General features: G+C 35.0%; 52 protein-coding genes and 1 other annotated feature (1 of these 53 running past the window's edge). Of the genes, 42 read left to right on the top strand and 10 right to left on the bottom strand.

The features are described 5' to 3' along the window. Positions 1-3 precede the first annotated feature (3 nt). From ACQKM9_RS05475 to ACQKM9_RS05465, 3 genes are all read left to right on the top strand, one after another. Positions 4-66, top strand: coding sequence for a hypothetical protein (locus ACQKM9_RS05475; RefSeq protein WP_427417267.1), 63 nt, complete (start codon positions 4-6; stop codon positions 64-66). A 316-nt stretch (positions 67-382) separates the two neighbouring features. After that, on the top strand, positions 383-664 hold the full coding sequence (locus tag ACQKM9_RS05470; protein ID WP_427733382.1) for a VOC family protein: 282 nt from the start codon (positions 383-385) through the stop codon (positions 662-664). 216 nt (positions 665-880) lie between these two features. Continuing rightward, a complete protein-coding gene (locus ACQKM9_RS05465; RefSeq protein WP_427733381.1) occupies positions 881-1228 on the top strand; it encodes a VOC family protein in 348 nt (115 codons plus the stop codon). 329 nt (positions 1229-1557) lie between these two features. On the opposite strand, the gene ACQKM9_RS05460 is transcribed toward ACQKM9_RS05465, so the two are convergent. Further along, positions 1558-2529 carry a tRNA dihydrouridine synthase gene (locus tag ACQKM9_RS05460; RefSeq protein ID WP_427733380.1) on the bottom strand — a complete coding sequence of 324 codons (972 nt, stop codon included), beginning with the start codon at positions 2527-2529 and terminating at the stop codon, positions 1558-1560. A gap of 560 nt (positions 2530-3089) precedes the next feature. Between ACQKM9_RS05460 and ACQKM9_RS05455 the strand changes: the two genes are divergently transcribed. After that, the gene (locus ACQKM9_RS05455) at positions 3090-3302 is read left to right on the top strand and encodes a helix-turn-helix transcriptional regulator (protein ID WP_427733379.1); all 213 of its coding nucleotides are present in this window, start codon (positions 3090-3092) and stop codon (positions 3300-3302) included. A gap of 2 nt (positions 3303-3304) precedes the next feature. Further along, the gene (locus tag ACQKM9_RS05450; protein WP_427733378.1) at positions 3305-3715 is read left to right on the top strand and encodes a hypothetical protein; all 411 of its coding nucleotides are present in this window, start codon (positions 3305-3307) and stop codon (positions 3713-3715) included. A 135-nt stretch (positions 3716-3850) separates the two neighbouring features. On the opposite strand, the gene ACQKM9_RS05445 is transcribed toward ACQKM9_RS05450, so the two are convergent. From ACQKM9_RS05445 to ACQKM9_RS05435, 3 genes are all read right to left on the bottom strand, one after another. After that, a complete protein-coding gene (locus ACQKM9_RS05445; protein ID WP_427733377.1) occupies positions 3851-4630 on the bottom strand; it encodes a hypothetical protein in 780 nt (259 codons plus the stop codon). A gap of 242 nt (positions 4631-4872) precedes the next feature. After that, positions 4873-5295 carry a DUF3995 domain-containing protein gene (locus ACQKM9_RS05440; protein ID WP_427733376.1) on the bottom strand — a complete coding sequence of 141 codons (423 nt, stop codon included), beginning with the start codon at positions 5293-5295 and terminating at the stop codon, positions 4873-4875. 229 nt (positions 5296-5524) lie between these two features. Beyond that, positions 5525-6058 (bottom strand): TetR/AcrR family transcriptional regulator, encoded by a 534-nt coding sequence (locus tag ACQKM9_RS05435; protein WP_427733375.1) that lies wholly within the window; start codon positions 6056-6058, stop codon positions 5525-5527. A gap of 425 nt (positions 6059-6483) precedes the next feature. On the opposite strand from ACQKM9_RS05435, the gene ACQKM9_RS05430 reads away from it, so the two are divergent. The 5 genes from ACQKM9_RS05430 to ACQKM9_RS05410 all read left to right on the top strand — a co-directional run bounded on the left by ACQKM9_RS05430 (position 6484) and on the right by ACQKM9_RS05410 (position 11338). After that, on the top strand, positions 6484-6972 hold the full coding sequence (locus tag ACQKM9_RS05430) for an RNA polymerase sigma factor (protein WP_427733374.1): 489 nt from the start codon (positions 6484-6486) through the stop codon (positions 6970-6972). 19 nt (positions 6973-6991) lie between these two features. After that, the gene (locus tag ACQKM9_RS05425; protein ID WP_427733373.1) at positions 6992-7858 is read left to right on the top strand and encodes a DUF3298 domain-containing protein; all 867 of its coding nucleotides are present in this window, start codon (positions 6992-6994) and stop codon (positions 7856-7858) included. 412 nt (positions 7859-8270) lie between these two features. Continuing rightward, entirely contained in the window at positions 8271-9200 is a 930-nt protein-coding gene (locus ACQKM9_RS05420) for a DUF4309 domain-containing protein (RefSeq protein ID WP_427733372.1), read from the top strand. A gap of 500 nt (positions 9201-9700) precedes the next feature. Beyond that, complete coding sequence (locus tag ACQKM9_RS05415) at positions 9701-10273, top strand: DUF6141 family protein (RefSeq protein WP_427733396.1); 573 nt, start codon at positions 9701-9703, stop codon at positions 10271-10273. A 303-nt stretch (positions 10274-10576) separates the two neighbouring features. Then, positions 10577-11338 (top strand): GNAT family N-acetyltransferase, encoded by a 762-nt coding sequence (locus tag ACQKM9_RS05410; protein ID WP_427733371.1) that lies wholly within the window; start codon positions 10577-10579, stop codon positions 11336-11338. 309 nt (positions 11339-11647) lie between these two features. Here ACQKM9_RS05410 and ACQKM9_RS05405 read toward each other — a convergent pair whose 3' ends face one another. Continuing rightward, complete coding sequence (locus tag ACQKM9_RS05405; RefSeq protein ID WP_427733370.1) at positions 11648-12445, bottom strand: enoyl-CoA hydratase/isomerase family protein; 798 nt, start codon at positions 12443-12445, stop codon at positions 11648-11650. A 209-nt stretch (positions 12446-12654) separates the two neighbouring features. Beyond that, a complete protein-coding gene (locus tag ACQKM9_RS05400; protein ID WP_427733369.1) occupies positions 12655-13851 on the bottom strand; it encodes a multidrug effflux MFS transporter in 1197 nt (398 codons plus the stop codon). A gap of 190 nt (positions 13852-14041) precedes the next feature. On the opposite strand from ACQKM9_RS05400, the gene ACQKM9_RS05395 reads away from it, so the two are divergent. From ACQKM9_RS05395 to ACQKM9_RS05335, 13 genes are all read left to right on the top strand, one after another. Continuing rightward, on the top strand, positions 14042-15385 hold the full coding sequence (locus ACQKM9_RS05395) for a sodium-dependent transporter (RefSeq protein ID WP_427733368.1): 1344 nt from the start codon (positions 14042-14044) through the stop codon (positions 15383-15385). Positions 15386-15634: 249 nt separating this feature from the next. After that, a complete protein-coding gene (locus ACQKM9_RS05390) occupies positions 15635-16213 on the top strand; it encodes a biotin transporter BioY (protein ID WP_427733367.1) in 579 nt (192 codons plus the stop codon). A 73-nt stretch (positions 16214-16286) separates the two neighbouring features. Continuing rightward, positions 16287-17762 (top strand): AMP-binding protein, encoded by a 1476-nt coding sequence (locus tag ACQKM9_RS05385; protein WP_427733366.1) that lies wholly within the window; start codon positions 16287-16289, stop codon positions 17760-17762. A gap of 4 nt (positions 17763-17766) precedes the next feature. Beyond that, positions 17767-18924 (top strand): thiolase family protein, encoded by a 1158-nt coding sequence (locus ACQKM9_RS05380; protein ID WP_427733365.1) that lies wholly within the window; start codon positions 17767-17769, stop codon positions 18922-18924. Between the two features lie 2 nt (positions 18925-18926). Then, positions 18927-19370, top strand: a complete 444-nt coding sequence (locus tag ACQKM9_RS05375) for an FAS1-like dehydratase domain-containing protein (RefSeq protein ID WP_427733363.1) — start codon at positions 18927-18929, stop codon at positions 19368-19370. Then, positions 19371-19769, top strand: coding sequence for a MaoC family dehydratase (locus ACQKM9_RS05370; protein ID WP_427733361.1), 399 nt, complete (start codon positions 19371-19373; stop codon positions 19767-19769). A 4-nt stretch (positions 19770-19773) separates the two neighbouring features. After that, positions 19774-20583, top strand: coding sequence for an SDR family NAD(P)-dependent oxidoreductase (locus ACQKM9_RS05365; protein ID WP_427733359.1), 810 nt, complete (start codon positions 19774-19776; stop codon positions 20581-20583). 26 nt (positions 20584-20609) lie between these two features. After that, a complete protein-coding gene (locus tag ACQKM9_RS05360; RefSeq protein ID WP_427733357.1) occupies positions 20610-21422 on the top strand; it encodes an energy-coupling factor transporter ATPase in 813 nt (270 codons plus the stop codon). Then, positions 21407-22285 carry an ATP-binding cassette domain-containing protein gene (locus ACQKM9_RS05355; RefSeq protein WP_427733355.1) on the top strand — a complete coding sequence of 293 codons (879 nt, stop codon included), beginning with the start codon at positions 21407-21409 and terminating at the stop codon, positions 22283-22285. The genes ACQKM9_RS05360 and ACQKM9_RS05355 overlap by 16 nt, the downstream gene beginning before the upstream one ends. After that, positions 22282-23088, top strand: coding sequence for an energy-coupling factor transporter transmembrane component T family protein (locus ACQKM9_RS05350; protein WP_427733353.1), 807 nt, complete (start codon positions 22282-22284; stop codon positions 23086-23088). Before ACQKM9_RS05355 ends, ACQKM9_RS05350 begins: the two co-directional genes overlap by 4 nt. Before the next feature lie 45 nt (positions 23089-23133). Then, positions 23134-23403 (top strand): CHY zinc finger protein, encoded by a 270-nt coding sequence (locus ACQKM9_RS05345; RefSeq protein ID WP_427733395.1) that lies wholly within the window; start codon positions 23134-23136, stop codon positions 23401-23403. Between the two features lie 711 nt (positions 23404-24114). Continuing rightward, positions 24115-25284, top strand: coding sequence for an exonuclease SbcCD subunit D (locus tag ACQKM9_RS05340; protein WP_427733351.1), 1170 nt, complete (start codon positions 24115-24117; stop codon positions 25282-25284). Beyond that, complete coding sequence (locus ACQKM9_RS05335) at positions 25281-28358, top strand: AAA family ATPase (protein WP_427733349.1); 3078 nt, start codon at positions 25281-25283, stop codon at positions 28356-28358. Before ACQKM9_RS05340 ends, ACQKM9_RS05335 begins: the two co-directional genes overlap by 4 nt. Before the next feature lie 126 nt (positions 28359-28484). On the opposite strand, the gene namA is transcribed toward ACQKM9_RS05335, so the two are convergent. Beyond that, a complete protein-coding gene (namA, locus tag ACQKM9_RS05330) occupies positions 28485-29504 on the bottom strand; it encodes an NADPH dehydrogenase NamA (RefSeq protein ID WP_427733347.1) in 1020 nt (339 codons plus the stop codon). Positions 29505-29794: 290 nt separating this feature from the next. Here namA and ACQKM9_RS05325 point away from each other — a divergent pair, with 290 nt between their 5' ends. Both ACQKM9_RS05325 and ACQKM9_RS05320 read left to right on the top strand, forming a co-directional pair. Then, positions 29795-30280: a GNAT family N-acetyltransferase gene (locus ACQKM9_RS05325; RefSeq protein WP_427733345.1), complete on the top strand. Its 486-nt coding sequence runs from the start codon at positions 29795-29797 to the stop codon at positions 30278-30280. A gap of 113 nt (positions 30281-30393) precedes the next feature. Then, positions 30394-30786: a hypothetical protein gene (locus ACQKM9_RS05320; protein ID WP_427733343.1), complete on the top strand. Its 393-nt coding sequence runs from the start codon at positions 30394-30396 to the stop codon at positions 30784-30786. 417 nt (positions 30787-31203) lie between these two features. Here the strand turns inward: ACQKM9_RS05320 and proC are convergent, their stop codons facing one another. Further along, entirely contained in the window at positions 31204-32013 is an 810-nt protein-coding gene (gene proC / locus ACQKM9_RS05315) for a pyrroline-5-carboxylate reductase (RefSeq protein ID WP_427733342.1), read from the bottom strand. 50 nt (positions 32014-32063) lie between these two features. Beyond that, positions 32064-32279 (bottom strand) — a binding site (T-box leader). A gap of 119 nt (positions 32280-32398) precedes the next feature. On the opposite strand from proC, the gene ACQKM9_RS05310 reads away from it, so the two are divergent. The 12 genes from ACQKM9_RS05310 to ACQKM9_RS05255 all read left to right on the top strand — a co-directional run bounded on the left by ACQKM9_RS05310 (position 32399) and on the right by ACQKM9_RS05255 (position 47504). After that, complete coding sequence (locus ACQKM9_RS05310; RefSeq protein WP_427733340.1) at positions 32399-33343, top strand: MBL fold metallo-hydrolase; 945 nt, start codon at positions 32399-32401, stop codon at positions 33341-33343. Then, on the top strand, positions 33330-34082 hold the full coding sequence (locus ACQKM9_RS05305; protein WP_427733338.1) for an SDR family NAD(P)-dependent oxidoreductase: 753 nt from the start codon (positions 33330-33332) through the stop codon (positions 34080-34082). Before ACQKM9_RS05310 ends, ACQKM9_RS05305 begins: the two co-directional genes overlap by 14 nt. Positions 34083-34413: 331 nt before the next feature. Continuing rightward, on the top strand, positions 34414-35622 hold the full coding sequence (locus ACQKM9_RS05300; protein ID WP_038182061.1) for an argininosuccinate synthase: 1209 nt from the start codon (positions 34414-34416) through the stop codon (positions 35620-35622). Continuing rightward, positions 35619-36992, top strand: a complete 1374-nt coding sequence (argH, locus tag ACQKM9_RS05295) for an argininosuccinate lyase (protein WP_427733336.1) — start codon at positions 35619-35621, stop codon at positions 36990-36992. The genes ACQKM9_RS05300 and argH overlap by 4 nt, the downstream gene beginning before the upstream one ends. A 566-nt stretch (positions 36993-37558) precedes the next feature. Continuing rightward, complete coding sequence (locus ACQKM9_RS05290; protein ID WP_427733394.1) at positions 37559-38929, top strand: spore germination protein; 1371 nt, start codon at positions 37559-37561, stop codon at positions 38927-38929. A 53-nt stretch (positions 38930-38982) separates the two neighbouring features. Continuing rightward, positions 38983-40038: a GerAB/ArcD/ProY family transporter gene (locus tag ACQKM9_RS05285; RefSeq protein ID WP_427733334.1), complete on the top strand. Its 1056-nt coding sequence runs from the start codon at positions 38983-38985 to the stop codon at positions 40036-40038. After that, on the top strand, positions 40035-41147 hold the full coding sequence (locus tag ACQKM9_RS05280; protein ID WP_427733332.1) for a Ger(x)C family spore germination protein: 1113 nt from the start codon (positions 40035-40037) through the stop codon (positions 41145-41147). The genes ACQKM9_RS05285 and ACQKM9_RS05280 overlap by 4 nt, the downstream gene beginning before the upstream one ends. A gap of 347 nt (positions 41148-41494) precedes the next feature. Further along, on the top strand, positions 41495-43246 hold the full coding sequence (locus ACQKM9_RS05275; protein WP_427733330.1) for an ABC transporter transmembrane domain-containing protein: 1752 nt from the start codon (positions 41495-41497) through the stop codon (positions 43244-43246). A gap of 1 nt (position 43247) precedes the next feature. Then, on the top strand, positions 43248-45035 hold the full coding sequence (locus ACQKM9_RS05270; protein ID WP_427733328.1) for an ABC transporter ATP-binding protein: 1788 nt from the start codon (positions 43248-43250) through the stop codon (positions 45033-45035). 821 nt (positions 45036-45856) lie between these two features. Next, positions 45857-46567, top strand: coding sequence for a cytochrome c biogenesis CcdA family protein (locus ACQKM9_RS05265; RefSeq protein ID WP_427733326.1), 711 nt, complete (start codon positions 45857-45859; stop codon positions 46565-46567). 60 nt (positions 46568-46627) lie between these two features. After that, on the top strand, positions 46628-46990 hold the full coding sequence (locus tag ACQKM9_RS05260; RefSeq protein WP_427733324.1) for a response regulator: 363 nt from the start codon (positions 46628-46630) through the stop codon (positions 46988-46990). 22 nt (positions 46991-47012) lie between these two features. Further along, positions 47013-47504: a CcdC family protein gene (locus ACQKM9_RS05255; protein WP_427733323.1), complete on the top strand. Its 492-nt coding sequence runs from the start codon at positions 47013-47015 to the stop codon at positions 47502-47504. A 49-nt stretch (positions 47505-47553) separates the two neighbouring features. Here the strand turns inward: ACQKM9_RS05255 and ACQKM9_RS05250 are convergent, their stop codons facing one another. Further along, entirely contained in the window at positions 47554-47982 is a 429-nt protein-coding gene (locus tag ACQKM9_RS05250) for a DUF2621 domain-containing protein (RefSeq protein WP_427733321.1), read from the bottom strand. Between the two features lie 107 nt (positions 47983-48089). On the opposite strand from ACQKM9_RS05250, the gene ACQKM9_RS05245 reads away from it, so the two are divergent. From ACQKM9_RS05245 to ACQKM9_RS05230, 4 genes are all read left to right on the top strand, one after another. Further along, positions 48090-48320, top strand: a complete 231-nt coding sequence (locus tag ACQKM9_RS05245; protein WP_427733319.1) for a DUF1659 domain-containing protein — start codon at positions 48090-48092, stop codon at positions 48318-48320. A 23-nt stretch (positions 48321-48343) separates the two neighbouring features. Next, the gene (locus ACQKM9_RS05240; protein ID WP_427733317.1) at positions 48344-48565 is read left to right on the top strand and encodes a DUF2922 domain-containing protein; all 222 of its coding nucleotides are present in this window, start codon (positions 48344-48346) and stop codon (positions 48563-48565) included. Positions 48566-48637: 72 nt separating this feature from the next. Beyond that, positions 48638-48763, top strand: coding sequence for a YvrJ family protein (locus tag ACQKM9_RS05235; RefSeq protein WP_427733315.1), 126 nt, complete (start codon positions 48638-48640; stop codon positions 48761-48763). 94 nt (positions 48764-48857) lie between these two features. Next, a complete protein-coding gene (locus tag ACQKM9_RS05230) occupies positions 48858-49454 on the top strand; it encodes an SCO family protein (protein WP_427733313.1) in 597 nt (198 codons plus the stop codon). 40 nt (positions 49455-49494) lie between these two features. Here ACQKM9_RS05230 and mscL read toward each other — a convergent pair whose 3' ends face one another. Beyond that, positions 49495-49869 (bottom strand): large conductance mechanosensitive channel protein MscL, encoded by a 375-nt coding sequence (gene mscL, locus ACQKM9_RS05225; RefSeq protein ID WP_427733312.1) that lies wholly within the window; start codon positions 49867-49869, stop codon positions 49495-49497. Positions 49870-50076: 207 nt separating this feature from the next. Here mscL and ACQKM9_RS05220 point away from each other — a divergent pair, with 207 nt between their 5' ends. Then, positions 50077-50719: the 5' portion of an MDR family MFS transporter gene (locus tag ACQKM9_RS05220; protein ID WP_427733310.1), read on the top strand. The gene runs 797 nt beyond the window's last position; the window shows 643 of its 1440 coding nt (coding positions 1-643); its start codon is at positions 50077-50079; its stop codon lies off the right edge, out of view.

The following is a 50719-nucleotide window of genomic DNA, read 5'->3' as shown; positions in this document are numbered from 1 at the left end:
AATATTCGAATTCATGGAACACTGGGCTATTTAACACCGGTGGAATTCAAGCAACAGTCCTTATAAAAGTTGTCCAGTTTTGTGTTGACACACCATTGATGCTTTAGTTGGTGATGTGGATAAGAATAGTAAGTTAGATAAGACAATCATTGTTAGTAGTATAGCCTTCATTATTTACCTCCAATTTTTAAAGTTAACGAATGATTCCCCTGATTTTTGTTATGTATACTTGAGTGGTCAATAAATTCGCTAAATTATCTAACGGGTGATTTAGTGGAAGAAGGTGTTTTATACATTACTGAAGAATATATGGGAGAGTAGAATTAAATTTAAAAAGGAAAGATAACAATGACAAAACAATTTTGGATCAACTTGCCAGTTAATGATACAAATAAATCAAAAGAGTTTTATCAAACTTGGATTTTCGACTAATACACCACATGGCAATAGCGATCAAGTACAATTAGTCATCGGAGATAATAATGCTACCTTAATGCTTTTTCCTGTTTCCACATTCGAAAATTTTACCAAACATGAAATAGTCGATACAAAACAAGCTATTGAAGTATTATTTTCAATTGATGCTGAGAGCAAAGAAGAAGTAGATGAAATAGCAAAGAGGGCAGTAAAGGCTGGAGGAACGGATGCGGTTTTGCTGATTTAGATGGTCACCGCTGGAATGTGTTGTATATGGATATGAGCAAGATGCCGAAGGAGTAAGAAATAGAAAGCTAAATTTCTTGTTAAGCTAACGGGGGCTTTGCTGAAACAAAGGTAGAGCACCTTTTTCTTATTCAAGTAACGAGGTAGTTTAGTTGAAGAAAGAACTTAACAATAATTGTAAAACTAAAAATTTAAAGACAGACAGGAGTTATATACGATGATAAAAGGTTTCGGAGGAATATTTTGGAGAACTAAGAATATTGAGGTTGTAAAAAAATGGTACAGTGAAGTGTTGAAGATTGAAATAGATAATTGGAATGGGACTGTGATTAAACCCCAATTAGGAAATGAGACCATCTTTTCTTTCTTTACCGAGGATGACAGTTATTTTCCAATAAAACAACAAGTAATGTTAAATTTCCAAGTACATAGTCTAAACGAGACTATTAAGCATCTTGAACACATTGGTGTACCTCTTGTAAAGAAAAAAGAGATTAGTGAATTTGGAACGTTTATTTGGATTCAAGATCCTGAAGGTCGACTGGTCGAGCTTTGGGAGAAATAGCGGGTTGTATTCATTTGCTATTTAGCTAACGTGTGCGTTAGTAAAAGATCTAGGAGCTGTTCAAACAGCTCTTTTTTTATTCAACTAACGGGGTAGATTAGTTAATAAGAATATAATAAAAAATATGATGAAGTTCGATGGGATTATTTAGTCTGCAAAACAAAGCACAATGATTAAATATTTGTAACAGCAAGTTATTCCAACGTTTAGGAAACGAGGCTATAAGTAAGCGTCAAATAGCGCCCACCTGTCTTTCAGGGGGCGCTTATTATATGCATTATTTAGTTTTATTTGGGACGCGAAACCTATCTCCGTGTCCCGTGCTTGACTTAGTTTAATTCTAAAAATAGTTGTACTAAACGACGGGCCTCATCCGTTGATTTTGTATCCATTAATTGGTTTCTTAGTTCACTTGCGCCTCTAAATCCCTGAATATAGATTTTGAAAAAGCGAAGAAGTGGCTTAAATGGACGAGGTTCGATTTCTTTTGAATATTTATCGTGAAGATCTAATTGTAAAAGTAATAGATTGAGAAACTCTATCATACTATGATCTTTGGGTTCTTTTTCAAATGCGAATGGATTCGTGAAAACGCCGCGGCCAATCATTACGCCATCAATGCCGTATTGTTCTACTAATTTTAAACCTACTGCTCGGTCAGGGATATCTCCGTTAATTGTTAATAACGTATTTGGAGCAATTTCATCTCGAAGTTTTTTTATTTCGGGGATTAGTTCCCAGTGTGCATCTACCTTACTCATTTCTTTTTTCGAACGAAGGTGAATAGAAAGGTTCGCAATATCTTGTTTCAATACATGTCCTAACCAATCGCGCCACTCGTCAATGTCGAGATAACCTAATCTTGTTTTAACGCTAACTGGCAATCCGCCAGCTTTTGCTGCTTGAATGATTTCTGCTGCCACTTCAGGACGTTGGATTAATCCAGCACCTCTTCCTTTTGATGAAACGTTTGGTGCGGGGCAACCCATATTTAAATCAATCCCACGAAAACCAAGTTTTTTCATATCGATACTCATCTGTTCAAAAAGCTCAGGTTTATCGCCCCAAATATGAGCGACAATAGGTTGTTCATCTTCCGTAAACGTTAAACGCCCACGCACACTATCTTTTCCGTCAGGATGACAATAACTTTCTGTATTTGTAAACTCCGTAAAAAATACGTCGGGTTTTGCTGCTTCACTAATGACGTGGCGAAACACAACGTCTGTGACATCTTCCATTGGTGCTAATATAAAAAATGGCTTCGGTAAATCAAGCCAAAAATTATGTTCGTTATTCATTTTATATCCTCCTATTGCAACATATAAAAACAATATTTATCAATTGCAAAATCCTTTACTCATCATACATATTATCATTTCTTGTAGTTCGTTGCACTGTCATATAACTAATCTTGAATTTTCAAAAATGATTTACTAAAACTTTAAATCGCAAAAAATTCTTTTATCTGAGAGTGAAAAATGTTGATCAGAATATGAAGGTATACAGAACTCTATTCATAAAATGTCTTTCCTTATTAATGCAAGATTTTCTAAGGAATTTTCCATTCTAGGTTTAAGTTATTTTGTAGGAAGAATTAATCCTTCAAAGATAATCATATTCCCCCATTTAAAAAGTCAAAATGATTGTGAAGGAATGTACTTAAAGTAACGGGTTACTTTACTTGAAGATTATTGAGTTGCATAGGTAGCCCTTTTTTCCTTATTGAACTAACGGGGCAGGTTACTTCAATAAGAAAAAGGAAAAGGATACAACTAAACGTAAAGATATCTTTACATTCAGGTGTCTTTTTTTATAGTATATGTAAAGATATCTTTACTTCCTGTTTGGAGGGTTGTTAATGAAGGTGATAAATCATATTAGGGAAATTCGACAGAAAAAGGGCATAACACAAGTCAAAATGGCAGAAGACTTACAAATTACACGTCAAACAGTAAATGCAATTGAGAAGAATAAGTATAATCCAAGTTTGGAGTTGGCACTAAAATTAATACAGTATTTTGATGTGCCAATTGAAGAATTATTTTATTTAGAGAAACCGGAGGGGGAATAGCTATGAACAACCAAAAGTTACAAATCACTATTTGGTCTGTTGTGATTGGATGTATGATTATAGGTGGCTATTTAGGTGTGTATATCATAGGAAAAGAAACTGGTGAATACAACTACGAAAATGTTATCGCTATTATAGTGGGTACAGTCTTAGGATTTATTATCTATCTGCTTTTTTCTAAGTGGAATAAAAAAAGAAATGGAAATGTTCCAGATGTTGATGAACGAAGTGTATTACTTATGAAAAGTTATTTAATGGGTGTACTTTACGTTGTTCTTTTTGGAAGTGGTGCTGTTTTATTAATTCTATATTCAATGGGTGTTCATTTTATTGAAACAGGTTTGTTGATTGTATGTATGATGGGATTATATATGTTAATTGGCTTAGGGGCATTTATTACAAAGCGATTATAAAATGTTTATAAGCTAACGGAGGCTTTACTTCAATAAGGTGTAGAGCCTTTTTCTTATACAACTAACGAAGCAGAATAGTTGAAGAATGATTAAAAAAAATAAAAGCCTTATCAACTTACTTGATAAGGCAAAGGTTCACTCTTTTTTAGATTTTTCACGTTCATTCCTTTGTTTTTGCTTTAACCAATAATCGGGTGATTCATAACGAATTAAAGAATAATCAAGTTCATCTCCATTAGTTGCTAATTGAACTAACAAAAATTTTTCCTTATTACTCGGGTGTATATCTGCAATTTTAATGTTTATAACTTCTACTCCTGTTCGTTTAGGTGTTCCAACAACAACAACTTGATTTCCTTTTGTATAAACATCTGTGATATTTGTTTGAAACACTACTATATACAGGTCAAGGTCTGTTTCATTTATATCAGTAGGAAAAGAAATACCTACATTCTGTGTAAAATTTAATTCTTCTGAAATTCCAATGGCATAAAAAGGGAATATGCGGTGAAGAGAATAGTATATTCGAGAAGGAATATAGCTCCATCTTCCAGTCGTGCTATGCCAGTCTTCTTCATATATTGGTCTAATATAGTTCGGTTTGCTTTTTATTACTTTGAAAGGGACTTTTGTTCCTTCTTTTAGCACTTCTGAAATAGGGATGACATCGGTAGGGAAATGCACCTCTGTTCCTTTTTCAAATGGGAAAGGTGAATCAAGAATGGTGGTAGGTTCAGTTGGTTCGAGGCTATCTAAACGTTGTTCCAATTCCTGAATCCGTTTGTGTTCACTTTTATCACTATTCGATTGCGAGATGGATAACTCTATCAATTTTGTATTTAAGGACTTGCTGTAAACAAATAAGCTTAAAATAATTGAAAAACAAATAATATAACCAATCCTTGTTTTTAACATATTCTAATCACCTCAGCATATTGTCTGCTTTTACGAGGGAGTTATGCGTAAGATTAGTTATTAAATCACCAAATATATCAAACTGAAATTACTTCAAATATAGAAGTATCATTAAATGAATGCTTTAAAGTTGCAGTTATATGTGCATATTATAAGAAGCATATATAGAGTTTAAAGTCACACCATTTTGAGATGTTTTCTTCCTATATAAAATTTATTTTATAGAGAATTCATTATACTTATTAAAACAACAGCATGATATAGACAAAACCAAAGAATAAACATAATGGACTATAGAACCAAGTGTCGTATCTAGCAAACTGAGAATGTTTAATTTTTTTAAAAAATCCAACAAACTTAAAATCACCAATTGCCCTAATAATGAAAACTAAAGCACAGACAACACTTCCGATTTTAGATAAACTATTTGCTTGGAACCCCTGCAAATAACCTCCTTGAACAACAAGAATGACACTAGCCAGTAGAATAAGAATGGCTACGAATAATGTTCCCCATATTCTCGGAGTAAAAGCAGGATTATGTTCTCCCTCTTTTACTGGGAGAACAGCGGCAGAACCCCATCGACCTCCAAAAGCCCAATAAATATGCAAAAAACTGATAAACCACAGAAGCCCTACAGCTACTAATATTAATAGTAATTTCATTTATTCGCCCCCAATGTCGTAACTTCAAATGAAACATACACTACCGTATGTTATAGTAAAAATTTTGTCCCTTCAGGTTTTATAACCATTTCAGGGACATTTATTATCGAATAATCAATTATGCCTCGGCATAATTCCGTGACATCCGCCGGAGGCTTTGGGCCAACAGGATGTTGGTTACTTAGGCGTTGCTGCAGGACACGGCGCTTTTAGCCTAAGTTCATCTATTTCAGCGGATGTTTGGACAACCGCTGAAAGAAGTTAAAAGCTCAACCATTTTATCAATATCAAAATTAGGATTTGCTTCAAACCTTGTCATCCATCCTACATACGTTAAATAGGCAAGTCTCGCTCGATCAATTGATTCTGTTTCGTCTATGCCCATTTTTTGATACAATTTTGCAACACAAGAAATTCTCTGTTCTTCAATATCTACTAAACGTGCTGCCACAACAGGATCATATTTAGCCCAAGTATAAATACTATTCTCAATTTTTTTATCTCGATTAAAACTGATCTGTAATAGCTGTTCTAAAGAAGCATCCTGTTGCTCCATACTTTGAACAATCAGCTTTGTTGCATGAACTTCCCAAAAGTCGAGCATAGAATCTAAAAGCTCTTGATGGTCACGAAAATAGTGATAGAAGCTTCCTTTGCTTATTTTTAGCAAACGAGAAAGTGCTTCAATGCGAACTTTATGTATCCCTTCATCAGCTAATTGTTGTAATCCTGCTTTTATCCAATCTTCCCTCGTTAATTGCATATCATCTCTCCAATAAAATACGGTAGCGTATGTTTTATGTTAGATTACTACTATTCTCATTTTTTGTCAAATATTAATTCTGTTTATTTTTATGTTGTTGTTAATCGTAATATTGATCGTCATCACTCTTGGTAAAATTCAAGAACAAACTAAAATCATCTTCACATGTTTGTCGTTATTTTTTCCCTTTTCTCATTTCTTTGTGGGAAAATCCAAGGTTTCCAAGTTACCTTGACCATAATTACAACAACTTAAATGTATTATCAGATTTCTATTTATTCGTTTACAAAAAAAGTTCTCCTTCAGCTAATCGTTGCTTCATTAAATCAGTTTAAGAAATAGATCTATATTAAATAAAACTTTTTGCAAAAGACCCACGTCTTATTACCGTATACAAATTTGATACGTATCAAGGGAGATATATTATGTTTAAAAAATGGAAATTAGAGAAAGAGTATATACGGTTTGTGACTGAAAATCATACAAACCTATATCGCTTTTCATATAGCTATATGAAGAATCAACAAGATGCTTTAGATGTGGTCCAGGAGTCTATTCGAAAAGGACTATGTTCGCTTCATATGCTTGAAGATGAGTCAGTAATGAAAAGTTGGTTTTATCGAATTGTAATCAATACTTCAATTGATAGCATTAGAAAGCAAAAAAAAGTGTTCATTATGGATACAGAAGACGTTGAATTCCATTTACGTGGTGCAACAGATAAATATGAGAATATGGATTTAAAAAAGGCGATTGAATCGCTACCACATTCTTATCGCGTCATTATTATGCTTCGCTTTTTTGAAGATATGAAAATTGAAGAAATAGCCGAGGTATTAGAAGAGAATGTTAATACCATTAAAACAAGATTATATAAAGCACTAAAGCTATTGAGAATAGAATTAATAGAGTGACTCCAGGAGGTTCAAAAGCATGAAGAGAATGAAACAATTGATAAAAGAATATCAAGATATTGAAATACCAGAAGAAATACAAACAGTGATTAAGGACGCATTACATCAAAAGAAGAAAAGTAAAATAAAAAAAGTGTATATAGGAGTCGCAGCTGCCGCTGCTTTATTTATTGCGAGTGTAAATACAAGTTCAACTATTGCATATGCTTTCTCTGATGTTCCGGTTTTAGGAAAAGTTGTGAACTTAATTACGTTTAGAGAGTTTAAAGTTGAAGAGAGTACTTATAAAGCAGACTACAAATTTCCAGAAGTCACATTAGAAAACAAAGAGTTAGAAGACAGTCTAAATGAAAAATATTTAAAAGAAAATGAGCAATCATATCAAGCCTTTTTATCTGATATGAAAGAGATGAAGAAAAATGGCGATGGCCATTTAGGTGAAGAGAGTGGTTATGAAATCAAAACAGATACCAAACAACTTCTTTCTATCGCTAGGTATAATGTGAATACGGTAGGTTCATCATCAACGACAATGAAATTTGATACAATTGACAAAGAGAATCAAATTCTTATAACACTGCCAAGCTTATTTAAGAATGAAAATTATATAAAAGTTATTAGTGAAAATATACAAGAGCAAATGAGAGCACAAATGAAAGAGGATCCCGAATTGACTTATTGGGTAAGCCGATCTGGTGAAGAGTTAGTATTTGATCCGTTTGAAAAGATAGCTAAAGAGCAAAATTTTTATATAAATAAACAAGGGAAATTAGTTATTTCATTTGATAAATATGAAGTTTCTCCTGGTGCTATGGGTGTAGTGGAGTTTATTATTCCAACTGAAGTCATCCAAGATCAATTAGTGAGCAATGAATATTTAAAATAGCCTTTCTTTATTATTTTGTTGATTTCAGCAACTTATCAATTTTGGATAAATAGATATCAAGGAACTTTTAGTAAGGTATCGGGGAGTATATAGGGAAAAACCATGATTACGCTGAATTTGATTTTGACGTTCATCAAGTAGAATATTATTTTTTGTGTCAACTAAGTAGAACTGAAAATCCAATAAAGCCAACAAATTCTGATAGTCATCAGTTTGGTGTTGAGTGGGTTCGTATTGAGGATTTATTAAATTACTGGTTATACCCATAGGATTTAAAAAAATATGCAATTGGATATTTAGTAGAAATAGAATTACAAATGTATTCAATTTTTATCTTGATTTTATACAAAATGAAACAATTGCAACATAAATAAAAGGATTATCTATTACTTAAAATAAAGGTGGAATTTCAATGAATTATTTATCTAAAACAAAAAAGCTATTAATCATGACTACAGTTTCTGCAGCACTGTTAAATGGAGTAAGTGATGTAAGTTTTGCATCTACTGTTGATAATAAAACTATTAATACTAATCAACAGACTAAAGCATCTAAACAAGCAGCTAGTTTACAACAAGTAATGAAACTAGCAAAAAAAGGTGAAAATAAAAACGATCAAGCTGTACTTGGAATTCGTTTAAATACTGTAAAAGAGACTTTAGGAAAACCTGTAAAAGAAATTGAATATAAGGGAGCACATCTTGTTACATATAAGGCTGGAAATTATGAACTAACGTTTGAATTCCTTAGTGTATACAATGATAGGAATGATAAAAATCCAAAAGTAATCAGTTACAATGTCAATCAGACTAAAGCATCTAAACAAGCAGCTAGTTTACAACAAGTAATGAAACTAGCAAAAAAGGGTGAAAATAAAAACGATCAAGCTGTACTTGGAATTCGTTTAAATACTGTAAAAGAGACTTTAGGAAAACCTGCAAAAGAAATTGAATATAAGGGAGCACATCTTGTTACATATAAGGCTGGAAATTATGAACTAACGTTTGAATTCCTTAGTGTATACAATGATAGGAATGATAAAAATCCAAAAGTAATCAGTTACAATGTCAATCAGACTAAAGTATCTAAACAAGCAGCTAGTATACAACAAGTAATGAAACTAGCAAAAAAAGGTGAAAATAAAAACGATCAAGCTGTACTTGGAATTCGTTTAAATACTGTAAAAGAGACTTTAGGAAAACCTGCAAAAGAAATTGAATATAAGGGAGCACATCTTGTTACATATAAGGCTGGAAATTATGAACTAACGTTTGAATTCCTTAGTGTATACAATGATAAGAATGATAAAAATCCAAAAGTAGTTAGTTATAATGTTTATTAGTATAAATTTTTAAACAAGTGAAATGTAGCTGTGTAATAAAGTTATGATGTTTATTCCCTCCCCTTTAGATAATCTTATCTAAGGGGGCTTTTTATGTTTAACAGAAAAAGAACATCTAAAAATGAAAGACGGCTTAAAGAAGGTCGTGGAATAGGAAATGGCACCAGTCTATTGTTTATGAATAATACTTAGCTGAATAAGAATTAAAAAACTTTATTTTCTGTTTTAATTTCTACAATTACACTAAAATGAATATTTTTAAAGAACTTTAATAGGATGTACTAGATTTTAAGTAGTATCTCCTTTGTGTTTTTGAGAGAAGAATTATATAGCTTTATTATCTCTATACAATAAATACAAATGGTTGCTAAACGAACGGGGTGCTTTACTTGATGATCATTGAGCTGTGCAGACAGCTCTTTTTTCTTTCTTAATAAAATAAGGTTTTTTTACATTTTTATGGTATTTTATTTACAGGAGCTTATTCAACTAAAGAGCAGATTTGTTTAAGAAGAAAGGATATTTGGTTAAGCAAGGAGTGGATAGAAATTAGTAAAGACAATGATTCTGTTTTATATCGAGAAGTTCAACGACCAAGACAATTATTATATATCATAGTGATAATTGTGGTTTCAGGCATTTTTTGGTGGGGGTTTATTCAACAGGTTATTTACGGAATTCAATTTGGAGACAAACCGATGTCGGATACTGAGTTGGTAATAGCTTGGGTTTTGTTCGGTTTGATGGTCCCCTTGTTAGCGTTCCAAGTTAAGATGATAACTGAAGTACGTGGAGATGGGGTGTATATAAAATTTGTCCCCTTCCATTTTGAATACCGAGACTTTTGTTATCAAAGTATTCGGGATTATAAAAGTGTTTCTTTTAGTTCGCTAAAACGGTTTGGAGGTTGGGGGATTCGTATAAATCTAAATGGAGAACGCCTTTATAATATAGCAGGAAGCGAGGGTGTCGAATTAAGGTTAGCTTCAGGAGACATTGTTATAATAGGCTCAAAAAATCCTGATGAGCTCAAAAAGGCATTAGATTTATCATTCATAGATCATACTAAATAATCTTCATGAAATTTACCGATTTTCAATTTTTCTTCTTAGACAAACGGAGACTTTTATTGTTCGAATACAGCCGTTTCTCAATGGGATGGCAGTTTTTTTTTACTTCATGCAAAAAATTCACCGTAGTACGATTTGAATTTTGGCAGGCATTAAGCAACATTTGATTTATCTGCTCCTTTTCCGCCATCTTCTTACTAAGAATTGTACTTAAACTAAAGGGGGAGTTTAGTGGAAGAATGAACTAATAAAGGAGAAATAATAGAACAAATAGAAATAGTTATCTAGAGAAAAGGAGGGGTTTCTTTGGAAGATTTTCAAATGGTTGAACTAGATACCGAAATTCTCGAAGGAATGGGGAGTTATTGTCTCAGAAGTAAAAAAAAATCACATGGTTACATAAACAAAAATAAGTGGCTAAACGAAAGTTTCGAGAAAGGTTTAAAGTATATTCAATTAATAGAAAATAAAAAACAAGTAGGTTTTATTGAATATACTGACGCTGAGTTTTCCTCTAGGGTAGTCCACGCTAATAATTATTTGGTAATTCATTGTCTATGGGTAAGTCAAACTGGAAAAGGATACGGGACTAAACTGATTAGTAAATGCCTTCAAGATGCAAAAAGTCATTCCAAGCAAGGTGTAGTAGTGGTTACAAATTCTGAAACTTCTTGGACACCCAGTAAGGATGTTTTTTTAAAGAATCAATTTAAATTGGTAGATACAGCACCTTTTAATTTTGAATTACTTGTTTATCAGTTTGAAAATAGCACCTTACTACCTTTCTTTCCTGTTAATTGGGATGAAAGAATTAACAAATTCGAAAACCTTACTATAGTACGCTCATTTCAATGTCCTTACGTAGAAGTCGCAACGGAAAATATAATTATGGGTGCCTATGAATTGGGGTTAGATGTCAAAATCATTGATTTAAAAAGCAGAGAAGAACTAATGGAGTTATCTCCAACTCCTTATGGGATATTTTCAGTCGTTTACAAGGGGAAACTTATCTCATTTCACAGATTAACCGTCCATTCTGTAATAAAACGGTTGAAAGCGCTTATGTAAATATGAGATCGTGAAGGATTGTAACTAAACTAACGGGGTGCGTTAGGTCAAGAAGGTTATTAATATATCAAACATTAGTATAAAGTATTGAATATATTTCATTAAATAAGAGCATGTTTTGAATAACCTTTTTATTAAAATCAAATTACACAATAAATAACTAGCCACCTTTTTGAATAATCTTTGTTCAAAATGATGGCTTTTTTGTATGTAGCTAAATATACGTTTCAACATGATTTTTTACTAGTTTTATTCTAAAGTGACAAGGGGCTTTTTTTTCTATGAGAAAAGCCCTCTGTAAAAGGGAGGTTATTGCAGTTTACGTACAAAAACAGGTGGTCGTTTCTCTACAAAAGCTCGAACGCCCTCAGGGAAATCAGTTGCATCAACAAACGGTGTGGATCCCTTCCATAAAACAGGGGCTGAATCAACGCATTCCTGTACCGATTGCTTAACAGCAAGTAATGAAGCAGGAGACATTGAACCCACTAATTTACCCATACGAATTGCGTAGCGGTCTAAGTCCTTTTCAGTAACTAAGTAGTTTAACATACCGACGCGAAATGCTTCCTCTGCTTTTAACATGCGCCCAGTAAATACTAAATCTTTCGTCATACTTGGTCCGATTAAGTTGACAAGGCGTTGGGCAAATTTGTTGTTTAGTGTAATTCCTAATTTGCCAACAGGTATGCCAAGTTTAGCCTTATCTGAACCGATACGAATATCACAGGCAAGTGCTAATTCGAGACCTGCACCCATTGCTGGTCCATTGATAACAGCGATTGTTGGAATAGCTAAGCGTTCGATTGTAGAGATTGTTTTTTCCATATGAATAAATGCTTCCTCTGCTTTTTCAAGAGAAATCGAATTGAATTCTTTAATATCAGAGCCGGCAGTGAATTGTTCACCATGACCACGAATAATAAGTACTTTATTTTTGGGATTTTCTAATGTTTGTAGTGCAATTTTACGCAGTTGATCCCACATATTCGCTGTTAATGCGTTTTTAGCTTGTGGGCGGTGAATTGTAATAATCGCAATACCAGCTGTTTCTTGATAAACGATTTTTGCATCCTCTGCTTCAAGTCTTGTAGTTATTACCTTCATTATTATCCCCCTAAATCAATACTTTCTCCTATTATAGTACAGATCATGTATGTTGTAGTCAAAGAGTCTGCAATTGAAAGGAAATACTAATAATTTGTAAAAAAATGCACGGATTATAGCGGGAATTTATTGTGATGGAAAATAGATTGATAGATAACTTGATAAAAAAACCGACCTATTTGGAGTACATCAAATAGGTCGGTTTATGATTAGTTTTTTGGTATTGATAAAAAGGCTATGATAGCAAATAGTGTGCTAGATAATATGATGATGCCCATTGGCCAAGCGTTCATTTCGCCTGCAATTCCTACTAATGGAGAAACAACTGCGCCACCTATAAATGGTAATAATCCAAGTAGTGCTGAGGCACTACCGGCATTATTGCCTTGCTTTTGCATACTTAGTGAGAAGGCGGTTGTTGAGACAATACCTACTGTCGATACGATGATAAATAATGCGATAAGTATGAAAACAAGAGGTAATTTAAATGTAATGACAGATACTAATAGCAGACTTCCTGCAAATGCGATTAAAATTCCAGAAAAAAGTAATTTAATTTCTGCTACTTTTTCAGACAATTTACCGGTCAATTGAGAAGCAAAGATAATACCTATACCGTTAAGTCCAAAAAATAGTGAAAAAGCTTGCGGTGAAAGTCCATAAATTTTTTGCAAAACAAATGGAGATCCGGCTATGTAAGCGAACATGGCTGTCATAATGAATGCTTGAGTTAGAGCTAAACCTATAAATGAGCGATCTTTCACTAAGGAACCGAAAGTTTTGACTGTCGCAAAAACGCCACCTGTCGCTCTTCGTTCCACTGGCAATGTTTCCGGTAAGATAAAGATAACGCTGATAAGCATTAAAATCCCGATGATCGCTAATACGATAAAGACGATAGGCCAAGGAGCGAATTTCAAAACCATTCCACCAAAAATAGGGGCAAGAATTGGTGCAGCACCATTAACTAAAGAAAGTAAAGCTACAAATTTTGTTAAATCTTTGCCATCATACATATCTCTTGCAGAGGCTCTAGCGATAACAATCCCTGCAGCTCCTGAGAAACCTTGAACGAAGCGAAGACCGATTAGCATCCAAATACTACTGCTAAAAGCACAAAGTATTGAAGCAACAGAATAAATAATTAATGTAAATAGTAAAGGTTTTCTACGTCCCTTTATATCACTTAAGGGACCGAATATTAGTTGACCAAAAGCAAGACCTAATAAACAAGCGGTTAAGCTTAATTGTGCAAATGAAGTCGTTGTCCCTAAATCGGTTGCTACTGTTGGTAAAGAGGGTAAATACATATCCATTGAGAGTGGACCAAAGGCTGTTAATGAACCCAAAATGAGAACGATCCACGTTTTAGAAATCGTGCGCTCATTTAATGTTGTTTTTTCCATATTACATCTCCTTCTAAAATACTACGCAAATACTAGTCTACATTAGAATTATGAATAGTGTCTAACATGTTTTAATAAAGGATAAACTTTCTTAAAAATTAAGTGTTTTCATGATAGAATAAGGAGTGATTATTAATGTCTCTTCAATTGTTAGAATTGTTGAGCTGAGCAGAGTATAGGAGGATTTTCTTTGGATTCAAAAAGAGGACAGTGGTCGACGAAAATTGGTTTTATATTATCGTCGGCTGGAGCGGCAATTGGGCTAGGCGCCATTTGGAAGATGCCATATGTAACAGGACAAAGTGGAGGGGGAGCCTTCTTTTTATTATTTGTCATCTTTACATTACTTATTGGTTTACCGATGCTAATTTCAGAATTCATCATTGGTCGCGGAACGGGTGCAGAAGCGATCTCAGCATATAAAAAGCTAGCACCAAAAAGTACATGGGTTTGGATTGGCCGACTTGGAGTAGCAGGCTGTTTCTTATTACTATCTTTTTATAGTGTAGTAGGGGGCTGGATATTAATATATAGTGGTAAGGCTGTTGTCGGAAATGTAATTCAAAGTGGAACTGCGCCAGATCAATTGTTTGGTATGATAACAGGAACACCTTGGATCACATTAGTTGGACTAGCGCTTTTCACACTGATTAATGTGCTTATCATTTCTTTAGGTGTACAAAATGGTATTGAAAAAGCAAATAAATATATGATGCCTTTATTATTTGTTTTCTTCTTCATACTCGTTATTCGAGCATTATTACTTGAAGGTGCAATGGAAGGGGTAAAATTCTTCTTAGCGCCAGATTTTTCTAAGATTACAGGTAAGGCCGTGTTATATGCGCTCGGACAGTCGTTCTTCGCTTTAGCGGTTGGTTTTTCTTGTATGGTAACGTATAGTTCGTATTTGAAAAAAGATGAGAGTTTACCTAATTCAGCAGGGTCTGTCGTACTAATGAATATTTTTGTATCATTACTTGCAGGGCTAGCGATCTTCCCAGTCGTTTTTGCATTTGGTTTTGAACCAGCAGAAGGGCCCGGTTTATTGTTTATGGTGTTGCCTTCAGTATTTAGTCAAATGCCATTTGGTGAACTATTCTTAGCGATATTCTTATTACTGTTTTTATTCGCCACACTTACTTCGTCATTTAGTTTATATGAAATTATCGTAGCAGCTTTAGTAGAGAAGTGGCCGAATGCTAGAAGAAATATTGCATTTGCTTTAGGTGTAGTCGTATTTATTGCTTCTATTCCAGCGGCATTATCATCTAGCAGTTTAAGTGATTTTACAATTTTCGGAAAGAATATTTTTGATGCGACAGATTATTTAGTCAGTAATATTATGCTGCCATTGGGCAACTTACTAATTGCCATTTTTATCATCCATAAAGTAAAGAAATCATTTGTGAAAGATGAGTTTATGCAAGGTGGTAAGTTATCGCCCATGTATTTTAATACGTGGAAATTCTTAATGACTTGGGTAGTGCCAATCATTATTACTATCGTATTTGTCTATTCTATAACTCAATATTAAGCACATTAAAAAAATCTAAGCAATGGAAATTTGGCTTAGGTTTTTTTATAAAAAAAAATGTGTTAACCTAAATTTAAAAAAGGTTTACAAAAAGACATAAAAGTTTTATTATCATAATTGTGTACGATAATCACCATTAAATTGAATTCTATTAATGTCGTTCACGACTCTTCAAAGCGCTTTGAAATGATTCACATTGTCGACGATGTGAGAATTGTACATAAATCTACTATAACGGAGATGAAATGATTGAATACAAAAGATATGGTGATGGCCGCTCTTTTTGCTGCAGTAATTGCAGTTCTAGGACTTATACCACCGATACCATTATCATTTATACCTGTACCGATTACAGCACAAACTTTAGGCATTATGCTTGCAGGAAGCTTTTTAGGACGTAAAGTAGGTACTTTAAGTGTTTTAGTTTTTCTAGCATTAGTTGCATTAGGTACTCCACTCTTATCAGGTGGACGTGGAGGTCCTTCAGTTTTTATGGGACCATCAGTTGGTTATTTAATAAGTTGGCCAATCGCAGCTTTCGCTATCGGATATTTAACAGAAAAATTTTGGGACAATATGAAATTGTGGAAGTTGATAATAGTAAACTTCGTTGGAGGTGTTCTATTAATTAATATCATTGGAGCACCGGTAATGGCTATTATGACTGACACGTCTATTTGGGCAAGTATTACAGGGTCGCTAGCATTTTTACCTGGAGATTCGATTAAAGCAGTAGTTGCAGCAATGATTGCAGTTCAGTTAAAAGCTGTGAGTCCTATAAAGAAAAAAACACCTGTAATATCACAAAATATGCAGCATTCCAATTAAAAACGTGTAAGAGGAGATAAGCACTTCTCCTCTTATTTTTTAAATTATTTAGTTTATAGAGTGAGGTAATTCTATGAATATTGTCGATCAAATAAGAGATTATGCACAAACAACTCCTGATAAAATAGCTATTCAATATAACGAGATTGCCATTACATATAAAGACTTCATCAATTGTATCCATCAAGTTGGGAATGGGCTATTAAGTAAAAGTACTGAAAAAAATAATAAAGTAGCAATTTTCATGCACAATAAAGTGGAATTTCTTGAAGTTTTCCTTGGCGCGATTTCAGCAGGATACATACCTATTCCCATGGATCCAAAATGGAGTGGTAAGGAGATTTGCTATGTATTAAGTATTTGTGAACCAACAGTACTTTTTATTGATGAGGAATTTAAGGGGAAGGTATTGAACGTACATTATCCTGTCATTGTTGTAGGAGGGAATTATACTGAGTGGAGACAGCAGTTTAGTACAAGAATTCCTACCATATTACATCAACCAACGACACTATTCATAGGTTTTACATCTGGTACAACAGGTGATCCTAAAGGTTTCGTACGTTCTCACCATTCGTGGATTGAAAGTTGTTATGCAACAAAAGAAGCGTTTTTAATGAAACAACAAGACCACGTTATTGCGCCAGGACCTCTCGTACATTCTATGTCACTTTTCGCCGCTTTTAATACGCTATTCATTGGGGCTACCTTCCATTTAATTGATAAATTTTCTCCGGTAAAGGTAGTGCAAGTAATGCAAAAAGTAGAAAATACAGTGCTTTATTTAGTTCCAACGATGATAGAAGGCATACTTTCTTATTTAAGAGAACATACAGTCAACTTATTAGAGCCTAAATCTATTATTTCCTCTGGAGCAAAATGGACTGAGGAGTCTAAATTAGAAACCCGAGAATTATTTAGAAATAGTCATGTTTTCGAGTTTTATGGATCTTCTGAAGCAAGTTATATTGCGTATTTACCCGCTACTGAACAAATCATTAAACCAAAATCAGTAGGTAAACCTTTTCCAAAAGTAAAGATTTCAATTCGTCATGATGATGGAACGGAAGTAGAACCTGGTGAGATAGGTCAATTATTTGTTTCAAGTGATATGGTGTTTGATTGCTATTTTAAAAATGAAATAGAAACGGACAAAGTATTGCAAGGAAGTTGGTTAGCACTTGGAGATTATGCTTTAAAGGATAAGGAAGGCTATTTATACATTGTTGGTAGAGTGAAAAATATGATGATAACAGGTGGGCTAAATGTATTTCCAGAGGAAATTGAGGATGTATTACGTTCATTAGATGAAGTATCTGAAGTTTTGGTATTTGGTCAACCTGATACGTATTGGGGTGAAAAAATCGTAGCTATCATTCAATGGAAATCGAACAAAGAGCTGTCAAATCCGCAAATTAAAGAGTATTGTAGGAAGCATTTAGCAACTTATAAAATACCTCGAATTATAAAGTCAGTAAATGATTTCCAATATACGGGTAGTGGGAAAATTGCTAGAGATAAGATGCAAAAACAGATAGTGGAGGCTTGATAATATGACAGAAGCATTTATCGTACTAGCTAAACGAAGCCCAATCGGCAAACTTGGCGGTGTCTTAAAGGACATTGAACCGGAGGATTTGTTAGCACAAGTAATTGAAAATATGGTGAGCGAATACAATTTACCAGTTAAAGAAATTGATGACGTCATTATAGGAAATACAATTGGACCTGGTGGTAATATTGCGCGTCTGGCCTTACTAACAGCAAATCTACCTATAGAAGTCCCTGGAGTGACAGTGGATCGTCAATGTGGGTCTGGATTAGAAGCAATTAATATCGCAGCTCGTCTCATTCAAAGTGGTGCAGGCCATATGTATTTAGCTGGTGGAGTAGAGAGTGTAAGTAGAGCGCCTTGGCGTATGAAGAAACCTTCATCTCTGTATAGTAATAGTGCTCCAGAAATATATATGCGTTCAAAATTTTCGCCAGATACTATCGGAGATCCTGAAATGGGTATTGCAGCTGAAAATGTAGCTGAGCAATACAACATTTTACGTGAAGAAATGGATAGCTATGCATATGAAAGCCATCAAAAGGCGCTTGCAACAGATTTTGCACCAGAGATTGTACCGATAACTTATAAATCCAGAAATGAAATCGTTACTGTATTGGAAGATGAATGCCCACGGAAAACAACAAATATTGAAAAGCTTGCAACACTTAAACCGATTTTCAAAGAAGGTGGCGTTGTGACTGCAGGAAATGCATGTCCAGTAAACGACGGTGCAGCTGTTGGATTACTGGTTTCTGGAGATAAATGTAAAGAACTTGGTTTGCAACCTGTTATGAAATTCGTTGACGCAGTTGCAGCTGGGGTAGATCCGAATTATTTAGGGATAGGTCCAGTTCCTGCTGTTGAGAAATTATTAGTCAGAAATCAATTACATATTGATTCAATTGACCAAATTGAATTTAATGAAGCTTTTGCATCACAGGTACTGGCTTCATTAAAATGTTTGAACATATCAAAAACAAAAGTAAATGCGGGAGGAGGAGCTATTGCATTAGGTCATCCTTATGGTGCATCGGGAGCTATATTAGTTACACGTTTGTTCGCTCAAATGCAGAAACAAACTATTAAAAAAGCAATTGCTACTTTGGGAATTGGTGGAGGACAAGGACTCGCAACATTATTTGAAGGAGTGAACTAGTCATGTCTTTTAATGCTGGAATGACTTCGGATTTTTTTTATGTAACTGTGAAGCATCAAGATATTCAAAACTTTGCGAGAAGTATACAAAACAAAAACCCACTACATTTCGATGTGTATGCAGCAAAAAATGCAGGTTTTCCTGATCTTCTAGCTCCTCCAACATATCCTATATTATTTTGGCAAATAGCGAAATTAGATTGGCTGGATCAATTGGATGTGCCGTTAATACATGGAGAACAAAAGTTTACCTATATAAAACCAATTGTTGCAGGTGATACATATATATGTAAAATCGATTTAAAAGAAGTGAAGAAAAAGCAAGGTTCTACAGGGGTTCTTTGGATATTGAATCATGTACTTGAAGGTTATCAAAATGATGAGTTATCTTTCACATCAGAAACTACTTTAATTATACGAGAATTTCAGGGAAATGAGGTGGAGTAAATGGTTTCGTTCACAAGAGGTGATTATGTTTGTGAAAATGAAAGCGTTATTATTTCAGCAAATGATGTAAAGAATTATGCTGAAACTTCAAATGATTTTAATGCGATTCATTTAGATTTTCAAAGTGCAGTAGAAGCAGGGTTTGAAAGGGAAATTGTACATGGCATGCTTGTAATGGGAATAGCAGAAAGTAGATTGTCTTATGTTTTTCCAACTAGCTTTGTTGTCTCTTATGAAACGAAATTTCTTCAACCAGTATTGGTTGAAGAATTATTAACGATTTCATATGTAGTAATAGAAGAAGAGCTAGATAATATTACAATTAAAATAGAGGTAGCTAAAGAAAATGGAAAAGTAGCAATTATTGGTGTCATCCAATTTGCAAATGTTGGAGGGTGAGGAAATGCTACTAGAAAAAGTGGTTTTAATAACGGGTTCCACAAGAGGAATTGGTAGAAGTATGGCAATTCAAATGGCTAAAGAAGGTGCTTTAATTGCCGTAAATGGTACTAATACGAATGATGTTAAAGCCGTAGTAGATGATATTAAAAAAAGAGGCGGTCAAGCAGTTGGTATTTGTGAGAGTGTTGCTTCAATAGATGGCGCTGAACGAATTGTAAATAAAACTTTAGAGAAATTTGGGAAATTAGATATTCTCATTAATAATGCAGGTATAACGAGAGATCAATTGCTTGTGAAAATGTCAGACCAATCTTGGAAAGACGTGTTAGACGTCCATTTGACAGGCACTTTTGCGTGTACAAGGGCAGCTGTTCAACATTTGAAAAGTCGGGGTGAAGGGGGATGTATTATTAATTTGACATCAACTGCGGGCTTGATGGGAACAGTTGGTCAAGTAAATTATAGTGCAGCAAAAGCGGGTATTTTAGGAATCACATTTACATTAGCAGAAGAATTAAAACGTTATGGTATTCGAGTTAATGCAATAGCACCAGCCGCTTTAACAGATATGACAAAACCGGTCATCGAACGTATTCAAACAAAGTGCAAGGAAGAAAATAAAGAGTTTCCGGATTATTGGAAAGTAGGTTCTCCCGAAGATGTAGCAAATTTAGCTACTTTATTAGCTAGTAATAACAGTACTGTAACCGGTAAAGTTTTTTCGGTTAATGGTTCAAAAATCGGTATTTGGGAAAAGCCCTCACATACAGAACTTTCAATAGAGGAATTAAAAAATATAGTTAGTTACTAGAGATTGATAAAAAGAGGGTGCATGTTTTGCTAAGATTTGATAATGTGTCATTTGCATATGGACAACATTTAGTATTGAAAAATATTTCACTACAAATTAATGAGGGTGAATTTCTAACGATTGTAGGTCCAAATGGCTCTGGAAAATCGACTCTATCAAAATTGGCGAATGGGCTTATCCAACCTCATCTCGGCCAAGTTTTTGTAGATGGGGAAATGACACAAAAGCCAAAAAGTTTAAGAGAAATCAGACGACTTGTTGGTATGATTTTTCAAAATCCAGATGATCAATTTATAACAACGACAGTTTTTGATGAAATTATTTTTGGTTTAGAGAATATTGGGGTAGATCCAGACAATATGAATTCAATTGCTGAGAACGCATTAAAGAAGGTTGATATGCTTTCATATAGAGGAGTAGAACCTCATAAGCTTTCAGGTGGTCAAAAACAGCGTGTAGCTATAGCTGCAATATTAGCGATGAAGCCAAAATATATCGTATTTGATGAATCAACAGCTATGCTTGATCCAAAAGGCAGGCAGAATATTATTACACTTATGCAACAACTACATACAGAAGGAATTACTATCATTCACATTACTCATCACATGGAAGAAGTACTAGTGGCAACAAGGGTACTTGTATTAAAAGATGGTCTTATTGTGGCAGATGGGACCCCCGCATCTATTTTTCATAATAGTAGTGTTATTGAAAGTAATGAATTGGAAGTGCCTCTTGCTCTGAAATTAAAACAAAGCTTACGTTCAACGGGCATTAAAGTACCTGAACAGATAATGACTTTGGAAGGGGTTGTTGATTATTTATGGACATCAAGTTAGAAAGAGCCTCTTATATTTATCCGAACTTTTCAATTAATAGTCACGAAAACTTGCGAAATATAAATATATCAATTGAAACGGGTAAGTGGATATCTGTTATAGGTCATACTGGTTCAGGGAAATCTACATTAATGAAGTTATTAAAAGGCTTAATTGCTCCGACTAATGGTCATTTATTGATTAATGGAAGAGTAAATGAACTTTCTAAAAAAGGCAAAGCTCAAATTATTCACGATATCGGATTGGTATTTCAGTATCCTGAACATCAATTATTTGAAACAACTGTCATAAAAGACTTAGTATTTGGCCCGAAAAATCAAGGTATTGAAATGAAGGAAGCCATTAAGAGAGCGGAAGATATGATACAACTAGTAGGCCTATCCGAAGAGTACTTTCAAAAAGCACCTTTACAATTAAGTGGGGGAGAAAAACGACGTGTGGCGATAGCTACTGTTCTTATGATGAATCCTGAGGTTCTTATTTTAGATGAACCCACTGCTGGACTAGATCCACTTGGAAGTAAACTTATTTTACAATTGATACATGATTGGTATAAAGCTGGGGACGGACATCGTACAGTTATATTCGTGACACACGAGATGAATGAAGTTGCTGAGTATTCAGATGAAGTACTCGTGATGAACAATGGGGAGATAGCTTTCCAAGAAAGTCCGCTTTCACTTTTTCTGAACCATGATTATGAATTAAAGGAATTCGGATTAGATATTCCAGATACCGTAAAACTACTACAACTAATTGAGCAACGTTTTGGTGATTATATTGAAGTAGCGTCTTTACAGGAAGAAGTTGTTCTAAAGGATGTAATAGCTTATTTTCAGAAACAAGGGGCTGAAATTTTGTGATTGAAAATGTATTGATTGGACAGTTTATTGATGCATCTTCTATTTTCCATCGTCTAGATCCACGCTCAAAATTAATAAGCTTATTTTGTATCGTAATTGCATTCTTATTAATAGATAATATAGCAGGATATTTACTAGCTAGTTTTTTAGTAGTTGGCTGTATTACTTTTTCACATATTCCATTGCGCTTTTTTCTAAAGGGTTTAAAGCCAATTTTATTTATTCTAGCATTTACGGTTATCTATCATATTTTGTTCACTAAAGGCGAGAATTTACTATTTCAGTACGGTGTTTTGTCTATATATAAAGAGAGCATTATAGATGGGGTTCGCATAGTGTTACGAATATTATTACTCGTATTAATTACTTCTTTGTTAACCTTAACAACGAAGCCACTGGACTTAGCTCATGGATTTGAAATACTTTGCAAACCATTGAAACGATTGCATTTTCCAGTAGAGCAATTTTCATTAATGCTAGCTATAACATTACGCTTTATACCTACAATAGTAATGGAGTTGGACAAAATAATAGACGCTCAAAAAGCAAGAGGTGTTAATTTCGAAGATAAATCATTTGTGAAAAAGGTATTTAGTTATATACCTATCATTGTCCCTCTTTTGTTTACTTCAATTCAAAGAGCGGAAAATTTGGCAAATGCTATCGACGCTAGAGCTTATGGAGATGGAAGTGGACGAACACGTTTTAAGGTTTTACATTTTGAGAACCGAGATTATCTAGTGATTGGGGCAAGTCTTTTATTAGTTGGTATTTTTTTCTTGCTAAGAATGGTCGGAGGTTAGAAAGTGAAAGTGTATGGATTAGTAGTTGATGATAAAACGCGTTGTATGCATTATCATACGGAGAAGGATATCGTCGCATTAAAATTTAAATGCTGTCATAAATACTATCCTTGTTTTGAATGTCATGCTGCATGTGAACTTCATGAACCACAAGTTTGGTCAAAGAATGAATCAGATGAGTTAGCCGTGCTTTGTGGAATTTGTAACAAAGAACATACGATTACAGAGTATGTTGGGACAAATCATTGTTTACAATGTGGATCTAGATTTAACGAGCGATGTGAAGCTCATTATCATTTATATTTTGATGTTTAGAAGTTGTATCGATAGAGCTTTTTCGCTGAAAAACAAAAGGAGCGTTCTTAGTCGAAATTCGGCATGAGAGAGCGCTTTTTTTGATTTTGTAATACCTAATTTAATTTAGGTGATGTACGAAACTTAGAGTTCTGTTTATAAGTAAAGGAAAATGATAATGAAATATTCTCAGAAATTGGCTTACCCATAAAGATCAAACTCTAAGGTATATTTGATTTTATACCTGCTATTATAGTAATACTTGGATAACCTGTAACAGCAGAGAGACTTTAAAGCCTCAGTTGTTAAAATGCAGCTTTAGCAATGAACATCACATCAGGATTAATCTCTAAAATTGAATTCAGTTTCGCTCAATGATTTTCATAAGTAATAATCCGCTCTATTTATTCTCGAATTAGCTGACAGATGTATTAAATGCTATTTAGTAAATCAGTTAATTGATCAATTGTAGATTCTTTTAAATCAATCATGTTTTCCCCCCTGAAAACTCTGAAATTAAGTATATATGAATCATCAACCAAACGTGTATAATCTCTCAGAATATCTACTATTTGAAAGCTATTGAATTCGTTAGATAAAATAGGAACATTCGTTCTTTTTATTGTGTTTGTGATACAATAAATTTACAGTATACTCTGTGTGATATTTTTCAATCACAACCATATCAATAGAATGTTAAAATAGATAATATGATTTAAAAGGAGGATTTTTATGAAGATATTTCATACAGCTGACTGGCATTTAGGGAAGCTTGTACAAGGGGTATATATGACTGAGGATCAAGCTTATATTTTACAACAATTTTTGGCAGATATTGACCAAGAGAAGCCAGATGTCATCATTGTTGCCGGTGATTTATACGACAGAGCTGTACCTCCGACAGAAGCTGTTCGATTATTAGATGATATTTTCGCAGAGATTGTGTTAAAAAGACATATACCACTCATTAGCATTGCAGGAAATCATGACAGTCCTGGACGTTTACATTTCGGTAGTCAGTTAATGAAAGAAAGTGGTTTACATATAGTGGGGAATCTTGATGACAAGCTATCACCAGTCGTTCTAAAAGATGAGTTTGGAGAAGTACATTTTCACCTAATACCATATGCTGATCCTTCGCAAGTTCGATATGTATTTGATGATGATTCTATTAAAACACACCAATCTGCGATGAAACGTATAACGGATGAATTGAAAAAGAAGATGGATCCAGAGAAAAGACATGTTTTTGTTGGACATGCTTTTGTAACTTCTCACGGTCAAGAAGAGGAGAATACAAGTGAATCTGAGCGACCGTTAGCTATCGGTGGTACAGAATGTATAGATGCAGCGCTTTTTGAGCCATTTTATTACACAGCTCTTGGACATTTACACCAAGCGCATTTTGTACTAAATGAAACCATTCGCTATGCAGGCTCACCTTTGAAATATTCAATTTCTGAGGAAAATCATAAAAAGGGCTATTTAATCGTGGATTTAGCAGAAGATGGACAAGTAGCAATTGAGAAGAAATTATTGCAACCGCGTAGAGATATGAGAACTGTTGAGGATACGATTGATAATTTACTTAAATCAGAAGTAAGTGAAGACTATATTTACGTTAAATTACTTGATGATACACCAGTTATTTCACCAATGGAGAAAATTCGCACAGTATTTCCCAATGCCATGCATGTGGAGCGTAAAATGATTCATCAAAAAATAGATGGAACTGAGCAACTAACGACATCTCGTCAAAAAATGGACGATTTGACGCTCTTTGAAGCGTTTTATAAGGAAATAGTAGGAGCAGAAGTAGAAGATGCAACAAAACAGCTATTCCAAGAAGTGTTACAAGAAGGATTAGCGAAAGAACGTGAAGTAGGGAGTGATGTGAAATGAAGCCAATTCAACTGAAAATGACCGCTTTTGGTCCGTATAAAAAGACAGAAACAATTGATTTTCGTGACTTAGGCGACCATCGCTTATTTGTTATTTCTGGTGCTACGGGAGCTGGGAAAACAACAATTTTCGATGGTATTAGTTTTGCATTGTATGGTAGTGCTAGTGGTGAAGATCGTGCAGATATTAAAGAAATTCGCAGTGACTTTGCTGACGATGATACCCACACATCTGCTGAACTTATTTTTGAAATCCACAATCGACAATATCGAGTACTCCGCCAGTTAGCACATCGAAAAAATGGCAATAAAACTGCAACAGGTGAATCATTTGAACTTGTTGAAATCCTAACTACAGGAGAAAAGCCAGTCGTTGAATCACAAAAAGTTGGAGAAATTAATAAAAAAATTGAAGATATTATCGGATTATCAAAGGATCAATTTAAACAAATCGTCATGTTGCCTCAAGGGGAGTTTCGTAAATTACTAACTTCTGAAACAGAAAACAAAGAAGCGATATTACGTAAAATCTTCAAGACAGAATCTTATCGACATATTGCAGATCAGCTTAAAGTAAAAAAAGAAGAAGCTGACAAGCAACTACAACAAGCTATAGCTGTCCGTAACTTACACACGAGTAAAATTGCAAGCACGCTACCGAAAAGAGAGTCTGCTCTTTTTGATTTACTCGAAACAAATCAGTTTAATATATATCAACTAGTAGATGCATTAAAAGTTGAAGTCGACTTTTATAATCAGCAAATTACAGAAAATGAAACTAATTATAAAGCGGTTGGCAAACAACTTGAAGACAAGCAACGTCAACAATTTGAAGCAGTTACATTAAATCAAAAAATAGAGGCATTTAAAGAGAAGGAACAAAAACTTCTTACTTTAAGACAACAAGAGCCGTTGTTCCTAGAAAAAGAACGTGAGTTAGCTGCTGCTGAAAAAGCTAGTCACATTATTCCAATAGAACAATATTACCGTGTGGCAAAGCAGAAGGCTCTACAAAAGGAAGCCACATTTGAAGAAGCCAAAAAATCAGAACAAAAAATGAAACTTCAATTAGAAGAAGTAGCTGCTCAATTTGTAGTTCAACAACAAAAAGAAACTGAGCGTAATGACAGTTTAAAAAGGGTCATGCATTTACAATCTTTAGAACCTATATTTAAAGATTTAGAAAAGCAAAATCAGATAAAAAATCAATTACAGCAAGAGGTTCAACAATTGCAAGCAGTATTTACTGCACAAAGTCAACAACATCAAGAGCGAATGCTCACACTTCAATCAATAGAAGAACAATCAGCAACATTAGAGGAGACGATACAACCTCTAGATGACAAAATTGAGCAATTGGCTCAATTAAAGGACCGAGCAGCAGCTTTTCACCAATGGTCTACACAACAAAAAAAAGTGCAAGATTTAAAAGAGCAAGTCATTACAAAAGAAAAAGTATATATAGAAGCGCAAGAAAAGGGGAAGGCTGAACAAGATAGATGGGTTGCTAGCCAAGCGAGAATTCTTGCATCACAGTTAGTAGTCGGTGCGCCGTGTCCTGTATGTGGTAGCACGGAACATGTAGCTAAGCATGAAGAAACAGTGGAAGTCGTTGATGAGCAACAATTAGAACAAATTCGCAAATATGCATCTAATTTAGAACAACAATACTTTGTGACTAATGGACAACTACAGGCTGAAATGCAAGCATTTAATGTACTAGAGCAAAACCTTCAAGAACTTAGCGTAACAGTGGAAGAAGGACCAACATTAACTAATCAATATCAAGAGTTGTTTGCTATTGTTCAGCAATTGAAGAAAGAAAAAGAGCTTTGGAACCAACTAAAGGAGAAAACGAAGTCTCAAAAACAAGCTGTAGTCGAATTCCAGCTACAACTTCAACAACTGGAAAAGACGTATCAAACTCAACTGCAGGCACTGAATAATGCAACGGCAATTTATGATGAAAAAAGTAAATCCATACCACAAGACATTACGTCGTTACATCATCTTTATCAGTTAACGAAAGAAGCTACACAGCAAAGAACTCAATTAGAGGAAAGTTGGACACTTGCTCAAAAGCGTATGCAACAAGCAAATGAACAAAATACAACAGCACAAGCTAATTTACAACATGCGATAACAGATTTAGCGGAATCCCGTAAATTACTTGAACAAGCGCAAGAAGACTTTAAACAAGCTGTTGAGAATGCAGGCTTTGAAAAAGGAAAAGATTACTTAGCAGCGAGAAGAGACGAATCACAGTGTCAAAAACTAAAAGATGAATGTCAGCAATATAAAAACATAATACATGCATTATCTACACAAATTGATGAAGAAAAAGAACATGTTGCAGGCAAAGAATTAGTGGATCTTACTATTTTATCTGAGGCAGTAAATCAGTTGAAACAGGCCTATGAAATGGCCTTCGAACAATGGAATAACTCGAAAAAACATCTTCAGAATGCACACCAACTGATTATTGATTTATCGGAAATAAGCAAAAACATAACTGATCTTGAAGCATCTTGTGGCCGAATTATTGGTCTTTATGATTTACTAAGAGGCCAAAATCATATGAAAATCTCATTTGAGCGTTATGTTCAAATCGAGTATTTGGAGCAGATTATTCATGCCGCAAATGAGCGACTTAAACCGCTATCGAACGGTCAATTCAATTTGATTCGTAGTGATCGTCAAGAAGCAAGGGGTAAACAAAGCGGATTAGGTTTAGATGTCTATGACGCATACACTGGTCAAACTCGTGATGTCAAAACGTTATCCGGCGGAGAAAAGTTCAATGCTTCATTATGTTTAGCACTTGGTATGTCAGACGTGATTCAAAGTTTCCAAGGAAATATTAGAATCGATACGATGTTTATAGACGAAGGTTTCGGTACGTTAGATGAAGAATCATTGACTAAAGCAATCGATACACTCATTGATCTTCAGAAGTCTGGTCGTATGATAGGCGTTATCTCTCATGTTGCAGAACTGAAAGCAGCAATGCCAGCTATTTTAGAAGTCACGAAATCACGAGAAGGTCATAGTCATACTACTTTTCATGTTAAGTAAGAGACTATTTTAGTTAACGTTATGGAATAAATCGAAAAAGTAGAAGCTTTATAAAAATAACCTACATGATGATTAGGGTAGTTACACTCACTCATCATGTAGGTTTATTTATTTTCAAGTAAGAACTTATTTCCAACCTCGTTTATATGAATCGTTTATAGCTTCAATATCTACGCCTAATTCTTTGGCAGCTTGGTAAGCCCAATATGGATTTCGCAGTAATTCTCTTGCCATGAAGATTAGATCTGCTCTGTTATTTTGCAGAATTTCTTCAGCTTGTACTGGGGAAGTGATCAGACCCACTGCTCCTGTTGGAATCGGTGTTTCATGCTTGATGGTCTCAGCAAATGGTACTTGATAACCTGGGAATACTGGAATTCTTGCATGCACGACCGCACCAGAACTAACATCCACTAAATCGACACCTTGTTCTTTCATCCATTTTGTCATCGTAATATAATCGACAGGTTCCATTCCACCGTCTGCATAATCTTTCGCAGAAATACGAACAAATAGAGGACCTTCAAATACTTCTTTCACAGCAGTAATTATTTCACGTAAAAAACGATAGCGGTTTTCTACTGAGCCGCCGTATTCATCTGTACGTTTATTTGACAGAGGGGATAAAAATTCATTGATTAAATAGCCATGGGCACCATGCAGTTCAATTACATCAAAGCCAGCTTCTTTTGATCGGATAGCAGCTTTATTGAAAGCGTCTACTGTGTTTTTTATATCATCGGTTGTCATTTCAATCGGTGTTTTGTAATTCTCACTAAAGGCAATTGCAGAAGGTGCATAAATATCACTTTCAAGATCAGCCTTACGTCCTGCATGTGCTAATTGAATACCAGTTTTGGAACCTGCATCATGCATTAAGCGATTCAATTCAGTAAGACCAGCAGTATGCTCGTCACTCCAAATGCCAAGGTCTTGTGGGGAAATACGACCTTCTGGCTGCACGGCAGTTGCTTCGACAATAATCAATCCTACTTGCCCAACCGCTCTTGTTGCATAGTGAATTTTATGGAAGCCTTGAACAAGGCCGTCTCTATTATGACATTCATACATACACATGGGAGACATTACGATGCGATTTTTAAGCGTTAAATTACCTATTTTATAATTTTTAAATAATTTTGCCATGAATGAAATCACTCCAATTCTCTTGTTGCCTATATTATAGCAAAATAGTAGGGATTGGTTTATTAAAAAGACTTAGGTACACCAAAGAGTTTCATTTGTAATGTTATAGTGGTTTAAATAAAAATGTAAAAGGGGTGAATTTCTACTTCAATGAACTTAACGATAATTGTACTAGTGAAAATTCTTTCTTTTCAAAATCTGAACTTTATAATAGATTAAAGAAAGTGTTATTAATATAAGTGGATTAAACCTATTTGATGAATTTTTGGGACTTTGGAGGGGAAAATAATATGCTGAAAATACGCAATGTGAAATTAGAAGATTTACCTGAACTTGTGACGATTGAAAATCTGTGTTTTTCAAAAGAAGAAGCAGCAACAGAAGTAGCATTCGAAAATCGAATTCAATTGATTTCTGACAGCTTTTATGTAGCGGAAGTAGAAGGAATAATTGTTGGTTTGATAAATGGTCCTGTGATTGAACGACCTGAAATAACCGATGACTTATTCAGTGCAATAAAGCAAAACCCAACAACTGGTGGATATCAAAGTATATTAGGCTTAGCAGTATCCCCAGAATACCAAAATCAAGGAATTGCTTCAGCATTACTCGTGCATCTTGAGAAAGAAGCAGCAACTAGCAAGCGTGAGACAATTACTTTAACCTGTAAAGAAGAATTAATCGGCTATTACGAAAAGCAAGGCTACAATAATGATGGCATTTCTAAATCAGTGCATGGTGGGGAAGTTTGGTATAACATGAGTAAAAAACTGTAAACTACTTTGCGATATCCATTTAAATAAAACGCCCTTATAGTGTAATATTTCACTATAAGGGTGTTTTGCTTTTTCGAAATAGTTTGAACGCAATCTCTAGGAGGATATTAATGATGAAAAAAGTAGTAGTATATAGTTTAATCATCTGTTTATTTAGTTTTCCCTATGTATATTTTTCTATGTCTCAAGACTATAATGAAAGCTCAATGAATGGTTATTTATTGTTGCTTGTTATTTCAATAATATTAGCTTTTTTTGGAGGCATGACTAATAACTCAAGAACCGTGTTCATAGGGAATGCTGTATCATTTTTTATTTCGTATTATTTCAACAGTAAGATGATAAATATTGACTCGTGGGATGGATATTTTAAGCCCATTGGTTCAATTCGCTTATTAGTAGTAGTAAGTGTATTGAATTTAATCCCTCAATTGATGGCAATTAAATTTGCTAAAAGTCTGAACAAAAAACGGATCGATACAACAGGTATTCTATCTAAAGAATAATTTGTTGAACAAATTGATATTGAACTAAATTACTAATGTTGGCAAGAACTAACCTATACAATTATCATGCTGTGCCTTAAAAACAATGACAAGTTCAATAATTATAAACACAAAAAACTATCCTAAGTCGGTATGCTAAAAAAAGTTAGCACATTGACTTGGGATAGTATAGTTCTCTTTTGAAAGGATGTAATTATGAGAAGGTATTAAAAGTAGTTGCTAATTAGTTGATTTTAGACAGTATGACTTCTTTTCAAACCTACATTAATTATTTTTTGCTTAATATTGCTTAAATGTTTTGAAGGTTCTTGCTGAAGGGAATTGTCATCATAGCAAGGTAAGTTAATTTGATTTTTGATAAAAAAACCTTGAAAATGCATGGAAAATCGATGCTTTTTCAGGGTTTCTTTTGAGCATTTACTCACTTTTTGCTAATTCGCGTGATTTCGCTTCAGCGTCATGAATGCATGCCATAATCGCGTCTTTGAAGTGATTTTCTTCTAATGCTTTAATGCCAGCTTCAGTAGTGCCACCTGGGCTTGTTACTTTTCTACGTAGCTCCGTTGGTTCTTCTGTAGATTGTTTTAGCATTTCGGCTGCACCTGCGATCGTTTGAATGGCAAGTGAGCGTACGATTTCACGTGATAGACCGTACTTAATACCAGCTTGTTCGAATGCTTCTACTAGATAGTATAAGTATGCTGGACCACTGCCGGAGACAGCTGTTACTGCATGTAGTTTATCTTCTTCGACTTCTATTACGGTTCCTATTGCTTCTAACATTGTCATAAATTCTTGTTTTAAATTTGCATCGATTTGTTCATTAAATGATACGCCACTTGCTGACATGCCTATTGTAGCTGATGTGTTTGGCATAACGCGAGCAATTGGTCGTTTCCCTAAACTATTTTCAATCGTTGCAATGGAAATACCTGCAACAACGGATAAGACAGCTGTATGTTCTTGAAGAAGTGGGGCTAAAACTTCCATTCCTTTTATAACGTCTTTCGGTTTCATAGCTAAAATAATGCAATCTGCAACTTTTACAACTTCGCGACTGTCAGAAACAATTTGTACGCCATACGCATCAGCGATACGATTCAGTTTTTGACGATCGGACTTATTCATAATATGAATGCTATTGGGTGATACGACACCTTCTTTAACCCAACCTTGAATCATAGCTTCAGCCATTGAACCTGCACCAGCAAATACAATTGTTTTCATAATTGTCGCCTCCTGTTTTTTTCAATAAAAAAAGCCTTCCCATCCTTATATAAAAGGACGAAAACGCATGTTTCCGCGGTACCACCTTGTTTTGCTAAAATAGTTTAGCACAACTCTCACTCCTTATTATCGCTAAGGGACGGCTATGTTTTCATAGCAGCTCAGAAGTAGGTTCTAAATATTGAGCGGGTTATGTGACTTGCAGCCGGTGATCACACTCTCTTTACACCATCAATATTTGTACTATTCTTCATCTACGCTTTTTTGTATGTGATTGCAAGTATAGTGTCTTAACATTTTTTTGTCAACATTATTAGGTGACGATTTCAAGCTTATCTTGTACAATGAGGTGAATAGCTATTCATTTTTGTAGGGGGTTTTTGAAATGTTTCATAAGATTATTACACCAACGCCATTTGCAGTAGGGACTGTAAATTCCTATTTATTAAAAGGGGACGCATTATCAATTTTTGATGTAGGTACGAAAACGCCCGAAGCGTATGAGGCATTAGAATTGGGTTTAAAAGAAGCGGGCTATCGCTTTGAAGATATAGAACAAGTCATTTTAACGCATCATCATCCAGATCATATGGGGTTAGTTGATGCATTTCCAAATGCAAAAGTGTTAGGTCATGTATACAACGATGCTTGGCTACGCAGAGATCCAGTATTTCTTGCTTCACATTTCGATTTTTATACGGAACGTTTAAAAGAAGAAGGTGTGCCTGAAGAATATTTTTATTGGGTAAAGAAAATGACAAGGTCAACGGATTTTGTAGGGACACGCCCATTAACCTCCATTTTACATGACGGAGACGAAGTACCAGGTCATCCAGGTCTTATTGCGATGGAAACATTAGGACATGCTCAAAGTCATTTAGCTTTTTGGCAGGAAGAGAAAAAGGCGATGATTGGTGGGGATTTACTGATTGGACATGTATCATCTAATCCATTAATTGAACCACCGCTTAATCTTAAGGCGAACCGTGCAAAATCACTATTACAGCAAAATGCTTCATTGAAAAAGTTATTAACTTTACCGATTGATGTCCTCTATAGCGGCCATGGAGAAGATATTCGAAATGTACATGAATTAGTGAAGGAAAGACTTGAAAAACAGCACAAGCGTGCGATGAAAGTATACGAAATGTTAGAAGGTGGTCCGAAAACTACGTTTGAACTGAATATTGAACTGTTCCCATATGCTTATGAGAAAGAATTAGGTTTAACTTTATCGGAAACAATCGGTCAGTTAGACTACTTAATTGATGAAGGGCTAGTTAAAGAGAAGATGAATGACAAGGGCGTTTATCTTTATGAACAAGCATAAAACCATTCTCGTAACAGGAGCGACAAGTGGAGTTGGTAAGTGTATAGTAGACATTCTTGCGACTCAGGGGCATACAATCATTGCAACTGGGCGTTCGAAAGTAGCTTTGCAGGCTTTTACTGCTCCAAATATTCAAACGATTCAAGCTGATCTATCTACAATAGAGGGAAATCATGCTTTAGTAAAAAAATTACCCCCAATTGATACTGCCATATTCTCTGCTGGAGTTGGAACGTTTGCTTTTGCAACAGACTTAACGGATGCTGAAATAGAACAAATGCTTCACGTGAATATTCAAGCACCTATCATTCTGACAAAGGCGTTATCACAACAAATGATAGAACGTCAAAGAGGTCAATTTGTTTTCATTGGCTCACAAGCAGGGAAGGTAGCCACACCGAAAGCATCAGTCTATGCAGCGACAAAACATGCAATCATAGGCTTTACAAATGCACTTCGTATGGAGCTTGCGCCGTTTAATATTCAGGTGACAACTATCCATCCAGGACCAATTGATACGCCTTTCTTGGACCTTGCAGATCAAACTGCTACATATCGTGATGCAATGAAAAATGTTTTATTAACACCAGAGCAAGTAGCTGTAGCGACGGTTAAAACAATTGGACGTAATGTTAGAGAAGTCAATTTACCGTCGTATATGGCTATTTCAAGTAAACTTTATGCGGTAGCACCTTCCCTAGTAGAAAAATTAGGGAAGCGATTTTTTAATAAGAAGTAAAATGCTTATGAATATACATTGGTGTGTGAATTATCATTCATGAAATTAGTTTTTAGATAATATTTTATACAAAAAAACTGCATAGAATGTATAATTGGTTTTTTTCGTTGAGAGGGCTATTCTAGTAGAGGATTCTACTGTGGATAGCTCTTTTTTATATATATAAAGGGTTTTTGAATGCCCAAGCAGGTTATATACGAATTTTTTAGAAACTTTAATTTTTTTAATAATGCAAGAAAATACACTTGTATTCATTTTTATTCCATGCTATTATAAGTGCATAAATATAAAATGCATTCGTATAAAAATACATAACGTGGAGGAATGTCACATGGCTAAAAAAGTAGTTCTTGCATATTCAGGCGGTTTAGATACATCAGTTGCGATCCAATGGTTAATCGATCAAGGTTACGAAGTAGTAGCATGTTGCTTAGACGTAGGTGAAGGTAAAGATTTAGACTTCGTGAAAAAGAAAGCATTAGAAGTTGGTGCGATTGAATCTTACATGATCGACGCTAAAGACGAGTTCGCTGAAGAATACGCATTAATCTCACTTCAAGCTCACACTTGGTATGAACAAAAATATCCTTTAGTATCAGCTTTATCTCGTCCACTTATTTCTAAAAAATTAGTAGAAGTTGCTGAACAAACAGGCGCAGTTGCAGTAGCACATGGCTGTACTGGTAAAGGAAATGACCAAGTTCGTTTCGAAGTTTCTATTAAAGCATTAAACCCAGATTTAGAAGTTCTTGCACCAGTTCGTGAATGGGCTTGGAGCCGTGAAGAGGAAATTGAATACGCAAAATCAAAGAATATTCCACTTCCTATCTCTTTAGATTCACCATTCTCAATCGACCAAAACTTATGGGGCCGTGCTAACGAATGTGGTATCTTAGAAGATCCTTGGGCTACACCACCAGAAGAAGCATATGAGTTAACAGTTTCTCTTGAAAATGCTCCAGATACTGCTGATATTATCGAAATTGAATTCGAACAAGGTGTTCCAGTAGCAATTGACGGTGTTTCTTATAAATTAGCTGACTTAATCTTAAAATTAAACGAAGTAGCTGGTAAACATGGCGTTGGCCGTATCGACCACGTTGAAAACCGTTTAGTTGGTATTAAATCACGTGAAGTATATGAAATTCCTGGTGCACACACTTTACTTTTAGCTCATAAAGAATTAGAAGATATTACTCTAGTAAAAGAAATCGCTCATTACAAACCAGTAATTGAGAAAAAATTAACCGAACTTATCTATGAAGGTTTATGGTTCTCTCCATTAAGAACTGCATTAGAAGCATTCTTAAAAGAAACACAAAAATTTGTTAATGGTACAGTTCGTGTAAAACTTTTCAAAGGTCATGCAATTGTTGAAGGACGTAAATCTCCTAACTCTCTATATGACGAAAAACTAGCAACATATACAAAAGATGATGAATTCGATCATGCTTCTGCAGTAGGTTTCATCGAACTATGGGGTCTTCCAACAAAAGTGAACTCTATGGTAAACAAAGGAGAAAAGAAGGTGCAAGCATGAGTGGTAAACTATGGGGCGGACGATTCCAAAATTCTGCTGAACAATGGGTAGATGAATTCGGAGCATCCATCGGGTTTGACCAACAACTTGTAACGGAAGATCTTGAAGGCAGTATTGCTCATGTTACGATGCTTGGTGCTTGTGGCATTTTATCACAAGATGAAGTCAACACGATAAAAGATGGTCTCCATCAACTACAACAAAAAGCAACTGAGGGCTCTCTTGAGTTCTCAATTGCAAATGAAGATATTCACTTAAATCTTGAGAAAATGCTAATCGATTTAGTTGGTCCAGTTGGCGGTAAATTACATACTGGCCGTAGTCGGAATGACCAAGTCGCAACTGATATGCACTTGTTTCTTAAAAAACGTGTGCAAGAGGTAGTTTCTTTAATAGAGGCTTTCCAAAAAGCAATTGTTACGCAAGCGGAAGATAACATTGATACACTTGCACCTGGTTACACACATTTACAGCGTGCGCAGCCAATCTCATTTGCACATCATTTGATGACGTATTTCTGGATGCTAGAACGTGATAAACAACGCTTCCAAGATTCATTGAAACGTACTGATATTTCACCACTAGGAGCAGGTGCTCTTGCAGGTACGACTTTCCCTATTGATCGTGAAATGAGTGCTGAGCTACTTGGTTTCTCTGCAGTTTATCAAAACAGTATGGACGCTGTAAGTGATCGTGATTTCATCGTTGAGTTCTTAAGTAACGGTTCACTTTTAATGGCGCACTTATCACGCTTTGCTGAAGAAATCATTCTGTGGTCAAGTGAGGAGTTCAAATTCATCGAGTTAGATGATGCGTTCTCTACAGGTTCAAGTATAATGCCACAAAAGAAAAATCCTGATATGGCGGAATTAATCCGTGGTAAAGCAGGTCGTGTCTACGGTAATCTAATGGGCTTACTAATTGTCTTGAAGGGAATTCCATTAGCTTATAACAAAGACATGCAAGAAGATAAAGAGGGTATGTTCGATACATTGCATACAATTGTCGGCTCACTTAAAATCTTCGAAGGAATGGTTCGTACAATGACCGTTGCAAAAGAAACATTGCATAAAGCGGTGCATCAAGATTTCTCTAATGCAACAGAACTTGCGGATTATTTAGCAACAAAAGGTATGCCTTTCCGTGAAGCACATGAGGTTACTGGGAAACTTGTATTCCTTTGTATCCAACGTGGCATTTACTTGTTAGACCTATCAATTGAAGACTTGCAAGAAGCAAGCTCTTTAATCGAATCAGATGTGTACGATGTATTAGCACCAGAAGCAGCTGTGCAACGTCGTCACTCATTAGGTGGTACTGGTTTCGAGCAAGTAAAAATTCAAATTGCAAAAGCTAAAGAATGTTTATAAAAAATAGATTGGAAGAATGTTCACAGAGGGGAACCGATTCCATAAGTTATGGGCATACATATATGTTCCAGCCAAGCCAACTTCCAGAGGGAAGTTGGCTTTTTGAATTTGCTGCTGAAAGATTTATCATTCATATCTGCTAGTTTTCAACTACTTTAAACAGATCCGCATGTATCCTTACGAAATACGACTCTAATAATTTTTCTAATGGATTGGTGAGGTTGTGATACTCATTGTCAGCTTTGTTAATTAAGGTATAAAATGCTTGTTCCCACTCTGTGAAAGCATCTTCATCCATTATTACGAACTAACCTTTAATTATAGATGTCTTTTTTAATGGAATAATTGATTAGTCATTACCACTTGCAAGTAGCTTTTAAGGATGTATGAACATCAAGTTACATTTCGAAAAAATCTTATCGCATACATTTTTTAAAAAATGGGCAAACTAATTAAATATTTAAGAAAGGCGTGTGGTACTTTTGAAATATAAATTGGTACGTACCACGAAAGTGGAAAAGCTTATAAAAAAGCCTCAAAACAAGAAAAATCAGGCTGAGCAAACCATTGAAACTATTAGGAAAAATACACGCAAAGTTGATGATGTTTTATTTAAAAAAATCCCAACAAATGAAGGCGTTGTCACGGTCATTTATTCCTCATCACTAGTAGAGAAAATGACACTGCAATCGATGGTTTTTATTCCTTTAGCTAACCATATAAATCAAATTCACCAAGTAGCTGAAATAGTCGACCCATCAGATCTTCAGGGCGTTACAGCAAAGCTCGACTCTGGGCAAACGCTATTGTATTTTCATCGAACAAATATAATATTCACGATTGATACATATAGTGCGCCAACACGTGCCATAACGAGTACGATAACAGAGTCAACGGTTATTGGACCACAAGATGCATTTTCAGAATCATTAGAGACGAATATATCTTTAGTTAGAAGACGTATCCAAAATCCGAAGTTAAAAAATGAAGATCAAACTATTGGAACAGAAGCAAATATAAGAATTACGATTATGTACATGGAGGATACTGTAAATAAGGAGAACTTAGAAAATTTAAGAAATCGAATCAATAAAATTGAATATCCTACTTTTACTGATATTTCAGTGTTAAAACAATTTATTGAAGATAATCCTTTATCTCCTTTTCCGCAGTATTACATGACTGTACGACCAGATAGTATTAGTCGATATCTTATTGATGGTAGAATCGTTATTTTCATGGATAATAGTCAAGCTGCAATCGTTTGTCCTACATCATTTTTTGAAATGTTTATCTCTATTGAAGATTATTATAACCGTTGGACAACGGCGTCTCTACTACGAATGCTACGATTTTTCGGTTTTTTCTTAACAATCATGATAACACCTATGTATATTTCTGCATTAACTTTTCATCCCGAGATACTGCCATACGAACTTCTTCTGAATTTACAAGAATCAAGAAGTAAAGTTCCTTTTCCACCACTTTTTGAAGTATTGTTTATTGAATTGATCATAGAAGTTTTAAGGGAAGCTGGATCACGAATGCCTGCTAAAGTAGGTCAAACGATTGGTATCGTAGGAGGTATTGTAATAGGTACAGCAGCGGTAGAAGCGGGTTTAGTTAGTAATATACTGATCGTATTGGTTGCAACTTCTGCTCTACTTTCATTTCTTCCTCCAATTTTTTTAATGAGTAATACAAGTAGATCTATTCGATACTTTTTTATTATATCGGCAGGATTGTTTGGTTTGTACGGACAAATGCTAGCATTTGCTTGGCTAATAACGCATTTAGAAGGGTTAAAGTCTTTGGGAACACCATATTTGGCACCTTTTATTCCTCGTAAGGCTTCAGATTTATTGGATAGTATTATAAGATTTCCAACTGGCTTATTAAAAAATAGGACCGGTATTTCAAAATCACAGAAAAAGTAAATGTTTCAAAAGAATTGAGGTAGTTTAAGTTGAGTACAAACAAACAGAAATTTTTGAATAGATATCATGTTATCTTTTTGGTGCAAAGCGCAATGGTTGGTACTGGAATACTTACTCTACCTCAAAAACTGAGTTCTTTAGGTTATAGTCAAACACTTTTTCCTATCCTTTTTGGGGTAATTGCAAGTTTAACATTATTACCGATGGTTTGGATGAATAGTAAGTATCCTAACGAAAACCTATTTCGGATCAATGAAATCTTATTAGGGAAATGGCTAGGGAAGGGTGTAAATCTATTTATTGTCTTACAATTTTTAGTTTTTTCATCAGGGATTATCAGTAGTTATATGCATCTTATACAAAGCACAGCACTTCCAGAGCAAACTATTACTGCACCTGCTTTCTTTTTTCTTTTATTACTTGTTTATATAGTCCGTGGAGGGGTTAGATCTGTAGCAAGGTTCTGCATTATGACTTTTTTTATAAGTATACCTATGTTTTATTTTCTTTGTTGGGCAATTGAAAAAGGAGAAGTGAGTCATTTTCTTCCTTTCTTCAATTTTAATGGCAAGGAATTTTATGATGCGATGAAAAAAGGGTATTTATCTATCTTAGGCTATGAATTAATTATGTTTTATTTCCCCAATATTATAGATCAAAAAAAAGCGTATAAACATGCATTAATAGGAATTTGGATAAGCATAATTCTTTGTTTAATAACAACTGCTGTAAGTGTGATGTATTTTTCAGAATGGCAGTTAAAATATGTAGAGTTTTCAGTATTAAATTTGTTTAAAGCTGGGGAATTTTCTTTTATTGAACGAATCGATATTATTGGAATGACGCTGTGGGTCTTTCTCATTTTGTCTACAGTTACAGCGTATTTATGGTGTGCTAAGAGAGGGATGGATTCATTACTATCTAAAGAAAGGAAATATTATATTTACATTCTTGCACTAATCGTTTTCCTTATTTTGAAGATGCCATTTTCTCAAGATTTCCAAGAAAAATTATTTTCAGGAAGCAGTTATGTTGGATATGTGATGTTAGTTTGGCCGATTTTTTTAGCCATAGTACATCTACTTAGGAAAAAGCAGGTGCAAGCATGAGCAGAAAAATTATATGGATATTCACTCTTTTTGTTCTCCTTTTTTTGGTAGGTTGTTCAGCGAAAGAGGTAAAAGTACCATTAGAAGAAGTGGGTATGGTTGGTATTATGGCATTTGACTATATAGATGAAGATACAACAAAACTAACTGTAGCGATTCCACAATATTCTCCTGACGCGAAACGGAATACACAGATTTTCTCAGTGCAAACTGACTTAGTTTCTAAGGGAATTGTTAAAATTGAGAAACTTTCAGATAAAAAAGTTATATTAAACCAATTACGTGTTGTTCTTATTAATGAGGAATATGCACGAAAGGGTAAAGTGCAGAAAGTGATTCAGAATCTATATAGAGATGCTGAAGTAGGAAATAAAGTACTTATTGCAGTAGTTAATGGTAATGGAGAAGAATTGTTAAAAGGAAAATATCTGGATAAACCAAATATCAACTTTTATTTAAATGATTTATTACTGCCTAGTATCAATACCGCTTTTAATCCAAATACCAATATTCATGATTTTATATACACGGCAACAAATCCAGTATTTGATCCAATCTTACCAATATTAGAAAAAATCGATGATAAAATCGAGATAAAGGGGGTTGCTTTGTTTAAAAATAATCATATGTTCGAGAGTATTACACCGAGTGAAGCACTCATCATTCAAGCATTACAAGGTGAAAAGAAACTGGCACCATTACCATTAGATTTAAATAAAGGAAATGGCAAAGAAGTAGTCATGCTTGATTTAATTGAAAGTAAGGTTAAGATAAAAAGTAATAAAAATCATGATTCTCCAAAGCTAACTATTACATTAAATGTAAAAGGAACGCTTAGTGAATATCAAGGTAAAAGAGAGCATGAATTGAATACACCAAAAAGTATAGCAATTCTAGAAGATGATATTAATAAACAACTTGGAAAAGACATAGAAAAATTTTTAGAAAAGCTTAAAGGTTTGAAGGTTGACCCAATTGGCCTAAGCGAAAACTTCCGAATGTATTACAAAGGAAAATGGAATAAAAAACTGACGGATGCAACCATTGCGAAGTTAAAAGTAGATGTCCATGTTAAAACATCTATTATTAGTACAGGTACTTTAAAATGAATTTGACAACGACTTATGAAATTGCACATAAACCTTAACTGTATTGAGTATTAAAACGTTGTATTAATCTTGAATTTTTGATTTGTTAGGACAGTTTCTATTACTGGTACCTCAAAATGGGGTTGGTTTGCACTTTTTCTATAAATCGATATAACTAAATAACGTAAAAGCATTAAGTAAACCCTTTATGATTCGATAAATCGTAAAGGGTTATTTTTTGGGTATTTTTAAAATAAATCGATAAATAAAAAAACATTTAGGAAACCGAAGTTTTTTTATTTTTTATCTTCAATCATTTCAGAATATTTGATAAACTGATATTTGTGAAGAAAAGAAGGTGAATAGAGATGAAGGTATTTTTTGAATTAGGTTGGTTCTTTAAAGAGCGTAAGAAGCAATACTTATTGGGAATTTCGCTCTTAATCATGGTGGCAATGTTGCAGTTGGTGCCCCCTAAAATTATCGGCGTTGTCGTTGATGAGATTGGTGGCGGTAGCTTAACTGTTGGCTCTCTTGTTAAATGGTTGAGTCTATTAGCTGTTTCTGCACTTTTGATGTATGTGATTCGCTATTATTGGCGGATTATGATTTTCGGTTCGTCTATGACACTAGCTAAAAGGTTAAGGGCAAAATTATTTCACCATTTTACATCGATGGCACCGTCCTTTTATCAAAAGCGTCGCATCGGAGATTTAATGGCACATGCAACAAATGATGTATCAGCTGTTCAGCAAACAGCGGGTAATGGTGTTTTAACCCTAGTAGATTCTATTACAACAGGGGGCTTTGTAATCTTGGCAATGGCCATTACGATTGATTGGAAGCTAACGCTAATCGCTTTAATTCCAATGCCATTTATGGCGCTGTCAACGAATTATTACGGTAAACTTTTACATGCACGTTTTCACCATGCACAAGCCGCGTTTTCGGACTTGAATGATAAAACGCAGGAAAGTATTACTGGTATCAAAGTGATGAAGACATTTGGTCAAGATAAAGAGGATATCGCAGATTTTAAACGTTTATCTGACGAAGTTGTTGCTAAAAATACACGAGTGGCTAAGGTGGATTCACTATTTGATCCAACAATTTCACTTGTCGTAGGTATATCATTTTTCTTAACGATTATATTTGGTGCTAAATTCGTTGTTGCTGGCGATATGACACTTGGCGATTTAGTGTCGTTTACATCGTACTTAGGTCTACTTGTGTGGCCAATGCTGGCATTTGGTTTACTTTTCAACATTATGGAGCGAGGTAGTGCGTCATATGACCGGATTCAAAATCTTTTAGCTGAAAAAATGGACGTTGAAGATAAAGAGGATGCTTTATCCATTCGACCACAAGGGGATATCGAATTTAATATTAATTCATTTACATTCCTTGGTGATGAGACACCGGCATTAAAAGATGTACATTTTACATTGAAACGTGGTGAAACACTTGGTGTAGTCGGCAAGACGGGCGCAGGTAAAACTGCGATATTAAAATTATTAATGCGTGAATTTGACGGCTATGATGGGGAGATTCGATACGGAGACCATGCAATAGGAGATTATCAAGCTATAAAATTACGCGAAGCAATAGGCTATGTGCCGCAAGAGCATTTCTTATTCTCGGCATCCCTTTATCAAAATATTGCTTTTACTAACCCGGATGTTGGGGAAGATGAAGTGACAAATGCAGCGCGAATTGCACAAATTCATGATGATATATTGCGCTTTACGGAAGGCTATAATACTGTCGTCGGTGAACGTGGTGTATCACTTTCAGGAGGACAAAAACAGCGAATTTCGATTGCACGAGCGTTGTTAATGAAACCTGAGCTGCTCATTCTAGACGACTCATTATCAGCGGTTGATGCAAAGACAGAAGAAGCCATTTTAGAGTCATTAAAAAAGGCTAGAACAGACGCCACGACAATTATTACGTCCCATCGTTTAAGTGCGCTTGTCCATGCGCATCTCATCATTGTTTTACATGAAGGGGCTGTTGTAGAAAAAGGAACACATGAAGAGTTAATGGCACTTAAAGGTCGCTATTTTGAAATGTATCAATTGCAACAACTTGAACAACAGGTTGAAGAGGGGGTGGGTTAACATGAATGAAGAACAAAAAATCACCCTAACAGGTAAGGAACAGTGGCATGTATTAAAACGACTCCTTACATATTTGAAACCACATAAAAAGTCCATTGTGATTGCATTAATGTTACTTTTAATTACTGTTCTCGGAGATATCGTAGGACCATTGTTAATTAAAATATTTATGGATGATTATTTAACACCTCGTCATTTTCCAACAAATACGTTAGTTATCTTAGCTACGTCATACATTGGCATTCAAATATTGAATTCGATCATTAGTTATTTACAGATGCTTCGCTTCAATGTACTAGCTTTAAAGGTAATTCAGCAGCTACGAATTGATGTCTATACGAAAGTTCATAAGCTAGGTATGCGCTATTTCGACAAAACACCAGCAGGAAGTATCGTATCTCGTGTTACGAATGATACGGAAGCTATTATGGAAATGTTCGTTAGTGTGTTAATTGGCTTTGTGCAGAGTGGTTTTTTAGTAATCGGAGTATATATTGCGATGTTTGCATTAAACTGGAAATTGGCATTAGCAACAGTTATTTTACTGCCTATTCTTTTCTGTATTGTCTATATCTACAGAAAATATAGTGCCTTTTATTATATGGATATGCGTGAGCGACTAAGTCAATTAAATGCCAAATTAGCAGAATCATTATCTGGTATGTCGATAGTGCAAGCTTTTCGTCAGGAAAAACGTTTCCGAGATGAGTTTGATGAGATAAATGAAAAGCACTATAAGGCAGTGATGAGTAGTATTAAGTTAGATGGTTTATTATTAAGACCTGTAATTGACTTGGTGTATGCTTTTGGACTGATTTTAATGCTGAGTTTTTTTGGGATAACATCCTTTAGTGAACCGGTAGAAATCGGTGTCATTTATGCATTTGTCAGCTATATTAATCGCTTTTTTGAACCGATAAACCAAGTCATGCAAAGACTTTCAATTTTCCAGCAAGCGATTGTTTCTGCATCTCGTGTCTTTACTTTATTGGACGACATGGAATTAGATCCACAGCAGCTAGATGATTCTTCCGTGAAAATGTCAGACGGCCGCATTGAATTCAGAAATATAACGTTTTCATATGATGGCAAAACTGATGTGTTAAAAAATATATCATTTACTGTTAAACCTGGTGAGACGGTAGCACTTGTAGGTCATACTGGGAGCGGGAAAAGTTCGATTATTAATCTATTGATGCGCTTCTACGAGTTTGAGAAAGGAGAAATTTTAATAGATGGCCAGTCGATCAAAAATTTCCCGAAACAAACGCTGAGACAGCAAATGGGCTTAGTACTACAAGATCCATTCTTATTTTACGGAAATATTGAAAGTAATATTAAACTCTTTAATGAAAATATGTCGGAAGAAGATGTCAAGGCTGCAGCAAAGTTTGTGCAAGCAGATCAATTTATAGAATCTATGCCAAATGGCTATAAACATCAAGTATCCGAACGCGGTTCTACATTCTCAAGTGGGCAACGGCAGCTCATTGCTTTTGCAAGAACTATTGCAACGAACCCGAAAGTGCTTGTTTTAGATGAAGCAACAGCAACAATCGATACGGAAACTGAAGTAGCCATTCAAGGAAGTCTCGACAAAATGCGTCAAGGTCGCACAACAATTGCCATCGCGCATCGACTAAGTACGATACAAGATGCAGAGCAAATATTAGTGCTCCACCATGGTGAAATTGTCGAGCGAGGAACACATCAAGAGTTACTAGCTAAAAACGGCTTGTATCATAAAATGTATCAGTTACAAAATGGATTAGTTCAAGAAGTAGGGTAGTGAAAGTAGAGTCTCCAGGAGATCGTTATTGGATAACGGTTTTTTGGGGGTTTTTTTGTTGGAGGGGATTTTAGGGGGCTAGCGGTAAAAAGATGTTGAGTAGAGCTAAAAAGAGCCTGAGTAGCTCTAAAGGTAGCTCGAGTAGCGCCAAAGGTAGCTCGAGTAGAGCTAAAAGGAGCTCGAGCAGAGCCAAAGAGAGCCTAAGTAGAGCCAAAAAGCCCGAGTAGCGCTAAAGGTAGCTTGAGTAGAGCTAAAAGGAGCTCGAGTAGTGCAAAAGAGAGCCTGAGTAGAGCCAAAGAGCCCGAGTAGCGCCAAAGGTAGCTCGAGTAGAGCTAAAAGGAGCTCGAGTAGCGCCAAAGGTAGCTCGAGTAGCGCCAAAGAGAGCTCGAGTAGAGCAAAAGAGCCCGAATAGCGCCAAAGGGAGCCCGAGTAGAGCTAAAGGGAACTCGAGTAGAGCTAAAAAGAGCCTGAGTAGAGCCAAAGGTAGCTCGAGTAGAGCCAAAGGGAGCCCGAGTAGAGCTAAAGGGAGCCCGAGTAGAGCTAAAGGGAACTCGAGTAGAGCTAAAAAGAGCCTGAGTAGCGCCAAAGAGCCCGAGTAGAGCCAAAGGTAGCTCGAGTAGCGCCAAAGTGAGCCCGAGAAGCACCAAAGAACCCCCATCAAGCAAGTTTCATCTTAAAGTTATAAAGCATATTATCAAATAACAACTATCGCCATATTCATTGCATTATTTTGTCATGAAATATTCACAGACAAAAGATAAGATATTTCTTGAAAAGTTTGGTACGATGGTTACAGAAACTTTAAGGAGCGACAACACAATATGAATACTGATTTTAACTATTTTTTAGCATTTGGTGCAGGTATTCTTAGTTTTATCTCACCATGTACGTTGCCGCTTTATCCAGCATTTCTATCTTACATAACAGGCGTGTCATTTGATAAGTTAAAGAATGACAAAGGAATGCTCCAAAAAACGGCTATTTTGCACACATTGTTTTTCTTACTAGGATTTACTATGATCTTCCTTATTCTAGGACTAACTACGTCTTATCTTTCAGGGTTCTTCTTCCAATATAATGATTTGATTCGTCAAGTTGGCGGGATATTAATTGTTATTTTTGGATTAATGATCATTGGCGTTTTCACACCGGACTTTTTAATGAAAGATCGCAAATTCCAATTTAAAAATAGACCAGCTGGTTATCTTGGTTCTTTCTTAATTGGTTTAGCGTTTGCTGCTGGGTGGACGCCTTGTACTGGACCAATATTAGGTGGTATTCTGTCATTAGCGGGTACAAATCCAGGGTCAGGTATTTGGTATTTACTAACATATAGTCTTGGTTTCTCTATTCCGTTTTTCCTTTTATCTTTCTTTATGACAAGATTAAGTTGGATTCGTAATCATAGTCAGAAAATCGTTAAAGTCGGTGGTTACGTGATGATAATTGTTGGGGTATTGTTGTACTTTGATGGAATGACACTTATTATTCGACTATTACAACCTATTTTCGGTGATTTTATCGGTTTTTAATTGGCTTACTACACTTATTAGTAGTATAGTATTTTTAGTTTCAAATTAGGGGTTGAGTTTTTGACAAAGGTATTAGTAGTAGATGACACGATGTTTATGCGTCATGCGATAAAAATGATGTTAGCGGACTCTAGTTATGAAGTCGTCGGTGAAGCTAACAATGGCATGGAAGCAATTGAAAAGTATCGTGAATTATTACCAGATGTTGTAACGATGGATGTAACAATGCCGGTTATGTCAGGTTTAGATGCAACGAAAGTGATCATCGAAGAATTTCCTGATGCAAAAATTATTATCATCAGTGCATTGGGACAGCAGAAGATGATTTTACAGGCGCTCTCGCTAGGTGCTAAGGATTTTATTACGAAACCTTTTGATCAGCAACGCTTAATGTCTACGATTGTAAAAGTAGTGGAATATTAGTAATGTGAGGAGAGGGTCTATTATGTTGAGTTCAATTCCTTCTCAATATATGGTCATAGGCTCAACTGTCGCTGTTGTCTTTATGGGAATTATGGCGATGACAGTGAGAGCTAAATCGGCTAAAAAACCTGCTAGTGCTAAGAAAATCATTATCCCACCGATAGCGATGTCTACTGGGGCGTTAATGTTTTGCTCTGAATATTTCAGAGTACCTTGGCCACAAGTGTTAGAAGCAATTATAGTGGGAATTATCTTTTCAACTGTATTAACCGCGACATCGAAATTTCATATTGTTGAAGATGACATCTATCTAAAGCCATCTAGAGCATTTTTCTTTATGTTGGCTGGTTTATTGATTATCCGTACAGTAGCAAAAATTTATCTTAGTGGTGCATTCCATTTAGGTGAACTTGGCGGCATGTTCTGGATTTTGGCATTTTCAATGATAGTTCCATGGCGAATTGCGATGTTAGTTCGTTATAAAAAGCTTGAAAAACAATTAAATGCAAAATAAAAAAGGTTCTTCTCTATGTGAAATGGAGAAGAACCTTTTTGCTTACTACTTAATCAAGAAGATGTTCGTAAGGTGTTGTATCGATTTTCATTTGAGATAATTTTTTTCGTAAAAATTTATGATCTCGTTTAGGGGAGGCGATGATATATCCTCTAATAATTAAATCAAATGAAATAGATGACGCTTTTTCCTCTAATGCCAACTCTCCAATTTTGCCTGCTATTTTTTGCTTTGCAACAGGCCTAAATAAATCAGGAACAGGACTTACAAGCTCTGTTAATAAAGCTTTAGAGTCGTCACCCCATAAATGGATTGTCTCACCAACATAATGTTCTTCCCAATCCATAGCAGATTTACCATCTTCTTTAGGCATCCTTTTTAAGAACTTACGGAACATAAAGAATCCGCCAATTGCCATCAAGCCTATGAATAAAACAACCCAAATTAATATAAACCACAGAAACCAGCCAGTTAACAAACCTCTCACCTCTTCTATACTCTTATACCATTATAAAAGGAAGTTGTAAAAAATTCACCTGTTGTCTCCTTTTCTTTAAAAAAATTCTATTTAATTAGTGAAAGGGGGTGAACAACATAGCAACTATTAATTTTAGTAATGCAACACTACGCTTATCATTCGTAGTGGGTACAAATGACAAAGGAGAACCAGTAGAAAAGAAGAAAACGTACAACAATATTAAAAAAGGTGTACAAGCAGAAGCGCTAGAATCAGTATCAAATGTAATTGCAGGTTTAACAAGTAATACTATGAGTAAAATTGAGTTGAATGAATTACAAGAAATACTGAGTAACTAATTTAAGAAAGGGAGGGATTAATAATGACAAAAGTATTACAGTTGCAATTTAAAAATGCAGGTGACAAAAATTATACACTTAACGTCGATGCACCAAAGGATTCACTGACCGAGCAGGAAATTAGTGATGCTATGGTAGCTATAATCGACAGTGGAGTATTTTTAGTGCACGGCGAACCTTTAACAACCATTAAAGGCGCACAAATAGTAGATCGCCAAGTGAGGGAGTATCTAGTACAAGCATAAACATAGTAGATTGTCTCGTTCGCCATCAAGGCTGATGGGGCAATCTTTTCTTTTTGCAAAGGGGGGAATGAGATGGAGCAATGGCTGACGTTTATACAGGAAATAGGCTTTCCTATTGTTGTATCATTTTACTTGCTGCACCGTGTGGAGTCTAAACTGGAATTGATTCATGATGTGCTAGTCTCTTTAAAAGCATAATCCTTCACAAATTTGTCTTAAACGAATAGTACAGCCTTCTTGTGTTATTGTATACAATTCGTTAAGATTGTTTGTATGAAGGAGTGAATCAACCATGAAAAAAAGATATTTGACTTTGCCATTATTATTTATTGTTGCATTAGTATTATCTGCATGTGGCAACGGGAAATTTAAAGCGGACGTAAATTACGAAATTAAACCTTTTGAATATACTAATCAGCATAATGAAAAAGTATCGTTAGATTCTTTAAAAGGTAAACCTTGGTTAGGCATGTTCATCTTTACGAAATGTACTACTGTATGCCCGCCAATGACTATGAATATGATAGATATTCAAAAATCTTTCCAAGACAAAGGGATAGAAGACTACAATATAGTTGGATTTAGTGTTGATCCTGAATCGGATTCACCAAAAGTATTAAAAGACCATTTAAAGAACTATCCAGTACCTGATGATTCAAAATGGAATTTATTAACAGGGTATTCGCAAAAAGAAATTGAAAGCTTTGCATCTGAATCATTTAAAGCATTTGTCAAAAAAACTGATAACACAGATCAAGTTACGCATCAATCAACTTTCTTCCTTGTTGACCAAAATGGTGTTATTGTAAAAACTTATAGTGGTTATCAAGATGTACCTTTTGATACAATTGCTGTCGATATGGAAACATTAATCGAAGATGGTAAATAAAAAAACGAGCGATTCGTATAGAGTCGCTCGTTTTTTTAGATTATGCTTGTTTTTCTTTTAATAAATCACGAATGTCTTTTAATAATTCTTCAGTAGTAGGTGCTGGCGGTGCTTCAACAACAACTTCTTCTTTTTTCTTCTTGAGGCTCAATTTAGAAATGATTCGGATAAACATGAAAATTGAGAAAGCGATGATGAAGAAATCAAGTGCACTTTGTATAAAGTTACCGTACTTTATGTCTTTGTAATGTAGGTCAGTGAATGTCACAGTGCCAAGTAATAAAGAGACGATCGGAGTAATAATATCATTTACTAACGAAGTTACTATTTTACCGAATGCTCCCCCGATTACAACCCCTACGGCTAAATCTATTACGTTGCCTTTTAAGGCGAACTTTTTAAAATCTTCCCACATGTATATGTACCTCCTAAATAATTGGGTAAACAAATTGGGAGCTAAAATGGTTGTTATGTCCATTTCTACTAATACCCATTTTTTTATAGTATCAAAACTCTTTGTTAGAAACTAGCTAAAAATTACTCATATAGGTAATTCTTAATTTTCGTGTTATAATATTTTGTTTAGAATGACTGTATAACATTTTTAGAATTGAGGTTTTTTATGAATAAAGTATTTATCGCCGTATTACTTGCAACGGCACTCGCGGCAATTGAAGGTACGATTGTGGCAACAGCAATTCCAAGCATTACTACTGATTTGTCAGGTGTGGAGTTAATTAGCTGGATTTATTCATCTTATTTACTAACATCGGCTATTGCGACGATTATTTTCGGAAAATTAGCTGACTTATTTGGTCGAAAAAAGATGATCATCATCGGGATATCTATTTTCTTATTAGGCTCATTCTTATGTGGACTAGCACAGTCGATGGAGCAGTTAATCGTATTCCGTGCAATTCAAGGGATTGGTGCAGGTTCGATTTTACCGATTACATTAACGATTGTCGGAGAACTATTTGATACTGAGAAAAAACGTGCAAAAGGACAAGGTTGGATTAGTATGGTCTGGGGTGTATCGGGTGTAATAGGACCACTTGTTGGTGGCTTTATTGTTGACCAATTAACTTGGCATTATATTTTCTTGTTGAACATACCGTTTGGTTTAGGATCTATTTTCATGATTGCAAAATATTATGAGGAAGAAGTACAAACAGCGAAACGTAAAATCGATTATGCTGGAGCGCTATTTTTCTCAATTGGTATGGTTGCATTACTTTATACGATTATTGAAGGAAGTAATACCC

Origin of the sequence: Viridibacillus sp. NPDC093762, from assembly GCF_050279675.1 — a bacterium.
Taxonomy (GTDB): Bacteria; Bacillota; Bacilli; order Bacillales_A; family Planococcaceae; genus Viridibacillus.
Note: the sequence above shows the minus strand (reverse complement) of the source record. Positions and strands in the feature narration are given on the sequence as shown.

Bases quoted from the DNA above. Each gene is read 5' to 3' on its own strand.
- ACQKM9_RS05455 (WP_427733379.1), top strand. From the start codon at position 3,090: ATGAAGGTGATAAATCATATTAGGGAAATTCGACAGAAAAAGGGCATA.
- ACQKM9_RS05335 (WP_427733349.1), top strand. From the start codon at position 25,281: ATGAAGCCAATTCAACTGAAAATGACCGCTTTTGGTCCGTATAAAAAG.
- ACQKM9_RS05445 (WP_427733377.1), bottom strand. From the start codon at position 4,630: ATGTTAAAAACAAGGATTGGTTATATTATTTGTTTTTCAATTATTTTA.
- ACQKM9_RS05300 (WP_038182061.1), top strand. From the start codon at position 34,414: ATGGCTAAAAAAGTAGTTCTTGCATATTCAGGCGGTTTAGATACATCA.
- ACQKM9_RS05440 (WP_427733376.1), bottom strand. From the start codon at position 5,295: ATGAAATTACTATTAATATTAGTAGCTGTAGGGCTTCTGTGGTTTATC.
- ACQKM9_RS05230 (WP_427733313.1), top strand. From the start codon at position 48,858: ATGAAAAAAAGATATTTGACTTTGCCATTATTATTTATTGTTGCATTA.
- argH (WP_427733336.1), top strand. From the start codon at position 35,619: ATGAGTGGTAAACTATGGGGCGGACGATTCCAAAATTCTGCTGAACAA.
- ACQKM9_RS05270 (WP_427733328.1), top strand. From the start codon at position 43,248: ATGAATGAAGAACAAAAAATCACCCTAACAGGTAAGGAACAGTGGCAT.
- ACQKM9_RS05435 (WP_427733375.1), bottom strand. From the start codon at position 6,058: ATGCAATTAACGAGGGAAGATTGGATAAAAGCAGGATTACAACAATTA.
- ACQKM9_RS05470 (WP_427733382.1), top strand. From the start codon at position 383: ATGATACAAATAAATCAAAAGAGTTTTATCAAACTTGGATTTTCGACT.
- namA (WP_427733347.1), bottom strand. From the start codon at position 29,504: ATGGCAAAATTATTTAAAAATTATAAAATAGGTAATTTAACGCTTAAA.
- ACQKM9_RS05255 (WP_427733323.1), top strand. From the start codon at position 47,013: ATGTTGAGTTCAATTCCTTCTCAATATATGGTCATAGGCTCAACTGTC.
- ACQKM9_RS05310 (WP_427733340.1), top strand. From the start codon at position 32,399: ATGTTTCATAAGATTATTACACCAACGCCATTTGCAGTAGGGACTGTA.
- ACQKM9_RS05450 (WP_427733378.1), top strand. From the start codon at position 3,305: ATGAACAACCAAAAGTTACAAATCACTATTTGGTCTGTTGTGATTGGA.
- ACQKM9_RS05275 (WP_427733330.1), top strand. From the start codon at position 41,495: ATGAAGGTATTTTTTGAATTAGGTTGGTTCTTTAAAGAGCGTAAGAAG.
- ACQKM9_RS05355 (WP_427733355.1), top strand. From the start codon at position 21,407: ATGGACATCAAGTTAGAAAGAGCCTCTTATATTTATCCGAACTTTTCA.
- ACQKM9_RS05325 (WP_427733345.1), top strand. From the start codon at position 29,795: ATGCTGAAAATACGCAATGTGAAATTAGAAGATTTACCTGAACTTGTG.
- ACQKM9_RS05420 (WP_427733372.1), top strand. From the start codon at position 8,271: ATGAATTATTTATCTAAAACAAAAAAGCTATTAATCATGACTACAGTT.
- ACQKM9_RS05385 (WP_427733366.1), top strand. From the start codon at position 16,287: ATGAATATTGTCGATCAAATAAGAGATTATGCACAAACAACTCCTGAT.
- ACQKM9_RS05430 (WP_427733374.1), top strand. From the start codon at position 6,484: ATGTTTAAAAAATGGAAATTAGAGAAAGAGTATATACGGTTTGTGACT.
- ACQKM9_RS05345 (WP_427733395.1), top strand. From the start codon at position 23,134: ATGCATTATCATACGGAGAAGGATATCGTCGCATTAAAATTTAAATGC.
- ACQKM9_RS05370 (WP_427733361.1), top strand. From the start codon at position 19,371: ATGGTTTCGTTCACAAGAGGTGATTATGTTTGTGAAAATGAAAGCGTT.
- ACQKM9_RS05340 (WP_427733351.1), top strand. From the start codon at position 24,115: ATGAAGATATTTCATACAGCTGACTGGCATTTAGGGAAGCTTGTACAA.
- ACQKM9_RS05305 (WP_427733338.1), top strand. From the start codon at position 33,330: ATGAACAAGCATAAAACCATTCTCGTAACAGGAGCGACAAGTGGAGTT.
- ACQKM9_RS05320 (WP_427733343.1), top strand. From the start codon at position 30,394: ATGAAAAAAGTAGTAGTATATAGTTTAATCATCTGTTTATTTAGTTTT.
- ACQKM9_RS05280 (WP_427733332.1), top strand. From the start codon at position 40,035: ATGAGCAGAAAAATTATATGGATATTCACTCTTTTTGTTCTCCTTTTT.
- proC (WP_427733342.1), bottom strand. From the start codon at position 32,013: ATGAAAACAATTGTATTTGCTGGTGCAGGTTCAATGGCTGAAGCTATG.
- ACQKM9_RS05240 (WP_427733317.1), top strand. From the start codon at position 48,344: ATGACAAAAGTATTACAGTTGCAATTTAAAAATGCAGGTGACAAAAAT.
- ACQKM9_RS05365 (WP_427733359.1), top strand. From the start codon at position 19,774: ATGCTACTAGAAAAAGTGGTTTTAATAACGGGTTCCACAAGAGGAATT.
- ACQKM9_RS05400 (WP_427733369.1), bottom strand. From the start codon at position 13,851: ATGGAAAAAACAACATTAAATGAGCGCACGATTTCTAAAACGTGGATC.
- ACQKM9_RS05235 (WP_427733315.1), top strand. From the start codon at position 48,638: ATGGAGCAATGGCTGACGTTTATACAGGAAATAGGCTTTCCTATTGTT.
- ACQKM9_RS05375 (WP_427733363.1), top strand. From the start codon at position 18,927: ATGTCTTTTAATGCTGGAATGACTTCGGATTTTTTTTATGTAACTGTG.
- ACQKM9_RS05460 (WP_427733380.1), bottom strand. From the start codon at position 2,529: ATGAATAACGAACATAATTTTTGGCTTGATTTACCGAAGCCATTTTTT.
- ACQKM9_RS05265 (WP_427733326.1), top strand. From the start codon at position 45,857: ATGAATACTGATTTTAACTATTTTTTAGCATTTGGTGCAGGTATTCTT.
- ACQKM9_RS05465 (WP_427733381.1), top strand. From the start codon at position 881: ATGATAAAAGGTTTCGGAGGAATATTTTGGAGAACTAAGAATATTGAG.
- ACQKM9_RS05405 (WP_427733370.1), bottom strand. From the start codon at position 12,445: ATGAAGGTAATAACTACAAGACTTGAAGCAGAGGATGCAAAAATCGTT.
- ACQKM9_RS05380 (WP_427733365.1), top strand. From the start codon at position 17,767: ATGACAGAAGCATTTATCGTACTAGCTAAACGAAGCCCAATCGGCAAA.
- mscL (WP_427733312.1), bottom strand. From the start codon at position 49,869: ATGTGGGAAGATTTTAAAAAGTTCGCCTTAAAAGGCAACGTAATAGAT.
- ACQKM9_RS05425 (WP_427733373.1), top strand. From the start codon at position 6,992: ATGAAGAGAATGAAACAATTGATAAAAGAATATCAAGATATTGAAATA.